The sequence below is a fragment of the Rhodococcus sp. T7 genome, from assembly GCF_009872365.1.
GTDB lineage: Bacteria > Actinomycetota > Actinomycetes > Mycobacteriales > Mycobacteriaceae > Rhodococcus_F.
In genome coordinates this window covers 55902-112376 of the sequence record NZ_WXYH01000221.1, presented here as the reverse complement: position 1 = coordinate 112376, position 56475 = coordinate 55902, and the positions used below count along the sequence as shown (strand labels likewise).

The 56475-nt window shown below is 67.5% G+C and carries 50 protein-coding genes and 1 pseudogene (2 of these 51 running past the window's edge); 19 read left to right on the top strand and 32 right to left on the bottom strand.

Annotated features, from left to right (window positions below):
* The 6 genes from cutA to MLGJGCBP_RS20805 all read right to left on the bottom strand — a co-directional run.
* Positions 1 to 2318: the 5' portion of an aerobic carbon-monoxide dehydrogenase large subunit gene (gene cutA, locus MLGJGCBP_RS20830; RefSeq protein ID WP_160097831.1), read on the bottom strand. 184 nt of this gene lie to the left of the window's left edge; the window shows 2318 of its 2502 coding nt (coding positions 1-2318); it begins with the start codon at positions 2316 to 2318; its stop codon lies beyond the left edge, outside the window.
* Positions 2315 to 2959 (bottom strand): (2Fe-2S)-binding protein, encoded by a 645-nt coding sequence (locus tag MLGJGCBP_RS20825; RefSeq protein ID WP_160097830.1) that lies wholly within the window; start codon positions 2957 to 2959, stop codon positions 2315 to 2317. The genes cutA and MLGJGCBP_RS20825 overlap by 4 nt, the downstream gene beginning before the upstream one ends.
* A gap of 2 nt (positions 2960 to 2961) precedes the next feature.
* The gene (locus tag MLGJGCBP_RS20820; protein WP_160097829.1) at positions 2962 to 3873 is read right to left on the bottom strand and encodes an FAD binding domain-containing protein; all 912 of its coding nucleotides are present in this window, start codon (positions 3871 to 3873) and stop codon (positions 2962 to 2964) included.
* Positions 3874 to 3949: 76 nt separating this feature from the next.
* A complete protein-coding gene (locus MLGJGCBP_RS20815) occupies positions 3950 to 5386 on the bottom strand; it encodes a uracil-xanthine permease family protein (RefSeq protein WP_087560878.1) in 1437 nt (478 codons plus the stop codon).
* A 164-nt stretch (positions 5387 to 5550) separates the two neighbouring features.
* On the bottom strand, positions 5551 to 7254 hold the full coding sequence (locus tag MLGJGCBP_RS20810; RefSeq protein ID WP_160097828.1) for a PucR family transcriptional regulator: 1704 nt from the start codon (positions 7252 to 7254) through the stop codon (positions 5551 to 5553).
* Positions 7255 to 7345: 91 nt separating this feature from the next.
* A complete protein-coding gene (locus tag MLGJGCBP_RS20805) occupies positions 7346 to 8449 on the bottom strand; it encodes an XdhC family protein (RefSeq protein WP_160097827.1) in 1104 nt (367 codons plus the stop codon).
* Positions 8450 to 8632: 183 nt separating this feature from the next.
* On the opposite strand from MLGJGCBP_RS20805, the gene MLGJGCBP_RS20800 reads away from it, so the two are divergent.
* A complete protein-coding gene (locus tag MLGJGCBP_RS20800; protein ID WP_160097826.1) occupies positions 8633 to 9820 on the top strand; it encodes a CaiB/BaiF CoA transferase family protein in 1188 nt (395 codons plus the stop codon).
* An 18-nt stretch (positions 9821 to 9838) separates the two neighbouring features.
* Here the strand turns inward: MLGJGCBP_RS20800 and MLGJGCBP_RS20795 are convergent, their stop codons facing one another.
* Positions 9839 to 11200 (bottom strand): amidase, encoded by a 1362-nt coding sequence (locus tag MLGJGCBP_RS20795; RefSeq protein WP_160097825.1) that lies wholly within the window; start codon positions 11198 to 11200, stop codon positions 9839 to 9841.
* Positions 11201 to 11342: 142 nt separating this feature from the next.
* On the opposite strand from MLGJGCBP_RS20795, the gene MLGJGCBP_RS20790 reads away from it, so the two are divergent.
* On the top strand, positions 11343 to 12515 hold the full coding sequence (locus MLGJGCBP_RS20790; RefSeq protein ID WP_160097888.1) for an MFS transporter: 1173 nt from the start codon (positions 11343 to 11345) through the stop codon (positions 12513 to 12515).
* A 43-nt stretch (positions 12516 to 12558) separates the two neighbouring features.
* On the opposite strand, the gene MLGJGCBP_RS20785 is transcribed toward MLGJGCBP_RS20790, so the two are convergent.
* The 3 genes from MLGJGCBP_RS20785 to MLGJGCBP_RS20775 form a co-directional block, all read right to left on the bottom strand.
* A complete protein-coding gene (locus MLGJGCBP_RS20785) occupies positions 12559 to 13371 on the bottom strand; it encodes a hypothetical protein (RefSeq protein ID WP_160097824.1) in 813 nt (270 codons plus the stop codon).
* Positions 13372 to 13486: 115 nt separating this feature from the next.
* Positions 13487 to 14926 carry a proline--tRNA ligase gene (gene proS, locus MLGJGCBP_RS20780; RefSeq protein ID WP_160097823.1) on the bottom strand — a complete coding sequence of 480 codons (1440 nt, stop codon included), beginning with the start codon at positions 14924 to 14926 and terminating at the stop codon, positions 13487 to 13489.
* Positions 14927 to 15448: 522 nt separating this feature from the next.
* On the bottom strand, positions 15449 to 16105 hold the full coding sequence (locus tag MLGJGCBP_RS20775; RefSeq protein ID WP_160097822.1) for a TetR/AcrR family transcriptional regulator: 657 nt from the start codon (positions 16103 to 16105) through the stop codon (positions 15449 to 15451).
* Here MLGJGCBP_RS20775 and MLGJGCBP_RS20770 point away from each other — a divergent pair.
* Both MLGJGCBP_RS20770 and MLGJGCBP_RS20765 read left to right on the top strand, forming a co-directional pair.
* Complete coding sequence (locus MLGJGCBP_RS20770) at positions 16083 to 16673, top strand: DUF2867 domain-containing protein (protein ID WP_160097821.1); 591 nt, start codon at positions 16083 to 16085, stop codon at positions 16671 to 16673. The genes MLGJGCBP_RS20775 and MLGJGCBP_RS20770 overlap by 23 nt on opposite strands.
* 51 nt (positions 16674 to 16724) lie before the next feature.
* A complete protein-coding gene (locus MLGJGCBP_RS20765) occupies positions 16725 to 17147 on the top strand; it encodes a hypothetical protein (protein ID WP_160097820.1) in 423 nt (140 codons plus the stop codon).
* Between the two features lies 1 nt (position 17148).
* Here MLGJGCBP_RS20765 and MLGJGCBP_RS20760 read toward each other — a convergent pair whose 3' ends face one another.
* The gene (locus MLGJGCBP_RS20760; protein WP_160097819.1) at positions 17149 to 17928 is read right to left on the bottom strand and encodes a DUF899 domain-containing protein; all 780 of its coding nucleotides are present in this window, start codon (positions 17926 to 17928) and stop codon (positions 17149 to 17151) included.
* 94 nt (positions 17929 to 18022) lie between these two features.
* Positions 18023 to 20176 carry an RNA polymerase recycling motor ATPase HelR gene (gene helR / locus MLGJGCBP_RS20755; RefSeq protein WP_160097887.1) on the bottom strand — a complete coding sequence of 718 codons (2154 nt, stop codon included), beginning with the start codon at positions 20174 to 20176 and terminating at the stop codon, positions 18023 to 18025.
* A gap of 429 nt (positions 20177 to 20605) precedes the next feature.
* Here helR and MLGJGCBP_RS20750 point away from each other — a divergent pair, with 429 nt between their 5' ends.
* The 3 genes from MLGJGCBP_RS20750 to MLGJGCBP_RS20740 all read left to right on the top strand — a co-directional run bounded on the left by MLGJGCBP_RS20750 (position 20606) and on the right by MLGJGCBP_RS20740 (position 22656).
* Positions 20606 to 21034 (top strand): nitroreductase/quinone reductase family protein, encoded by a 429-nt coding sequence (locus MLGJGCBP_RS20750; RefSeq protein WP_160097818.1) that lies wholly within the window; start codon positions 20606 to 20608, stop codon positions 21032 to 21034.
* 69 nt (positions 21035 to 21103) lie between these two features.
* Positions 21104 to 21286: a hypothetical protein gene (locus tag MLGJGCBP_RS20745; protein WP_160097817.1), complete on the top strand. Its 183-nt coding sequence runs from the start codon at positions 21104 to 21106 to the stop codon at positions 21284 to 21286.
* Between the two features lie 107 nt (positions 21287 to 21393).
* Positions 21394 to 22656 (top strand): hypothetical protein, encoded by a 1263-nt coding sequence (locus MLGJGCBP_RS20740; protein ID WP_160097816.1) that lies wholly within the window; start codon positions 21394 to 21396, stop codon positions 22654 to 22656.
* 16 nt (positions 22657 to 22672) lie between these two features.
* On the opposite strand, the gene MLGJGCBP_RS20735 is transcribed toward MLGJGCBP_RS20740, so the two are convergent.
* From MLGJGCBP_RS20735 to speB, 7 genes are all read right to left on the bottom strand, one after another.
* The gene (locus MLGJGCBP_RS20735; RefSeq protein ID WP_087560838.1) at positions 22673 to 23419 is read right to left on the bottom strand and encodes a glycoside hydrolase family 25 protein; all 747 of its coding nucleotides are present in this window, start codon (positions 23417 to 23419) and stop codon (positions 22673 to 22675) included.
* A 99-nt stretch (positions 23420 to 23518) separates the two neighbouring features.
* A complete protein-coding gene (locus tag MLGJGCBP_RS20730; protein ID WP_236581226.1) occupies positions 23519 to 24685 on the bottom strand; it encodes an alpha/beta fold hydrolase in 1167 nt (388 codons plus the stop codon).
* Positions 24686 to 24754: 69 nt separating this feature from the next.
* Positions 24755 to 25072: a hypothetical protein gene (locus tag MLGJGCBP_RS20725; RefSeq protein WP_087560836.1), complete on the bottom strand. Its 318-nt coding sequence runs from the start codon at positions 25070 to 25072 to the stop codon at positions 24755 to 24757.
* A gap of 76 nt (positions 25073 to 25148) precedes the next feature.
* Positions 25149 to 26840, bottom strand: a complete 1692-nt coding sequence (locus tag MLGJGCBP_RS20720) for a PHA/PHB synthase family protein (protein ID WP_160097814.1) — start codon at positions 26838 to 26840, stop codon at positions 25149 to 25151.
* Positions 26833 to 27309: a MaoC family dehydratase gene (locus MLGJGCBP_RS20715; RefSeq protein ID WP_160097813.1), complete on the bottom strand. Its 477-nt coding sequence runs from the start codon at positions 27307 to 27309 to the stop codon at positions 26833 to 26835. Before MLGJGCBP_RS20715 ends, MLGJGCBP_RS20720 begins: the two co-directional genes overlap by 8 nt.
* Positions 27310 to 27603: 294 nt before the next feature.
* Positions 27604 to 28002 carry a helix-turn-helix domain-containing protein gene (locus tag MLGJGCBP_RS20710; protein ID WP_160097812.1) on the bottom strand — a complete coding sequence of 133 codons (399 nt, stop codon included), beginning with the start codon at positions 28000 to 28002 and terminating at the stop codon, positions 27604 to 27606.
* A gap of 230 nt (positions 28003 to 28232) precedes the next feature.
* The gene (gene speB / locus MLGJGCBP_RS20705; RefSeq protein ID WP_160097811.1) at positions 28233 to 29252 is read right to left on the bottom strand and encodes an agmatinase; all 1020 of its coding nucleotides are present in this window, start codon (positions 29250 to 29252) and stop codon (positions 28233 to 28235) included.
* Positions 29253 to 29360: 108 nt separating this feature from the next.
* Between speB and MLGJGCBP_RS20700 the strand changes: the two genes are divergently transcribed.
* Positions 29361 to 29981 carry a helix-turn-helix domain-containing protein gene (locus tag MLGJGCBP_RS20700; protein WP_160097810.1) on the top strand — a complete coding sequence of 207 codons (621 nt, stop codon included), beginning with the start codon at positions 29361 to 29363 and terminating at the stop codon, positions 29979 to 29981.
* Positions 29982 to 30242: 261 nt separating this feature from the next.
* Here the strand turns inward: MLGJGCBP_RS20700 and MLGJGCBP_RS20695 are convergent, their stop codons facing one another.
* Positions 30243 to 31385: an RNA-guided endonuclease InsQ/TnpB family protein gene (locus MLGJGCBP_RS20695; protein ID WP_160097809.1), complete on the bottom strand. Its 1143-nt coding sequence runs from the start codon at positions 31383 to 31385 to the stop codon at positions 30243 to 30245.
* A gap of 333 nt (positions 31386 to 31718) precedes the next feature.
* Here MLGJGCBP_RS20695 and MLGJGCBP_RS20690 point away from each other — a divergent pair.
* Positions 31719 to 32483, top strand: a pseudogene (locus MLGJGCBP_RS20690) (flavin monoamine oxidase family protein); the annotation flags it as partial.
* A gap of 32 nt (positions 32484 to 32515) precedes the next feature.
* Here MLGJGCBP_RS20690 and ggh read toward each other — a convergent pair.
* The 3 genes from ggh to MLGJGCBP_RS20675 form a co-directional block, all read right to left on the bottom strand.
* Positions 32516 to 33853 (bottom strand): glucosylglycerate hydrolase, encoded by a 1338-nt coding sequence (ggh, locus tag MLGJGCBP_RS20685; protein WP_087558669.1) that lies wholly within the window; start codon positions 33851 to 33853, stop codon positions 32516 to 32518.
* Between the two features lie 65 nt (positions 33854 to 33918).
* Positions 33919 to 34242, bottom strand: a complete 324-nt coding sequence (locus MLGJGCBP_RS20680) for a hypothetical protein (protein WP_160097808.1) — start codon at positions 34240 to 34242, stop codon at positions 33919 to 33921.
* Between the two features lie 55 nt (positions 34243 to 34297).
* The gene (locus tag MLGJGCBP_RS20675) at positions 34298 to 34732 is read right to left on the bottom strand and encodes a class I SAM-dependent methyltransferase (RefSeq protein WP_236581225.1); all 435 of its coding nucleotides are present in this window, start codon (positions 34730 to 34732) and stop codon (positions 34298 to 34300) included.
* 420 nt (positions 34733 to 35152) lie between these two features.
* Here MLGJGCBP_RS20675 and MLGJGCBP_RS51910 point away from each other — a divergent pair, with 420 nt between their 5' ends.
* The 7 genes from MLGJGCBP_RS51910 to MLGJGCBP_RS20640 all read left to right on the top strand — a co-directional run bounded on the left by MLGJGCBP_RS51910 (position 35153) and on the right by MLGJGCBP_RS20640 (position 42990).
* Complete coding sequence (locus MLGJGCBP_RS51910) at positions 35153 to 36190, top strand: hypothetical protein (RefSeq protein WP_160097807.1); 1038 nt, start codon at positions 35153 to 35155, stop codon at positions 36188 to 36190.
* The gene (locus tag MLGJGCBP_RS20665; RefSeq protein ID WP_160097806.1) at positions 36183 to 36968 is read left to right on the top strand and encodes a hypothetical protein; all 786 of its coding nucleotides are present in this window, start codon (positions 36183 to 36185) and stop codon (positions 36966 to 36968) included. The genes MLGJGCBP_RS51910 and MLGJGCBP_RS20665 overlap by 8 nt, the downstream gene beginning before the upstream one ends.
* Positions 36969 to 37124: 156 nt before the next feature.
* Entirely contained in the window at positions 37125 to 37331 is a 207-nt protein-coding gene (locus MLGJGCBP_RS20660; RefSeq protein WP_160097805.1) for a heavy-metal-associated domain-containing protein, read from the top strand.
* 56 nt (positions 37332 to 37387) lie between these two features.
* A complete protein-coding gene (locus MLGJGCBP_RS20655) occupies positions 37388 to 38293 on the top strand; it encodes a hypothetical protein (protein WP_160097804.1) in 906 nt (301 codons plus the stop codon).
* On the top strand, positions 38293 to 40563 hold the full coding sequence (locus tag MLGJGCBP_RS20650; RefSeq protein WP_160097803.1) for a heavy metal translocating P-type ATPase: 2271 nt from the start codon (positions 38293 to 38295) through the stop codon (positions 40561 to 40563). The genes MLGJGCBP_RS20655 and MLGJGCBP_RS20650 overlap by 1 nt, the downstream gene beginning before the upstream one ends.
* Positions 40560 to 40880, top strand: coding sequence for a metal-sensitive transcriptional regulator (locus MLGJGCBP_RS20645; protein WP_087558665.1), 321 nt, complete (start codon positions 40560 to 40562; stop codon positions 40878 to 40880). The genes MLGJGCBP_RS20650 and MLGJGCBP_RS20645 overlap by 4 nt, the downstream gene beginning before the upstream one ends.
* Before the next feature lie 37 nt (positions 40881 to 40917).
* On the top strand, positions 40918 to 42990 hold the full coding sequence (locus MLGJGCBP_RS20640) for a heavy metal translocating P-type ATPase (protein ID WP_160097802.1): 2073 nt from the start codon (positions 40918 to 40920) through the stop codon (positions 42988 to 42990).
* Here MLGJGCBP_RS20640 and MLGJGCBP_RS20635 read toward each other — a convergent pair.
* From MLGJGCBP_RS20635 to MLGJGCBP_RS20625, 3 genes are all read right to left on the bottom strand, one after another.
* The gene (locus MLGJGCBP_RS20635; RefSeq protein ID WP_160097801.1) at positions 42932 to 44632 is read right to left on the bottom strand and encodes an FAD-dependent monooxygenase; all 1701 of its coding nucleotides are present in this window, start codon (positions 44630 to 44632) and stop codon (positions 42932 to 42934) included. The two genes, MLGJGCBP_RS20640 and MLGJGCBP_RS20635, sit on opposite strands and share 59 nt — an antisense overlap.
* 51 nt (positions 44633 to 44683) lie before the next feature.
* Complete coding sequence (locus tag MLGJGCBP_RS20630) at positions 44684 to 45646, bottom strand: MBL fold metallo-hydrolase (protein ID WP_160097800.1); 963 nt, start codon at positions 45644 to 45646, stop codon at positions 44684 to 44686.
* Positions 45647 to 45837: 191 nt separating this feature from the next.
* The gene (locus MLGJGCBP_RS20625) at positions 45838 to 46893 is read right to left on the bottom strand and encodes a YeiH family protein (RefSeq protein ID WP_160097799.1); all 1056 of its coding nucleotides are present in this window, start codon (positions 46891 to 46893) and stop codon (positions 45838 to 45840) included.
* A 101-nt stretch (positions 46894 to 46994) separates the two neighbouring features.
* Here MLGJGCBP_RS20625 and MLGJGCBP_RS20620 point away from each other — a divergent pair, with 101 nt between their 5' ends.
* A complete protein-coding gene (locus tag MLGJGCBP_RS20620) occupies positions 46995 to 47900 on the top strand; it encodes a LysR family transcriptional regulator (RefSeq protein WP_160097798.1) in 906 nt (301 codons plus the stop codon).
* A 7-nt stretch (positions 47901 to 47907) separates the two neighbouring features.
* Here the strand turns inward: MLGJGCBP_RS20620 and MLGJGCBP_RS20615 are convergent, their stop codons facing one another.
* The 3 genes from MLGJGCBP_RS20615 to MLGJGCBP_RS20605 are packed head-to-tail and all read right to left on the bottom strand — an operon-like array spanning position 47908 to position 51178.
* Positions 47908 to 48639: a sulfite exporter TauE/SafE family protein gene (locus tag MLGJGCBP_RS20615; protein ID WP_160097797.1), complete on the bottom strand. Its 732-nt coding sequence runs from the start codon at positions 48637 to 48639 to the stop codon at positions 47908 to 47910.
* A gap of 49 nt (positions 48640 to 48688) precedes the next feature.
* Positions 48689 to 49777 carry a phosphotransacetylase gene (locus MLGJGCBP_RS20610; RefSeq protein WP_236581224.1) on the bottom strand — a complete coding sequence of 363 codons (1089 nt, stop codon included), beginning with the start codon at positions 49775 to 49777 and terminating at the stop codon, positions 48689 to 48691.
* Positions 49778 to 49807: 30 nt separating this feature from the next.
* A complete protein-coding gene (locus MLGJGCBP_RS20605; RefSeq protein ID WP_087558658.1) occupies positions 49808 to 51178 on the bottom strand; it encodes an aspartate aminotransferase family protein in 1371 nt (456 codons plus the stop codon).
* 218 nt (positions 51179 to 51396) lie between these two features.
* Here MLGJGCBP_RS20605 and ald point away from each other — a divergent pair, with 218 nt between their 5' ends.
* Both ald and pdxR read left to right on the top strand, forming a co-directional pair.
* Positions 51397 to 52518: an alanine dehydrogenase gene (gene ald, locus MLGJGCBP_RS20600; RefSeq protein ID WP_124394876.1), complete on the top strand. Its 1122-nt coding sequence runs from the start codon at positions 51397 to 51399 to the stop codon at positions 52516 to 52518.
* A gap of 103 nt (positions 52519 to 52621) precedes the next feature.
* Positions 52622 to 54085, top strand: a complete 1464-nt coding sequence (gene pdxR, locus MLGJGCBP_RS20595; protein WP_160097796.1) for a MocR-like pyridoxine biosynthesis transcription factor PdxR — start codon at positions 52622 to 52624, stop codon at positions 54083 to 54085.
* On the opposite strand, the gene MLGJGCBP_RS20590 is transcribed toward pdxR, so the two are convergent.
* The 3 genes in view from MLGJGCBP_RS20590 to MLGJGCBP_RS20580 are tightly spaced (each overlapping or abutting the next) and all read right to left on the bottom strand, a layout consistent with a single transcriptional unit that may run on beyond the window.
* The gene (locus tag MLGJGCBP_RS20590) at positions 54055 to 55497 is read right to left on the bottom strand and encodes a sodium:solute symporter family protein (protein WP_160097795.1); all 1443 of its coding nucleotides are present in this window, start codon (positions 55495 to 55497) and stop codon (positions 54055 to 54057) included. The two genes, pdxR and MLGJGCBP_RS20590, sit on opposite strands and share 31 nt — an antisense overlap.
* Positions 55494 to 55715: a DUF3311 domain-containing protein gene (locus MLGJGCBP_RS20585; protein WP_160097794.1), complete on the bottom strand. Its 222-nt coding sequence runs from the start codon at positions 55713 to 55715 to the stop codon at positions 55494 to 55496. The genes MLGJGCBP_RS20590 and MLGJGCBP_RS20585 overlap by 4 nt, the downstream gene beginning before the upstream one ends.
* Positions 55712 to 56475 carry the final stretch of an amidohydrolase gene (locus MLGJGCBP_RS20580; RefSeq protein WP_236581223.1) on the bottom strand. 910 nt of this gene lie beyond the right edge of the window, so only the last 764 of its 1674 coding nucleotides appear in the window; the start codon falls outside the window, past its right edge; its stop codon occupies positions 55712 to 55714. Before MLGJGCBP_RS20580 ends, MLGJGCBP_RS20585 begins: the two co-directional genes overlap by 4 nt.

Here is a 56475-nt window from a genome sequence, read left to right as displayed (position 1 = left end):
GACGGGGTGACGGTGTGGTCCATCTCGAGCGAGTCGGGCATCTCGGTGACGAACGGCATCAGGAAGTCCATGTACGACGCGTTCAGCATCTGGCCGTGCTCGTCGTAGACGATCTTCTCGTACAAGGCGCCGCCGACACCCTGCGCGACGGCGCCCATGACCTGGCCCTCGACGATCCGCGGGTTGATGACGTTGCCGCAGTCGTGGATGACGGCGTACCGCAGGACGTGGATTTCCGCCGTCACCGGATCGGTTTCGACGATCGCCGCGTGCACGCCCGACGCGAACGTCGACGTCGGCGGCGAGTAGTAGCCGGTGGCCTCGAGTCCGGGCTGCTCGCCCTCCCGGACCGGCGGAATCGTCATGTCCGTGTCGGCTTTCGCGAATCCGGTGGCCTGCCGCGACGCGTCGTCGAACGCGTAGCGCAGTGGATTCGACAGCACGGCGACGACACCCAGCGAGATGGACGTGCCCTCGACGCCGGGCAGTGTGCCGATCTTGCACACGTGCCCACCGCGAAGTTCCAGTTCGGCGGGGTCGAGGTTCAGTGCGTCTCCGGCGATCTTGCGGGCCTTCTCCGCGACCATCTGCGCGGCCACATGGAACGCGGAACCGGACATCACGGCGCCGCGGGACGCGAACGTGCCGACGGCATAGCCGAATCGGCGGGTGTCGCCGGTGACGATCTCGACATCGGTGACCGGAACACCGAGGTCGTCCGCGACGATCTGCGCGAACGCCGTCTGGTGGCCCTGCCCCTGGGTGGTCAGACCCGTTGCGGCCTTGACCTTCCCGGACGTCTCGACGAGGACGTGGGCGCCCTCGTACGGGCCCGGCCCGGTTCCCTCCACGTAGGCGCCGATCCCGATGCCCACGGCCCGGCCCTCGGCCTTCGCCTGCTTCTTGTACTCGGCGAACCCGTCCCAGTCGATGAGCTTCTTGAGTTTGTCGATCCCGGCCTGGTAGTTGCCGGTGTCGTAGATCAGTGGGCGGCCGTCCTGGAACGTGAGGTGGAAGTCGTACGGCATCTCCTCGGGCCGGATGAAGTTGTGCTCGCGGACCTCGATGACGTCCTTGCCGAGATATTTCGCGATCGCGTCCATCGCCCGTTCCATCGCGAACACGGCCTGCGGTCGCCCGGCGCCGCGGTAGGGCGTCACGATGACGGTGTTCGTGTACAGCGAATATGCGTCCACCCGAAACGATTTCGGCTTGTACGGCCCGAGCACCTGCGTCGACGTGTTCAGCATGACGATGATGCCGTACGGCAGGTAGGCGCCGTTGTCGTGCCAGAACGTGAAATCGAATGCGAGGAGGGTGCCGTCGTCGTCGAATCCGACTGTCACCTCCTGGATCTGGCCGCGTTCGTGCGCACTCGACACGAAGTGCTCGCGCCGGTCCTCGACCCATTTGACCTCGCTCGAGATGCCGGCCGTCCCGAGCCGCCGCGCGGCCCAGGTGACCATGACCTCCTCCGGCCACGGATGGACGATCTTCACCCCGAATCCGCCGCCGACGTCCGGGGCGATGCAATGGACCTTGTTGTGCGCCATGTTCAGTCGTGCCGCAATCGCCGCGCGCGCCGACGTCGACGTCTGCGTCGACGTCCAGAACGTGAGCGCCTGCTCGTCGGTGTCCCAGCGTGCGTAGACGCCCTTGCCCTCCATCGGCATCGACGCCGACCGCTCGATCTCGAGGTTCAGGGTGAGCCGGTGCGGCGCCTTCGCCAGTTCCGCGTCCACGTCGCCGAATCCGTGCTGCAGGTGCGCCGCCACGTTGTCGGGGACGTCCGCATGCACGGCGGCGGCCGCCTGCCGGGCCACGCCGATCCCGACGACCGGTTGGAGCATCTCGTACGTGACGTCGATCTTCGCGCACGCGTCCTCGGCGACGTACCGGTTGTCGGCGACGACCATCGCGATCGCCTCGCCGACGTGGTTGACCTCGTCCTTGGCGAGCGGATACCCGTTGCGCGGTGCGGTGATCGCCGGGTGCGGGATGAGGAGGGGCAGGTTCTCGGCCATCTCCGGGGAGTCGTCGACGAGGTCGTCGTATGTGTAGATCGCATGCACGCCGGGCAGATCCAGGGCGGCGTCGATGTCGATCCCGGTGATCAGGGCGTGCGCGTGCGGCGATCGGACGAACGCGGCGATGAGCGCGTTGTGGCCCAGGTCGTCGAGGTAGCGGCCGTTGCCGGACAGCAACCGGGCGTCCTCGGTGCGGGGAATCGGCTTGCCGAACAGCTTCTCGGATTCGGCGGTGTCCCGGCCGGTGTCCTTCGTGCCCGCCGGCGTGGTGCGGGGTTTCGTGACGCTCATCCTCGCCCTGCCCTTCCCCCGACGGGGTTGGTGGTGCCGCGGACCTTCGGATCGAGTGACGCGCGTGCCGACTCGTCGTCCTTGCCGAGCGGGAATTCGCCCGAACGCTCGCGCTTGATCTCCGCGGCGCGCAGCACGGCCGCGCGGATGTTCTGGTAGCCGGTGCACCGGCACAGGTTGCCCGCGATCGCGTCGGTGGCTTCCTCGCGGGTCGGCGAGTCGTTCTCCTCGAGGAACGCCGCGATGGTCGTGACGAATCCGGGAGTGCAGAAACCGCACTGCAGGCCGTGACAGTCGATGAACGCCTGCTGCACCGGATGCAGCGTGCCGTCGGGTTCGACGAGTCCCTCGACCGTGGTGATCTCCCGGCCCTCCAGGCTCGCCGCGAGCACCAGGCACGACCGCACCGGTTTGCCGTCGAGCAGCACGGTGCACGCGCCGCACACCCCGTGCTCGCAGCCCACGTGCGTTCCCGTCTGCCGCAGATGGTGGCGGATCGCGTCGGACGCCAGCGTGCGCGACGGCAGCACCACCGTCTGCGTCACCGCGTTGAGCGTGAACGTCACCGCGACGTGCTGTTCGCCGGTGTCTTCCTGCAGTTCGGCGAGTTGCTCGTCGATGCTGCGGGTTGCCTTTGTCATGGTCACCTTCCTCCCGCCGACACGTGCACGGCGGCACCGTCGAGCACTGCGTCCTGCGCGGCCGCGAACCCGACCCGGGCGGTCAGGGCCGCGACCAGTTGCGACCGGTACCGCGCCGTGGCGTGGATGTCGGGTTCGGTGTCGATCCGTTCCCGCGCGAACTCGGACAGATTCCGCCACAACGGGTCCCGGTCGTCGGTCGCGGACGCACCCTGCAGGATCTCCGTGTAGTCGACGACCTCACCGAGTTCGCCGGCCGACACGTACGTCATCCGGGCCTCGCCCACCGCACCGCCCTCGACCCGCACCTGGGCGGCGACCCCGACGAGTGCGTAGTCGCCGTGCCTGCGGGCGATCTCGTCGATCGCCGTCCCGACGCCGGGCTCGGCCGCCGGGACCGTCACACTCGTCGCGATCTCGTCCGCCTCGAGGGTGCTTTCGAGCGGCCCGGCGAACAGATCGGTCGACCGAATCTCCCGGACCCCGCGCACCGACCGCACGGTGATCGAGCCACCGAGCAGCGCGAGCACCGCCGGCATCTCCGCGGACGGGTCGGCGTGCACGATGGACCCGACCGTCGTGCCGCGGTTGCGGATGGTCGGGTGCGCGACCAGGCGCAGTCCGCGGCCGATCAGCGGCTGCACCTGTGCGGCGCCGCGGTCGGCTTCGAGCACCGAGTGCGTGGTCAGGGCGTCGAACGTGACACCGAGGTCACGCGAGGACGACACCGCGTCCAGCCGGGGGATCGATCCGATGTCGACGAGGTGCGCCGGCGCGGCCAACCGCATCGAGAGCAGCGGGATCAGCGACTGCCCACCCGCGAGCACCTTCCCCTCGTGAGCCACGTCCGCGAGGATCTGACAGGCCTCGTCGATCGACCGAGGTCGGTGATAAGTCAGTGGCGACGGTTTCATTCCTCAGATCCTGCCCGTATCGTACGCTCGACGTTTCGTGAACTAGTGACAAAACTCACGTGCTGACGCTGGCAGATCACGTGAGCTGACCGACCCGGTCCGGGACCGTTCCGTCGTCGGTGGTCGGCTTCGGGTGGTGACGGCCGGTGCCGGCGTCGTCGGCGTTGTCGGCGTCCTTCGGGGCGATGACGCGGCACAGGTGGTACATCCCGATCACCACGATCGTGCCGAGCGCGATGCCGCTCAGAGAGAAGCTGTCGCTGAACGTCAGCTCCACGTCACCGATCGCGATGATCAGGCCCGCGGCGATGGGCATCAGGTTGAGCGGGTTGCCGAAGTCGACGCCGTTCTCCTTCCAGATCTTCGCGCCGAGCAGGCCGATGATCCCGTAGAGCACCACCGTGATTCCGCCGAGCACCCCGCCGGGGGTCGCGGAGATGACGGCACCGAACTTGGGGGAGAAGCCCAGCAGCATCGCGATCACCCCGGCCGCGGCGTACGCGGCGGTCGAGTACACCTTGGTCGCGGCCATGACGCCGATGTTCTCCGCGTACGTCGTCGTGGGGGATCCGCCGACGCTGGTCGCGATGGTGGTGGCCAGGCCGTCGCCGATGAGGGCGCGTCCCATCATCGGGTCGAGGTCGGTCTTGGTGATCTCCGCGACGGCCTTGACGTGTCCGGCGTTCTCGGCGATCAGGGCGATGACACCGGGCAGCACGAGGACGATGAACGTGAGACTGAACGACGGCGCGTGGATGCCGACGATGCCGTTCGCCTCGTCGGAGAACGGCGGAAGCCCGATCCACGATGCCGAGGAGACGCCGTCCCAGTTGACGCGGAAGTGTTCGGTGACCGCGCCGGCGACCGGGTCGTACGACGTGATCATGCCGGTCGTCAGGTCGAGCACCCACGACAGCACGTAGCCGAACAGCAGTGTCAGGAAGATCGCGACCCGGCCGAGGAATCCGCGGAGCGCGACGCTCGCCACCACCAGCACGACCATCACCGTCAGCGCGACCCACTGGTCCTGGGGCCAGTACGTTCCGGCCACCACCGGGGCCAGGTTGAACCCGATCAGCATGACGACGGCGCCGGTGACCACGGGCGGCAGGATCTTGAACACCACCCCGCCGCCGAGGAAGTGGATCAGCACACCGATCCCGGCGAGCACGAGGCCGGACACCAGGATCGCGCCCGTCACCTGCGCCGACGTGCCGCCCTGGGCGCGGATGGCGGCGATGCCGCCGACGAATGCGGCCGACGTCCCGAGGTAGCTGGGAATCCGGCCCTTGACGACGAGCAGGAAGAAGAGCGTGCAGAAACCCGACATCATCACGGCCAGTTGAGGATTGAGGCCCATGATGATCGGGAAGACGAACGTGGCGCCGAACATCGAGACCACGTGCTGCCCGCCGAGCCCGATCGTGCGGCCCCAGCTGAGCCGTTCGCTGGGGGTGACGACCTCCCCGGGTGCGATGGTCTTGCCATCTCCGTGCAGTGTCCAGATAGGCATAGGGGGACCTTTCAGACAGTGGCGGTGCAGGGGTGCCGGCGGCCGGTTTCTTGCGATGTGCCGCACGTCACAGTTACACCTCGATAGGAGGGAAACGTTATTACAGCGTCAGCCACCCGGCGTGAGAAGAATCTGCCAGGGCGTGCCCGGCGAAATTGGCAACTTTAGGAATTGATGCCGCGCATCGCCATGATCTTGAGGGCGAGCGACAGGTCGAGGCGCAATTCGGGGTGATCGGTGAACGACCCGAGCATCTTCTCCAGCTTCACCACCCGGTACCGCAGGGTGTTGTAGTGAAAGTGGAGTTGACGTGCGGTTTCGGCGATGTTGATGTTGGTGGCGAGCAGCACCTCGAGGGTGCGCCGCATGTCCTGCGCCTCGGCTGTGTCGGCCGTCAGTTCGCGCAGCGTCTCGCTCGCGAACGATTCGAGTTCGCGGTCGTCCTCGACGAGGCTCAGCAGCCGGTAGACGCCGAGGTCGTCGAAATGTGTCACCGCCCAGGCGCCGGCGATCTGCCGTCCCACCTTCAGCGCGGTCCGGGCCTGGCCGTAGAGGGCGGGGATGCCGTCCACCGAGTCCGTCGGCCGGGAAACGCCCACGCCGAACGCGCGGCGACCACCGCCGCCGGCGCCGCGCACGGTGGCGACGAGTTCGTGGACGAGGTTCATCGTGTCGGTGCCGACACCCATCAGGATCACCGTCTCCGTCGCCAGCGCGGTGACGGCGGCGCCCTGGTCGCGGCCGGCGACGGCGCTGGTGAACGCCCGCGCCTGCCGTTCGACGAGCGGCATCCGGGTGGGCATCGACGGTTCGTCCTCGCCGACCGGATCCGGTTCGATCACCACGACCACCACGGGACGGTCGAGGTCCCAGCCGAACGTCTTGGCGTGCGCCACCACGTGCTCGTGTTCGCCGCCGCGGCCGAGCAGCAGGTCGCGCACGAAGTTGGCGCGGTGCTTCTCCTCCACCGAGGAGACCACCAGTTCGCGGGCCACCACGAGGGCGCACACCGCCGCCGCCTGCTCGACGAGGTACAGGTCTTCGCTACTCAGCGCGCGTCCGGTGCAAAAGTGCACCAGCCGCCCGTGGTCGATGCCGTTCGCCGAAATCGCCGACACCGCGATGGACTCGTCGCCCAGCCGGTGCAGGCCGAGCCCGCCCTCCGTGGAGTCGGTGCGGACCCGCCCGGTGGCGTCGAGCGCCGCACTCGATGCCAGCAGCGCCAGTTCGGACTCGTCGCCGGCCCGGCACAACTGACGTCCGTCGGGTGTCGTGACCAGCACGGCCCCACCCAGTTCACGGGCAACGGCGACGGCGAGTTCGGCGAACCCGCCGCCGGCCATCACGACGTCGACGAGCACCCTTCGCAGCCGGTCCGCCTCGAACACGGCGTCGACCTGCCGGGCCGACGACTCGGCGAGAGCCCCGGACAGCGGATGCTCCTGCGAGTATGGCTTAGCGACGACGGCGACGGGAAACCCGAGTTCGTCGGCCGCATCGGTCATCTCGGCCGGCAGCGCCGCGGTGGCATCGTCGAGGCGCACGGCGAGCCCGGCGACACCCCGCCTGTCGAGCCGGGCGAGGAACGCGTCGATCGGCTCGACCAGCCGGCCCAGCACCGCGGACGTGGTGATCAGCAACTGCCCGGGCCGGAGCCACGGTCCGATGTCCGGCACCGCCATCACGGCGACGTTCGACACCTCACGGTAGGTGCCGGTCGCGCCGGCCACGAGTGTCGGGGAGACGAGGAGATCGGACGCCAGCACGTCGGCGAATGATTGCGGCGCAACGCCCGGACCAGTCCCGTTGCCGGTGTCGGCGGCTGCGCGGAACCGGGGAGCGGAACCGCCGACATCCCTCGCCGTCACTGCAACACCCTGCTCACCTGATCCGATACTCGCCCCGGATGGCGCGAAAGTGTGACCATAAGTCGCGACGTGAATACCCGTCAAACGTCGGTCATGCAGTGCACTCGAGCGGTCGGCCGGTGCCGGCGGGCGCGTCACGGTGAATCGGGCCGGTGAGCAGCTGGAGTTCGAGCCCCGTGGTGCCCCGGGTTGTCTTCATCATCTCAGCCAGGATCGACACCGCCGTCTCCTCCGGGGTGCGGGCACCCAGGTCGAGGCCGATCGGCGAATGCAGCCGCGCCAGCTCCGCCGCGGTCGTCCCCTGTTCGCGCAGCAGCGCGACGCGGCGGTCGTGTGTGGCCCGGCTGCCCATCGCGCCGATGTACGCCGCATCCGATCGCAGGGCCAGTTCCAGCAGGGGAATGTCGAATTTCTCGTCGTGGGTCAGCACGGCCAGCACGGTCCGGCGGTCGACCGGTGCGGTCTCGAGGAACCGGTGCGGCCACATCACGACGACGTCGTCGGCGTCCGGGAATCGGGCGCGGGTCGCGAACACGGCGCGGGCGTCGATCACGGTGACGTGGTAGCCGGCGAACGCGCCCAGCGTGCACATGGCGGCGGCGAAGTCGATGGCCCCGAAGATGTACATCCGCGGTAGCGGCGCGAAGATCTCGACCATGCACACCGTCTCGGACCGCAGCTGATACACCTGCGACTCACCGGCGTCGAACCGTCGGCGGACACTGTCGACGTCGGCGGCGTTCAGGTCGAGGTCGCCCACCGGGCCGTCCCCGGTGATCACGCAGCGCCGGGTTCGCGATCCGTCGCCGGTCTCCGTCACGACGGCGATCGACTCGCCGCCGCGGATGCGCCGCGCCGTGTCCGCGAAACCCGGGAAGTCGTGCCGTCCGATGCGCTGGACGAACACCTCGATGGTGCCGCCGCACGTCAGTCCGACACCGATCGCGTCGTCGTCGGCCACACAGAACACTTCGGTGCGGCTCCGCCCGTCGGCCAGCACGTTCCGCGCCGTCTCGTACAGCGTGCTCTCGACGCACCCACCGGACACACTTCCGAGGACCTCACCGGATTCCGACACGGCCATCGCCGCGCCCGGCGCCCGCGGGGACGACTTCCAGGTGCGCACCACCGTGGCGAGCGCGAACGTCTCGCCGCGGTCGAACCACGATTCCAGGCCCGTCAGGATGTCGCGCATCGTCTCGTCCTCCTCGGGTGCTTCTTCGGTAGCTCACGCTAACCGGCGACGACCCGCCGTCGCGGCACACAATGCGCCGAAATCCCCAGCGGCCGCTTGTGCATTCTCGCCATCGCTATCGACGGGCGAGTCCGCAATTCTCGGACGGTCTCCCCTTCCTTCACAGAGAACCGAGGATCCACCATGAACCAGTTGCTCAGCGGGATCCGGGTCCTCGACCTCACGCGGGCCCCCGCCGGACCGCTGTGCACGGCACTGCTGTCGGACTTCGGCGCCGACATCATCAAGGTCGAGACCCGTTCCGGTGGCGACAGTTCCCGGCAGTGGCCGCCGTTCGACGGCAGCGACAGCCTCTACTTCACCTCCGTCAACCGCGGCAAGCGTTCGGTCGCCCTCGACATGCGCAGCGAACAGGGCCGGAAACTGCTGCGCCGCATCGCCGTCGGCGTGGACGTCATCGTGGAGAACTTCCGGCCGGGTGTCCTCGCGGACATGGGACTCGACCAGGAATCGCTGGCCGCGGACAATCCCGGGGTGATCGTCATGAGTGTCAGCGGTTTCGGGCCTACCGGTCCCGAGCAGTTCTCGCCGGGCCTCGATCAGGTGGCGCAGGGCATGTCGGGCCTGATGTCGGTGACCGGTGCCGGCGACCACACGCCGATGCGCGTCGGAATCCCGATCATCGACACGGTGTCCGGTATCTATGCGGCGCTGGGCATCACGGCGGCGCTCGTGGCCCGGGGGCGAGACGGTGCGGGTCATCACGTGCAGACGTCGCTGCTCGAATCGGCGCTGTCGATCATGTCGTTCCAGGCGCAGGACTACCTGAGCACCGGACGCGTCGCGGAGCCGAACGGGAACACGCACCCGACGATCACGCCGTACGGCACGTTCGACACCGCCGATTTCCCCATCATCATCGCGACCGGTTCGGACCGGCACTGGCAGTCGCTGTGCGACGTTCTCGGGGACCGCGAACTCGCCGACCGGCCCGAATATCGCACCGGCCAGTCACGACTCGCACATCGGGATCAGCTCACCAAGGAACTGCTCGAACTGCTGTCCGCACGTCCGGCCGCCGAATGGGTGACGCTGATTCGTGCGGCGGGCATCCCGTGCGGTCCCGTCCACACGATCGATCAGGCGTTCGCCGACCCGCAGGTGCGGGCCCTGAAGATGGTGCAGCCCGTGGCCACCCCGGACGGCGGTGAGGTGCCGCTGGTCCGGGGCCCGTTCTGGGTGGACGAGGAAACCCTGCCGATCCGGAACGCGCCGCCGATGGTGCTGGGACAGGACACCGCCGAGGTGCTGGGCGAATTCGGGTTGAGCGAGGAAGACATCGAGGACCTTCGGCGGGACCGGGTGATCTGACGTCCGGCCGTGGTCGCCTCACAACCGGGCGGCCACGGCCAGCGCGACGTGCTCACACCACGGCCGCGCGACGACCTGCACGCCGATCGGCAACCCGGACCGGGTGTTTCCCACCGGGACGACGACGGACGGCAGGCCCGTCACACTGATCGCGCGACAACTCGCCAGGGCCTGAGCCCAGGTCAGCGACTGCCCACCGACGTCGAACAGTTCTTCGCCGAGCGGGGGCGCCGGAATCGAGGCGACGGGGAGGACGAGGACGTCCCCCATCTCGCCGAGCAACCGGTGCACGAGTTCCGATCGCCGCGCCCACAGCCGTTCGACCCCGCGCCGGTCCACGTCCCACCCGGCGGCGAGCATCGCGGCGATGTTCGCGCCGAAGGCGGTGCCGAGTTCTGCGATGTCGGTGTGGGTTTCGACGGACCGCAGCGTCCCGAACAGGTCGTTCCCCTCCGCCAGCGCAACACCCCGGTAGGGGCGGGCCCCGAGTTGCCGGGCGGCACCGGCGACGGCCGCGACGATCTCCTCGTCCACCGGGACGGTCCCCTCACCGGGCGCCCATGTGACGTCGAGACGCGAGAGGTCTACCGTGCCCGGGTCCGTCCACCGGTACTGCCGGGACGAGAGCACCCGCAGCACGAGGGCCGCGTCGTCCAGCGTCCGCGCCATCGGACCGATCGTCTGCAGCGTGCCGTGCATGGTCGCCGGGTTGGTCAGCAGGTGATCGCCGGACGGGACGCCGGGATACTGCCCGTCGGGGTCGACCCGGCCGACGGTCGGGCGGACGGAGCGCAGTCCCGTGCAGTGTGCGGGCCAGCGCACCGACCCGCCGAAGTCGGTGCCGAGACCGACCACGCTCATCCCGGAGGCGATCGCCGCCGCCTCGCCGCCGCTCGAACCCCCGGGTGAGCGGGGAACCCCGTCGGGCCGGAGCGGGTTCACGGTGTACCCGAACAGGTCGTTGTGGGTGAGACCGCTGGCCCCGAACTCCGGGGTGTTCGTCTTGCCGACGAGGATCGCGCCGGCCGCCCTCATCGCGGCCACCGCGGGGGCGTCGACGCGCGGCACGTTGTGCTCGAGCGCGCGTGAACCCGCTGTCGTCCGGACCCCCGCGGTCGCGATGAGGTCCTTCACCGTGAACGGCACCCCGGCGAGCGGTCCGACGTCCTCACCTCGGCCGATCCGGGTGTCGAGGTCGTCGGCGGCCCGGATCGCCTGGTCCTCGGCGACGGTGACGACGGCGTTCAGCTCCGGGTTGCGGGCCTTGATGTGCGCCAGGTGGTCGTCGAGCACCTGGCTCGCGGACACCTCTCGGCCGGTCACGGCGCGGGCGATCGCGTGCGCGTCCGAGCCGACCCAGCGGCCGTCGTTACCCCACACATGTCCTCCTCGGCTCGGGCTCAGTGCTCGACGCTAGACATCCCCGGACCCGCCGCACACGGCCAGTGTGCACAGGAATGCGGCGCCCGAGCTGTGAAGAGTTGATACTTCGCCGCGCTACCGGTTCTGGGAGGATCGGATGATGCTCTCGCCCTGGGTCCGCCTTGCCTTCGCGCTGTTCGCGGTCAGCTGGGGAGCCAACCAGTTCGCCCCGATGCAGCTGGTCTACCGCGACCAACTCGGTCTCGGGGGCGGTTCGTTCACCGCGATGCTCGCGTCGTATGTCGTCGGGCTGATCCCTGCGCTGCTGTACTTCGGGCGCGTGTCCGACCGGTTCGGCCGGCGCGCGGTGATCCGTCCGATGATCCCCGTCGGCATCGTCTCCTCCCTCGTCCTGATCGCGGGAGCCGCCGTCCCCGACCTGCTCTATCTGGGACGGGTGCTGGCCGGACTCGCGTCCGGCATGGCGTTCGGCGCCGGCACCGCCTGGATGAAGGAACTCAGCTCCGCGTCGCAGGCCGGGGCCGGTGCGCGCCGCGCGGCGGTGTCGTTGTCGGCGGGCTTCGGCTGCGGCGCCCTGTTCGCCGGTGTGATCGCGCAGTGGCTGCCCGCGCCGGAACTGCTCCCGTATCTGGTGCACATCGTGTTGATGGCCCTGGCCCTGGCGCTGGTGTGGTCGGTGCCCGATGCACGGGCCCGCGCGACGGACCTCGTCGCCAAGCCCCTGTCCGCGCTCGCGACGTCCCGGTTCCGGTGGGGCATCGCGCCCTGGGCGCCGTGGGTGTTCGGGGTGGCGACCGTGTCGTTCGCGACGCTTCCGCCGCTCGTGTCCGAGTCGCTGCGCTCCACGTCGGTGGCGTTCACCGGTCTCGTCGCGGCGCTGACCCTGATCACCGGGGCGGTGATCCAGCCGTGGGCCAAACGGTGGTCGGAGCAGGACGACGACGCCGGAATCCGCGTCGGCATCCTGCTCGGGGTGCTGGGTTTCGGCGCCGCGCCCGTGGTCGCCTATACCGGCGGTGCGCTGTCGGTCGCCGCGATCGTCGTCGCGGCCTTCCTGCTCGGATCCTGCTACGGCATCCTGCTCGGGTCGGGTCTCGCGTCCGTCGAGAAGCTGTCGCCGGAAGACGAACTCGCACAGACCGTGGCGGTGTTCTACTGCCTGATCTACATCGGCTTCGCCGTTCCGTTCGTCATCTCACTCCTCGCCCCGCACGTCGGCTATGCCGCCTGTTTCGCGGGGGCGGCATTACTGATGCTGGTGTCCGTGGCCGTGGGCCGCAAGGCGAAGGATCCGCACCTCACCCCCAGGTGAGTGGCAAAGTGTGCTCGCGCACGCTTTGCCACTCACGTGCGGGTCAGCGGGAGCGGACGGGGATCAGCGGCGGCCAGGGCCAGTGCTGCGCGAGGCGACCCCGGGCCCGCAGGAAGCCGAGGCCCAGCACCAGGCCGAAGATCAGATGCCCGATCAGCGACAGGGTGATCGTCGTCGGCGTCAGCGGGAACATGTCGCGCTGACCGCGGTCCGACAGCGCGACCGTGCCGATCAGCCCGGCCCAGACCGGAAACACCGCGAACGTGACGAACGCGAGGAGAACGGTGCGACTGGACCGGTGCTGGAGGCCGGCCGCCAGGGCGATGAGGAAGAATGCGATGCCGATTCCGCCGCCGTCGCCGAAGTAGCGCCACAGGTATCCGACGATCGCACCGGTCCGGCTGTCGGTTCCCGAGTGGAGCCAGGTGCCCATCTTCGGGATGAAATCGCCCCACAGTCCGAGCAGATACACGGTGTCGAGGCGGAAGACGTCATAGGCCAGACACGCGAACATTCCCCAGCCGAGGCCGTGGCCGACGATGCGGTCGATCGGGTGCGGAGCGAACACGCACAACACGGCGAGGGAGGTTGCGAGCGGAATGATCACCAGCGCACCGGTGGTGTTCATCGGCACGACGCCGAACACCTGCGCGGAGATCGCCAGCAGCGGCAGGGACGCGAGCAGCAGGTACAGGCCGATCCGCGCGAAGGTCCAGTGGTGACGGACCGGTTTCGGGGCGGATTCGACAACGGGCGAGACGACTGGTGAGACTGCGGGTGCGACGTCGGGTGAGACGCGGCCCGGCGGATCGTGTTCGTGCGTGTCGCGGACGGTGGTGCCGAGGATGTGGGGCATGCGAGGGTTCCATTCGGTCGAGGGGCTTGTTCGGGTGGTCGGTTTTCCGAGTTCCCAGCGTCCTTCGAATGCCTGCCGTGCGAATAGTCCCCCGAGGGGTGGTGATCGGCACCCCTCAATAGGCGCGTCCGAAGACCACCCGCTTCCCGTACGCCGACGACGCCCCGCACCGCACGCACACTCCCGTCTCCGGTTCGCCGTCCCGGGGCACGCACCGCGGGGTGGCGGCGGTGCGGGCCTTGATGTCCTCCTCGCAGGTGGCGCTCCCGCAGTGCAGTGCGAGTGCCCACCCCGTCGACACCGCGTCGGCGAACCGTTCCCAGTCGTCGACGGTCCGAGTGTGGCTGTCGCGGAACGTAGTCGCGCGAGCGAGCAGGAAATCCTGGAAGTCGTCCAGGACCCCCGGCAGGGTTTCGGGCAGGGAGTCGATCGGCACGGCCTGCTTACCGTCGTCGCCGAGACGCTTCACCATCATCGCGGTGCCCGCCTTCAGATCTCGTGGGCCGAGTTCGAGCCGGACCGGGACGCCGCGCAACTCCCACTCGTTGTATTTGAACCCGGGGGTCAGCTGGGGCCGGGCATCGACGTGAGTCCGCACACCCGCCGCACGCAGGCGACGAGCCAGGTCCTCGGCCGCATCCTCGACGGCAGCGTTGCCGCCACGGGCGATCGGCACGATCACCACCTGGTACGGCGCCAACCGCGGCGGCAGCACCAGGCCCTTGTCGTCGCCGTGTGCCATGACGATGCCACCGATCATCCGGGTGCTCATCCCCCAGGACGTCGTGTGACACAGCTCTTCTCGACCGTCGTCGGCGGTGTAGCGGATGTCGAACGCCGACGCGAAGTTGGTGCCCATGTAATGCGAGGTGCCGGATTGCAGCGCCCGGCCGTCCCGCATCATGCCCTCGATCGTGTACGTCGCCACCGCGCCGGCGAACCGTTCACCGGGTGTCTTCTCACCCGGCACGACCGGAATCGCGGCCCACTCCCGCGCCACCTCGTGATACAGGTCGAGCGCGAGCATCGTCTCACGGCGGGCCGCCGCCTCGCCTGCGTGCGCGGTATGACCCTCCTGCCACAGAAATTCCGTGGTGCGGAGAAACATTCGGGGTCGCAGCTCCCACCGCACGACGTTCGCCCACTGGTTCAACAACAGCGGCAGGTCGCGGTACGAGCTGATCCATTTGGCCATCATCTCACCGATGATCGTCTCCGACGTCGGCCGCACCACCAAGGGTTCTTCCAGCTTCTTCCCGCCGGCGTGGGTGACCACCGCCAGTTCCGGGGAAAACCCTTCGACGTGTTCCGCTTCCCGGCCGAGGTAGCTCTCCGGAATCAGCAACGGAAAGTATGCATTCTCGTGACCGGTGTCTTTGATGCGGCGGTCCAGTTCGGACTGCAGCAGCTCCCACAGCCGGTACCCGTACGGCCGGATCACCATGGTGCCCTTGGCCGGACCCCGGTCGACGAGCCCGGCCTTGAACACCACCTCGTTGTACCAGGCAGCGAAGTCCTCACTCTGGGCGATCACACCGCGTTCATCCCGTGCCATGCCCACGCAGACTACTCGGGACATAAGCCATTGATCGACCGATTTTTGCAGGGGTTCTCCAACATCCCGCCGCTGCCGCAATCCAGACCGTTGAGATAATTGCCCGCGTCCGGTGTGGTGGTCACCGTGACGACTGTCCCGACCGGGAAGTCCGCATAGCACGGCCCGGACACCGATTGATCGCCGCTCTCGTACTTTAGGGGTACCCCGCTGGAGACACCAGGTGGCAGTTGATTCCTGCAGGTGTACTGGTCATGATGTTCCGCTCCGATCCCGATACGTGGGCCGGGCAGCACTGGACGAGCCGGAGCCGGCCAATTCTTCGCAATTGTTTGCCGCCGAAGCACCATTGGACGCCAACAGAGTGACCCTTGGACCTGGCTCTCTATTCACGCCGTGAGCGTTACGACGGACTCGTAGGCCTGGGTGTCGCATCAACCGACAGGCTGGTCTGTTCTCGAGTCTTCTCTCGTTCCGCACCGTTGTCACGGTTCCTCAGCGACCCGAATCGACTGAGCGACCTCACGGGCGCAGGAGGAATTCCCCGGCGAGTTGGATGGCTTCGCGTTTGGTGTACCCAGGGTGGTCGGCGACGATGAAGTGGCGTCCGATGGCGAGCCCGAACATCAGGGTGCTGCGCGCCTCGATCTCGTCGGGGTCGGTGACGAAGGTGCCGAACATCGTGCGCAGGAACTGCATCCGCTCGTTGTCGATGCGCTGCAGGCGTGCCGCGACGGACGGGTCGTGGTGCGCCCAGGCCCGGATCGCGAGGTCGATCCGGTGCAGGTCCTCCGAATAGGTGAGTTGACCCACGCGCCGGATGCGCTCGGCCGCGTCGCCGCCTTCGGCGTCGGCCTGGGCGATGACGGCCTTGGTGCAGCGGCGTTCCCACTCGTCGAGCATCTCCGTGAGCAACGCGGGCCTGCCGTCGAAGTAGCCGTAGAACCCACCCTTCGTGACGCCGAGTTCGGCGGCGAGTGCTTCGACGCGGACGGCGTCCGGTCCGCCTCGCGCGAGGGCGTCGAGGCCGGCCTCTATCCAGCGGTCTCGTGTGGTGCGGGCGACGGCGGGAATCGGTCCACCTCCATTGATCGCGGTCAATTTGTACGGTACCGTATAGATGAAATATACGGTGCCGTATAGATCGGGGACGACAGTGCCACGAATAGCAGAGGCCACCTACACCGAGCAGCCCTGGCGCATCCACGAATTCACCAGCGACTTCGACGTCGAGGACGTGTGGTCGTACCGCACTCCCGGAGCCGGTCCGGACGACTTCCCCACAATGCTCGCCGCGATGCGAGGCCGGGGCGGACTCGCGAAACAGCCCCGGGTGGTGCGGTTCCTGTTCGCCGTCCGGTGGAAGCTCGGCGAACTGTTCGGCTGGGACGACCCGTCGGCGGGCGTCGGCGAGCGGGTCGTCTCGCTCCGCGACCGCCTGCCCGACGACCTCCGCGCCGCTCCCCGCGGCCCCGACGACGCGGGCATTCCGCTCACAGCGGTCTACGAACTCGACCGGGAGGCCGCCCGCGAACTGGCGAACAAGACCGTGCACACCGTGATGCATCTCGGCTGGGTGCAGGGAGCGGACGGTGACTACGGGCTGCAGATGACGGTCCTCGTCAAACCCAACGGCCGGTTCGGGCGGCTCTACATGGCCGCCATCGCACCGTTCCGGCATCTCCTCGTCTACCCGGCCCTGACCCGGCAATGGGAACGCGCCTGGCGTGACTACGCCGCGAAATGAACAAATCGCTGTTCCCGATAGGAGACGGCCCCGGCCGGGTACCTTCGTGGCATGGGTGACGAGGCAATCGACCCCGTGACGGCGTATGAAGCGCTCTCCGCCGGCGCGCGCCTCGCCCTGCTGCGAGACCCCGAAGGCATCATGCCGCCGCAGTTCATCGGGCAGGTGATGGCCGTGTGCGGGGACTCGTGCGTCGCGGGCATCACCGGGGGACCCGATCCGATTCCGCAGATGGCGATGCTCCAGGGGCCGCTCTCGGAGTACCTCGCCCAATGCCGGTGCGTGCTCGACGCGTGGTGGAATTCGTTGACACCGCGAGCCCGGGCGGGCATCAGGTGCCGCGAGGCGGTACCCGAATCGCTGGCACTGCAGCTGCCCAAGCACATTCCGTGGACTGCGGTGTCTACGCCCGGTTCCCACCTGCTGGTGCGCGACTACCTGGAATTGCAGGCGACGGGATACGAACTGATGTAGTTCAGTCGGAGACCTTCTCTCCTGAGATCGCTTCCGGTTCGTATTCGTCGTGACGGCGCAGCCAGCTCATGAACGGGTCGTCGCCGCGGCGCGGTTCCGGTTCCCAGTCCTCCTGACGGCCGCGAGCGGTGAGGTCGAGCCAGTGATAGGTGCCGACGAGCATGTCGGTGGAGCGCGCGTAGCCGGAATAGGTGTGGAAGACGCGCTCACCCTGGCGGAGGAAGGCACTGACGCCGTGCTCCTCGCCGGACCAGCCCTTCCACGCCGGGTCCATGCGCTCGAGCTCCGCCGCGTCCTTGTAGTTGTATTCGACCGGCGCGACCGACGCGTCGATAGTGACATGGAAGTCGTAGTTGAAGTCGCTGCCGAGCGAGGAGTACCACGGGACCGTCCAGCCCATGCGCTGCCGGTACTGCTCGAGCTTGTGCAGGGGTGCGCGCGACACGGCCGCGAACGAGGTGTCCCGGGCGTAGAGGTGGTGGAGGTCGCCGACGTTGTCCAACGTGAACGTGCAGGACGGGCATCCTTCGTCGGCGTCGGGTTCGAACATGAAGTGGTAGATCAGGAGTTGGCCGCGGCCGTCGAACAGATCGACGAGCCGGGCCCGGCCCCCGGGACCGTCGAACTCGTAGTTCTCGGTGATTTCGACCATCGGTAGCGCGCGCCGGGCGGCGTTGACCCGGTCGCGGTGGCGGGTCAGTTCCTTCTCCTGTGCGAGCAGTTCGCGCCGCGCGACGAGCCATTGCTCGCGGGTGGTGACCTGTGGATCGGACGCTGTCATCGTTCGTCTCCTCTCGTAGGGCACCCCCATCGTCCCAGCCCGCGCTCGGCGGCGGCTACCCCGTTTCCGCCGCCGATCGGTGCGGTCTCCGACGTCAGCGGCTGGTGAGGACGACGAGTTGCTGGGTTGCCCGGGTCATGGCGACGTAGCGGTCGACGGCTCCCTCGATGCCCTCGCCGAACGATTCCGGGTCGACGAGGACGACGAGGTCGAACTCGAGCCCCTTCGACAGTTCCGGTGTCAGCGACCGGATGCGGGACGTCGGCCGGAACGTCGGATCGCCTATGACGCAGGCGATTCCGTCGGAGTTCGACGCCAGCCAGGTGTCCAGGATCGAGCGCAGGTCCGACACCGGGCCGTGGACGACGGGGATGCCGCTGCTGCGGATGGACGTCGGCACGTTGGCGTCCGGCAGCGCGGCCCGGATCACCGGTTCGGCTTCCGTCATGACCTCTTCCGGCGTCCGGTAGTTGATGCTCAGCGCGGCCAGGTCGATCCGGTCCAACCCGATCCGCTCGAGCCGTTCGCGCCACGACTCCGTGAACCCGTGCCGGGCCTGGGCACGGTCCCCGACGATGGTGAAGCTGCGGGACGGGCAGCGCAGCAGCAACATCTGCCACTCCGCGTCCGTGAGTTCCTGAGCCTCGTCCACCACGACGTGCGCGAACGGTCCGGCCAGCAGGTCGGGGTCGGCGCTGGGCAGGGCGGTCTCGTCGACCAGGGACTGCTGCAGGTCCTGGCCGCGCAGCATCGACATGACGAGCATTTCGGAGTCGTCGGCCGCGATCAGGTCGTCGACGACGGTGCTCATCCGCGCGCGTTCGGCGGCGACGGTGGCGTTGTACCGACGCTGCCGAAGCGACGCCTCCGGGTCCCCGAGCCGCTGCCGTGCCGCGTCGAGGAGCGGCAGGTCGGACACCGTCCAATTCTTGGCGTCCGCGCGCTGCAGTGCCCGAACCTCGTCGGGGCTGAGCCAGGGCGCGCACTTGCGCAGGTAGGCGGGCACCGACCACAGGTCTCCCACGAGATCCGCGGCTTCGATCATCGTCCACGAGTTGTCGAGCGTCGCGCGCAATTCGTCGTTCTGCAGCAACGACTTCCGAACCTGGGCCGCGGGAGCATCCCCGTCGTACTTGTCCACCAGGATCGTGAGCAGCAGCTCCCAGATCTGTTCGCGCGCTTCGTTGTGCGGGGTACCGGGCTCCGGCGCTTCGAACGCCTCGGCCCAGTCTTCGGCGCTCAACCAGATGTCGGACCAGTCGGTCGCGACCGTCATGCCCTTGGCGGGCGGCTCCTCGTAGAACTTCACGGCCGCGTCGATCGCCCTCACCAGATCCGCCGACGACTTCAGCCGCGCCACCTCCGGATCCTTCTCGACCCGGGCGGTCGCACCCTCGGTGACGAGGTCCCGCAGCGTGCAGAGCTGCACACCCTCCTCGCCGAGGCTGGGCAGCACGTCGGCGACGTACGCCAGGTACGGCTCGTGCGGGCCGACGAACAGCACGCCGTGGCGGAGCCGGGGATCGGAGTACAGCAGGTACGCGGCGCGGTGCAGCGCGACGACGGTCTTGCCCGTACCCGGGCCGCCGTCGACGACGAGGGCGCCGCCGGATCCCGCGCGGATGATGGCGTCCTGATCGGCCGCGATGGTGCCGAGCACGTCTCGCATCCGGGCCGACCGGTTGCTGCCCAGGCTGGCGATGAACGCGGACTGGTCGTCCAGTGCAGCGTTCCCTTCGAACCCGTCCGAGGTGAACACCTCGTCCCAGTAGTCGCTGATCCGGCCGCGGGTCCAGCGGTATCTGCGGCGGCTGGCCAGGCCCATCGGGTTGGCGTGGGTGGCGCCGAAGAACGGCTCGGCCGCGGGGGAGCGCCAGTCGACCAGCAGTTGATTGCCCGCGCTGTCCATGAGGCCGAGGCGTCCGATGTACACGGGCTCGGCATCGTCGGCGCCGACGATGTGCCCGAGGCACAGGTCCAGGCCGAATCGGCGCAGGGCACGCAGTTGGGCGCTCAGGTCGTGAACCATCATGTCCCGCTCCATCGCCTCCTGACCGAGACGTCGGGGCGCCTTGCGCTCCGAGTCGATGCGGCGGGACAGGTCGGCGATGGACTGCTCGAGGCTCTCCTCGATCGCCGCGAAGTGCCGCTCGTCGCCGGCGATCAGCACCGGATCGGCCTTGGGCGCGAGGTGGTCCGGAAGGTCGAAAGCGCCGACGGTAAGGGGTCTCGCGTCAACAGCTCCGATCCGAGTTGGGTGATATGGATTCAGATTTTCGGCGCGCACTCACGACTCCCATTTCCGCAGGTTCCGGCTCAGGCCGGTAATTCTGCGACACCACCCGGGCCTTGCCGCAAGCCCCCGGGTGCGCTATACATTAAAAGTGGAAGAGAGTTGTTCTCCTTCCACTCTTCCCACTCCTCGTCCGATTCGGATCGACATACCCCTGTGCGCAGTAAACCCTCGTCGATTCGACGTGGGCAAGGCTCGCCCAGATGTTCGCGACCCCGCATGCGCGCGTTCGGAAGCCGAATCAGTCAGACTGTCAGTACATTTGACGGTGATAAGCGTGCAGCCGCTGGAGGTTCGGCCCGGAATGAGACAGGAATCCAACACCACGCCGGGCGACCAGAGAATCTGACCGCACCCTGCACCGGACGAGGAGAGGTTATTACGATGAGCAGTCCCAAAGACTGGAACACGAACGTCATCGCCGAATTCCGGGCGAACCAGGGCCGAGTGGGCGGCCCGTTCGAGGGTGCTCCAATGGTGCTGGTGCATCATCAGGGTCGTAAGACCGGGCGCGAGCTGGTGAGCCCGATGATGTATTTGCCGGACGAGCAAGACCGGGACACGATCTATGTCTTCGCTTCCAAGGCCGGCGCACCGACAAATCCCGACTGGTACTACAACCTCGTCACCGCAGGTCAGGCAGAGATCGAACGTGGTACCGAGCAGTACCCTGTGGTCGTCGGCGAGGTGACCGGTGACGAGCGGGGTCGGATCTTCGCCGAGCAGGCTCGTAGGTATCCGGGCTTTGCCGGATACGCTGAGAAAACTGTGGGCATTCGGACGATTCCCGTGCTGGCGCTGCGCCGCTCATGAGGCGATCGGGCAACGTGGCTTCTTCTCGAGCTGCAAGAAGAGGTCGGTGAGCTGACCCAGGCCTTTCTGATGACGACAGGGCAGGCACGGGACAAGGGGCGATCACCGGAACAGCGGGACGAGGCTTTCCGACGCGAAGTCGCCGACGTGTTCTGTCAGACCCTGTTGCTCGCCCGCTTTCACGACATCGACGTGATGGGTGCAGTGCACGACAAGTGGCTGGCGTGGGCGGAACCTGGAATCGACTCCTGAAACAGTCACGGGTGGTGACGCTTTCGACCCTCCGTCGAATCCGGTCCGCGCGCGTATTCCCCGGTGTTAATGTGGGAATACTCGTCCTCACCGAAAGGTGCACCTCGATGAGAAGATTCGCTCGAAGAGCCGGTGGAACCATCGTGGCGATGGCGCTCACCGCGGCCGCTTTCGTCGTGTCACCGCCACCGGTGTACGGATTTGCCGAGGATATTTGCTACACCGAGGACGGTGCCCCGCCGCACAATTGCGCTCCGCTGCCACCCGAATGTCTACTCGACGATCCCAACTCGCCGATCTGCGGCGCCGAGGCCTTCGTCAGCTACGGGGTCACGTTGCGCCGCCCGCTCGGCGGACGGAGTCTCGTGCACTCGGACTCGACGTACATCATCGCCCGCACCGTCGGTTTCTCCGAACAGGATGCGTACTGGATCGCGGCGTACGACGAGGCCACCGACCTCGGCACGTTCGTCCCACGCGACATCTTCGGCAGGCCTGCCGCCGGCGCCGACGCGCTGACCACCAAGGACATCAGCGGCCTGGTGCGCACCCACTTCGACACCGGCGGGTTCCTCTTCCACTTCCTGCCCACGTTGCGCGGGCCGACGGATCCCCTGCCCAACGGGCTGCAGCCGAACGTCGACGATCCGCGGCACGAGATCATGCTCACGCACCTGCGGACGTGGGCGATGGCCGGGCCGGGAAGCAACGCGCCGCTGTGCACGGGAGGTTTCACGAACCCCTCCGCCAACGGCGACTACGGCACGGGCGCAACATGTTACGGAGACGCGAACCCGGTCCCGATCAACGGGATGTACAGCCTCGAGACTCCGGCCGCCATCCCGTTCACCAACATGACCGGGCAGCAGGTCATCACCGACAACGTCCTGTCGTCGCAGTTCGACTCCTGGGTCGGCGACAATTCCTGGAATGCCCGGACCGGCATCTACCTTCACGCTCTCGGTGACCGCATCTCGCACCACGTGTGCACCGACGCCGGCACGATCACGCCGCCGGGCCCCGCCGGGCAGGACTTCCGGATCGATCTGAATCAGCCCACCTGCGACCAGGGTCCGCACGCGCTCCGCCACGAATACGAGACGGGTGTGGACTTCGCCGGGCTGAACCCGGAAGACCAGACGACCGAGGCTGCGTTGTCGATGGTGTACGACGAACTCGTCAACTTCGCGCGTACGCGGGGAACGCTGGACGAGAACGCCACCGCGCCCGCGACGAAGAACGCCCTCCTGAACGACGGCCTGCTGCCTGCGCTCGAGATCCGCGAACCGGTCGAGCGACTGACCGCCGTCACCGACGTCGGCTGCCGCGCGGGCGTTACCCCGTTCCCCGGAAATCCGGCCTGCCGCTGATCGCGCCCGCCTGCCGTCAGCTGCCGAAGGGGGACGCGCTGTTGGAGTACCGCGCGAAGTCGCCCTGCGCCCCGCTGTAGACGTTGAGGTCGACGTCGCCGTTGACGCCGGGGATGCGACCGGTGCTGGTGTACTGCCAGAACGTCCAGTTGCTCCAGCCGCCGGGGAGGGGGCCGGGCGTGTTCTGGCCGTTGTAGTCGGCGATCCAGAGGGGGTATCCGGCGAACTCGTTGGTGTTCGCCATCGCCGTCCGCCAGAAGGTCGGATAGGTGTAGATGATCGGCTGACGTCCGGTGAGCGATTGGACCGTGTCGAGGTAGCGGTGCGTCCAGTCGATCAGCGCGGCGGGCGGCAGCCCCGCGGACTGCTCGAGGTCGAGGACCGGCGGCATGTCACCCGGACCGTTGATGCCGAGGACCACCGTCGAGTAGAAGGCGGCCTGCGCTTCGGGCGACTGGGTGGGGTCCGCGTAGTGGTAGGCGCCGCGGGCGACCCCGGCGACGCGCATGGCGAGGCAGTCCTGGACGAAGTACGGATTGACGTAGTTGAGGCTCTCGGTGGCCTTGACCATCGCGAAGTCGTGGCCTGCGTTGCGGACGGAGAACCAGTCGATCGGTGATCCGCCCGGGTGTTGCCACGAGGCCACGTCCGGACCTCGGACGGGTTCGGCTGCGGCATGCCCCGGCACCGCGGCCGCGAGTGCACCGGCGAGCAGCAGCGGTGCGATCTTGGAGAACCTTCGGACCTTCACCCCGATAGCCATGCGCCCGAGGGTAGTGGTTGCGGCGTCCGAGTTGTGGGTTCTCGAGCCTCGTGGCCGAATCTTGTCGGGGATGATCACTTGGTGGCCGTGGGGGTGTTCTCACTCGGGTTCGAGGGCAGACCTTTCCGCGACCGAGCGCATGACGGGAAGCCAATGTTCCTCGAGAGCGGCGTGACCGATGAGCAGTCCGAGATGCCCGGCCTCCACCGAGCGTCGGCTGACCTGCGCCTGGGGGGTCGAGACGTACCGCTCGAGCGCCCAGACTTGCTCGGGCGGCGTGATGTGGTCTGCGGTGCCGGCGATCAGGACGAGCGGACAGGTGATGGCGTCGAGCATGACGGCTCTCCCGCCGACCTCGAGGCCGCCCGAGATCAGCCGATTCGACACGAACAGTTGCTGGATGATCCAGTCGCTGAAGGCCGCCGGCATATCCTCCGTCCATTCGAACCACCGCTTGAGATCGAGATAGCGCTCGACGAAGCGGGGATCGTCGAGGTGGGCGAGAAGGCCCATGGCACGTTCGAATTCGCCGGCCGGCTTGCCGAGTGGGACGCCGACCGCTTGGCTGATTCCGCGCTGCAGTGCCGCAACGGCGGCCACGATCGATCGGAACGACGCCATCTCGGTTCGCCGGAACATGGGGCTGATCCAGTCGAGGAGCTGGGACCGTCCGGCATGGAAGTCGATCGGCGCTCCGGCGACGACAAGGGTGTGAACACTGTCCGGGTACAGCGCCGTGTAGATCGTGGCCAGCCATCCGCCCTGGCTGTAACCGACGAGGTTGACCCGTCCTCCGAGGGAGTCGACTGTCTCGGACAGGAGGGCGATGTAGTCCTCGATCGACGCGTCGACGGTGCTGGGACCGGGGGGTTTCCAGTCGAGGCAATACAGGTTCGTCAGCCCGGACTCGCGGAGGGTGAGCATCAGGCTCCGTCCCGCCGCATAGTCGACGATCGACGAAGCGCGGCCGGACTGTGGTGGCAGTACGAGGGTTGCAACCTGGGCGCGCTCTCCTCGAAGTGCATAGTCGCGAAGATCGGCCAGGGGGCGCTGCCGGCGCACGGTGTTCGGATGCGCCCAGCTCGGGCGTTCCCGCGATGTCACGACCCGCCAGAACTCGGCGAAGTCGGTTGCCACGTCGAGAACGTCAGCGCGTCGTCGGCACAGTCCCGTGAGGTATCCCGACCATCCCTCGATCGCTGCCGCACCCAGCCCGAGCACGGTGGATGGGGGACTTGCATGGTGCTCGGTCGCGCGTGCCGTCACGGTCATCACTCCTCTCGAGGCACGAAAGTGGCCAGCATGGAATCCATGCTGGCCACTCGTCGGTCCGATCTACTTCAGAACCTCGCGCGCAGCCGACGTCAACGCGCTGCTGACCCCGTTGACGAAAGACGTCTGAGCCTTGGTCAAGGTTCCCACCCACTCGAGATTGCTGGCGGCGCCAACCTTCTCCTGGAAGTCCAGCGCACTGCGCAAAGTCTGCTCGTACGTGTCGATCGAGAGGTTGCCGGTCTGCTTCGCGGCCTCGACCAGCTTCTCGTTGAGGGACTGGATCCGCTCGGTGGTGTCGTCGAACGCCTTGCTCAGACCGGCGGTAGCCGCGGTTGCGGCATTGGTCGTGGCGTCGGTGACGGTCTTGGCTGTGGTCATGTTCTGGCTCCTTCGAGTGGATACACATCCCGTATGTCTGCTAGCAAGTTAGCATGGTCATTGCTAACCAGCAATGCTACTGCAGGACATAGGCCCCAGGAGCGTCGCAGACCACGGCATGTTTCTTGCTGCCGATCGCAGGCGCCGCGATCAGGTCGCCGGCGCGCTCGGTCGACCACACCGCCCAGTCTTCCCACCAGGAGCCCGAGTGAGCCTCCGCCTGCCCGCGCCACTCCTCGGGGTCGGACGGCAGGGACCTGCCGTCCCGCGAATCGGGTGCGCCTACGGAGTGAAAAGTGCTCTTGGAATTGGGCGGATTGACCGCTCCCGCGATGTGTCCGCCGTTGGTGAGGACGAAACGGACGTCGCCACCGAGCAGGTGCACGCTCTTGTACGAAGCCGCCCACGGCACGATGTGGTCGTTCACGGCGCCGACGATGTAGGTGTCGCAGGTGATCGCGCCGAGGTCGAGTTGCCGACCGGCCAGGACGTACTCTCCGCGAGCGAGTTCGTCGCGGCCGTAGAGCGAGCGCAGGTATTGCGAATGCATCTTCGCGGGCATCCTGGTGCTGTCCTCGTTCCAGGCGAGGATGTCGAAGGCGGTCGGCTTCTCGCCCTTCATCCAGCGCGACACCCAGTAGTTGAAGATGAGGTCCTTGGCCTTGATCATGTCGAAGGTGTCCGCCATCTCGGCCCCGGACAGGAACCCCTGCTTCTGCATGCGGATCTCGACGCGGTCGAGGGTGTCCGGGTCGACCAGCAATCCCAACTCGCCGACATCGCTGTAGTCGAGCAACGTGTTGAGCATCGTCAGCGCGCTGATCCGTTCGTCCCGCGTGGCCGCAAAGCGCGCCGCAGCCATCGCAGCGATCGCGCCGCCGAGGCAAATCGAGAGCACCTCGATCTTGGGCGAGCCGGTGACCTCCTCGACGACGTCCATGGCGGCACCGAAGCCCTGGACGAAATAGTCGTCCATGGTGACGTCCATCATGGATTCGTCGGGATTGCGATACGAGATGGCGAATACCGTGCGACCGTGCTTGATCGCCCACTCGGTGAGGCTGCGGTTCGGTGCGAGATCGAGAATGTAGTACTTGTTGATCCACGGCGGCGAGACCAGGATGGGGATCGCGTGGACGGTCGGGGTCTGCGGCTCGTACTGGATGACCTCGATCAACTCGTTGCGGAAGACGACCTTGCCCGGTGTGGCGGCCAGATTCACACCCAGAGTGAAGGCGTCCCGATCCACTTTCACCGGTTGCCCCTTGCGCTTGACGATGTCGTGCGCGGCGAACCGCGCGCCACGCAACAGGCTCGCGCCTCCTGTATCGAAGGCACGGGTGATCACGCCCGGGTTGGTCAAAGGGAAATTGGTGGGCGCCACGGCGTCCATGAACAGGTTGAGGAATTGCCGGGCCTTGGCATCCTGCAGCACATCTCCGGCGCCCGCCGCGCTCAGGTCGTCGACGAGGCCTCGTGTGGCGAAGTAGCTCTGGCGGAGGGCGAAGAACGCCGGGTTCTCGCGCCACGCCGAATCGGCGAACCGCTTGTCGCAGAGATCTACCGGCAAAGGCGGATTCGGATCCTCCTCATTGAACACGCGCAATGCGGCGCCGGGAATTCGTGCAAGGCGGGTGGCGTAAGTCGTCGACGCCGTGGCCAGGGCCTGCGGATTCTTGACTGCGCGGCCGGCGACGGAAGCAACAGCGGGACCCCAGCCGATCGGGTCGACCCTGGACGCGAACTTCTTCTGTACGTTCTCAAACACTGATGTCCCCCAGATAGCGAATGATCATGTCGGCGATGCAAGCGGGCCGTTCGGACCCCTCCACAAGGAACGTCAGGGCTGCTGTCAGCTGATATCCGCCCTTGCACGGTTCCACCGCGGTGATCTCGGCAGCCAGGCGTACGTGGGATTCGACGGGAACGGGGGCCGTGAACCGGGCCCGGCCGATGCCGCAGTTGATTACCTGGTCGCTGCCGGTGACGTCCAAGAGTTGCCAGAACAGGCTCGGTGCCAACGACAGGGTCAGAAAACCGTGGGCGATCGTCGTCCCGAACGGTCCTTGCTTCGCGCGTTCGGGATCGACGTGAATCCACTGGCGATCGTTCGTCGCATCGGCGAACTGATCGATCTGATGCTGGGTGATCCGTATGGGGTCGGACGTGCCGAGCGCGGTGCCGACAAGTCGGGGAAGATCCTTCAGGCCGACGGTATGCGAAATGGTTTCTGTCATCAGTAGGGTTGTTCCTCGACCGGAAAGGTCATGTTCTCTAAGGGAATCCGCGTCTGGCCGTGGTGCGCGGGCTCCTGTGCGGGCGGCCGAATCGAACAGTCGCACACCTCGAATTGATTTACACCTTACCGAGTAGTATGTTGCGTCCCTTCGCACGGAAGGTACCCCTCTTGTCCTGCGACTCCACAGGACTGCCCCGCGTCCCATCTGCGGGTACAGGGGCCGCAGGTACGTCCATGGAGGCGCATGTGATTTAGATCACAACAACGCTCCGACGTGACGCAGCGGACGAGATCAGTCGCCGAGGTCACCATTCGGGTCGTGGCTCCGCGACGGGCGCTTTCGCCTGGCGATCGTGACTTCCCGGAATGCCTCGTACATTTCCTCGACGGCATTGCGTTGCGAATTGGTGAGATCCGGATCTTCGCGGATCGCCTTCGTCACCGCGGAGAGGCCTTCACCATGCGACCGCGAGGACTCGGCGACGAGCGCGTCCGCCGACAGATGAAGATGGTCGGCGATGGCATGCAGGACACGGTCGCTGGGCTCGCGCAGATTCCGTTCGATCTGCGAGAGGTATGGATTCGAGATTCCCACCATCGCAGCCAGCTGACGCATCGGCAGCTCGGCGAGCTCCCGCTGGCGCCGTATCAGCTCACCCAGCGTCAAGCGGCGCGGTTCGTCCTCGTCCATTTGTCGAATCATAATTGCCGACCCCCGTCTTCAGGGGCTGCGCTGTCGGTGGTTGCGATCTCCGCTCGACGATCGGCCACTAGAGAATTTCCGAATCGAGTTGACCAGGGATTTCATACGAGTCGGCGACAAGTTGATGTCCCCTCTGCCGCAAGCATGCCGGGCACGAGCCGGCCGGCGCTTCGGATGAGGACGCATTGATGGGATTGCTCAACCAAGCGAGAGGGGTGTCACTTGGTCACATACGCCGCCTGCCGGAGCGCCTCGCCGCGCCCTGCCCGTCCCGGGGCCGTCGACGCGTTGATCGCCAGCACCGACAGCAACTCGTACGCGACGTGCGCCGCCGCGATGCCGGTGATCTCGGCGTGGTCGTACGCGGGCGCGACCTCCACGATGTCGGCGCCGACCACGTTCAGGCCGACGAGTCCGCGCAGTGTGTTCAGCAGTTCGCGGGACGTCATGCCGCCGGCCTCGGGGGTTCCGGTGCCCGGCGCGTGCGCGGGATCGAGGACGTCGATGTCCACGGATACGTAGACCGGGCCGCCGTCGAGCCGTCGACGCATCCGTTCGACGATGCTGGCGACACCGTCCACCTCGTAGTCGTCGGAGCGGATGACCTGGAAACCGAGAACGGCGTCGTCCTCGAGGTCCTTCTTGCTGTACAGCGGGCCGCGGATGCCGATGTGTTGCGACCGCTCGAGGTCGATCAGCCCCTCCTCGCTGGCCCGCCGGAACGGGGTGCCGTGCGTGAAGGGGGCGCCGAAGTAGGTGTCCCACGTGTCGAGGTGGGCGTCGAAGTGCAGGACGGCGATGGGGCCGTGGTCGCGGGCGAGGGACCGCAGGATCGGCAGGGCGATGGTGTGGTCGCCGCCGAGCGTCAGCACGGTCGAGCCGTCCTTGCGCAGGTCGGTGACGGCGCCGTCGACCGTGGCCAGGGCTTCCTGGATGTCGAACGGGTTGACGCCGATGTCGCCGAAGTCGGCGACCTGCTGCGCCGCGAAGGGGTGCACGTCGAGGGCCGGGTTGTACGGACGCAGCAGCTTCGACGCCGCACGGATGTGGCCGGGACCGAAGCGGGCGCCGGGACGGTAGCTCACGCCGGAGTCGAACGGGACTCCCAGCACCGTGACGTCGGCGCGGGACACCTCGTCGAGCCGCGGGAGTCGGGCGAACGTGCTGGGTTCGGCGTAGCGCGGGGCGCGGGTGGCGTCGACAGGGCCCTTGATGTGGTCCGGGCGGTCTGTAGTCATCGGAATCCTTCGGTGTGTGCCGGAGACGTGGCTTCGTCGTATCGTTTCCTTGGAACGCATTCTTGTCAACACCTGTTTCCTATACGAGACACGATGAAGGAACGATGCATGGCGAACGAGCTCGCAACCGAAGGTCCGTCGGGCGTCGACGCGCCCAGGATCGGCCCCCGGCTCAAGGCGGCGCGGCTGGCCCAGCGCCTGACGCTCGACGAACTGGCGGCCGGGTGCGGCATCACCAAGGGCTACCTGTCGAAGATCGAGCGGGACCACGCGAGCGCGTCCGTCGCCACGCTGGTGCGGATCTGCGCAGCCTTGAACATTCCCGTCGGGTCGCTGTTCGAGAGCTCCGCCGCAGGTGAGGTCGTGCGGGCCGACAACTACCCGCCGATCAGCTTCGGCGGGGAACGCATGGCCGAGTTCCTGCTGACGCCGTTCGGCGAGCGCCGCATCCAGTCGCTGCTGAGCAGGATCGAGCCCGGCGGCGGCAGCGGGTCGGAAACGTACGAACTGCCCGTCGACGTCGCGTTCGTGTTCGTCGTGTCCGGCCGGATCGGCATTTCCTTCAACGGCGCGGGGGCCGCGGAGGACGTGTCGCTCTCGGCCGGGGACGCCTTCACCTTCTCCCCGCAGTTGCCGCACAGCTTCCGCGCGCTCGGCGACGAGACCGCGACCGTCCTGTGGATACTCGCCCCCGCACTCCCGGACGACGTCCGGCCCACGTCCCGATAGGAAACCATTCAGCGGTTCAGGAAACATGTGTTGACAGTCACGGCTCGCCCGTTCATTGTTGTCCGCATCACTCCACCGCTCAGGAGCTCAACGTTGGACATCACCAAGATTTCTCCGCGCCCGCCGGGACTGGCCGGCGCACTGCGCGCGCCCGTCGGCTGGGGCGAGTACTTGACGTCCTCTCGGCCGTGACCGACCGAGATTCCCCTCGAGACTCACGTCCCGAGGTTCCTGTTTCACCGACAGTCGCCGCCCCGCACTTCATGTGCGGGGTGGTCTCACACCGTCTCCGCAGGCTGTCACCGTCAGTCCGACGGCCAAAATATTCCTCGCCGCGTTCACGTCCCGGTCGTGGACGGCGCCGCACCGGCACGTCCACTCCCGCACCTCCAGCGGCATCGCCGAGGCGATCGCCCCGCACACCGAGCAGGTCTTCGACGACGGACAGAACCGATCGACCGCCACCACCCGCCGCCCGTACCACTCGGCCTTGTACTCGAGCATCGACCGGAACTCGGACCAACCCGCATCCGAGATCGCCCGAGACAACGACCGATTCTTCACCATGTTCCGCACACTCAGATCCTCGATGGCGATCACTTGGTTTTCGCGCACCAAACGAGTGGAGAGTTTGTGCAGATAATCGCGACGCCGATCGGCGATCCGGCCATGAATCTTCGCGACCTTCAGTCGGGCCTTGACCCGGTTACGGGACCCCTTCTCCTTCTTGGCCAGCATCCGCTGCGCCTTCGCCAACCGCGCACGGTCCCTGCGCTCGTGGCGCGGGTTGGTGATCTTCTCCCCCGTCGAGAGCGTGTACAGGCTGGTGATCCCGGCGTCGAGCCCGACCACCCGATCGACCGGCTCGAGTTCGGGAATCGTGTCCTCGACGAGAATCGAGATGTGGTATTGCCCGCGAGCATTGCGCGACACCGTCACCTGTGACGGCACGGCCCCCTCCGGCAATGGCCTCGACCACCGAATATCCAGGGGTTCGGACTGCTTGGCCAACCGGATTTGCCCGCCCCGGTAGGTGAAGCAGTTCGAATAGTAGGTCGCCGAATCCTTCGACTGGCCCTTCCTCTTGAATTGCGGGTAGCGGGTCTGCCCGCGCCAGAACTTCTCGAAGGCACCCTGCAACTGCCGCAGCGATTCCTGCAACGGTCCCTTCGACGGCTCCGCCAACCACTCCGTCTCGGCATCGCGCTTCCATCCGGTGAGCATCGTCGAGGTGTCGCTGTAGGTGATCCGCCGCTGCTCCTGCGACCACGCCCGCGTCCGCTCGGCCAACGCCCGGTTGTAAACATACCGGGTGCACCCGAACGTCCGCGCAAGCTGTTCCGCCTGCACCGCAGTCGGATAGAAGCGGTACTTGTACGCCCGCTTCACCACCCTCCCCCTCATAACCCAGACACTAGCCGAACAGTCCGACAAACTTGATCTCCCATCCCGGACCTGAAGGGCTTGGCTGCACCGAAGATTCACGAATAGGTATCGTCAACGTGAGCGTCGCACTTGCGGTGAGGTACGGGCAGATTCGAGTTCCGCACACAATTTCGCTCGACGGTCCTTTTCGCGAGCAATCTCCCGGAAGCCATTCGCGCACAAGTCGATCGGGGAACGCAGCGGCGATCGTCCCCGCAGCCTGATGAGCCCGTACAAATTCACCGCGGAGAGCGTCGTCCCGACCCGAGCCTACGAGAGCCAATTGTTCGTCAGGTAAGTCAACCGGTGCTGCAGGTGACGGTCACCGATTCGGCCGGTGAGATCCGCACCTACCCGGCGGCCGTCTTCACGGCGCAGAGTTGGATGCTGCTCAACAACATTCACTGCGACGACGACCTGTTCCCGATCGACCACTGGACCGCCATCGAACGCACCCACTACATGGGTTCGACGAAGGTGTTCGCCCTCGTGGACCGTCCGTTCTGGAAGGACAAGGACCCGGTGACCGGCCGCGACCTCGTCAGCATGACGCTGACCGACCGGATGAGCCGCGGCACCTACCTTCTCGACCAGGGTGACGACAAGCCCGGCCTGATCTGCCTGTCCTACACGTGGTCCGACGATTCGCTCAAACTGCTGCCGCTCGACGCGACGGAGCGGATGAACCTGATGATCAAGTCGCTCGAGGAGATCTACCCGGGCGTGGACTTCCGCAGCCACATCATCGCCACCCCCGTCACGCTGTCGTGGGAGACCGAACGCGACTTCATGGGCGCGTTCAAGGCGAACCTGCCCGGCCACTACCGGTACCAGGAACGGCTGTTCAGCCATTTCGTTCAGGACGAACTCGACCCGAGGCATCGCGGAATTTTCCTGGCGGGCGTCGACATCTCGTGGACCGCGGGCTGGGCGGAGGGCGCCGTGCAGACCGCGCTCAACGCCGTCTGGGGAGTGATGCACCACCTCGGCGGCGCCGCCCCCGCCGACAACCCCGGCCCCGGCGACCGGTACGCCGAACTCGGTCCCATGCGCTTCGCGCCCGTGAGTACTTATTAACCACGGGCGGTTAACAAGTACTCACGGGGGCGTCAGCCCAACCAGTCCAAAACCGCTGCGGCCGTCCACGACTGCTGCATGCTGCCGAGGGGCTGCCCGGTGAACGGCTCGTAGTATTCGGCGAAGCTGCCGTCGCTGGCCTGCCGCAGTCCCTCGGACCGCAGCAGGTGGGCGCGCTCGGCCCACCCGCGCCGAGCGAACGCCCAGGAGAACAGCCACGTCATCACCGGCCACACCGGACCGCGCCAGTATTCGCGCGGACGGAAGTCGCCCGACACCGGCGACGTCGACGGCGGCACGGCGTACCGGAGGTCGGGGTGGCCGCAGAACTTCGGCCCCTCGAACGTGCGGATCAGGGCGCGTTCGGCGTCGCGGCTCAGGCCGCCGCACAGGAGTGGGGAGAACATGGCGAGCGTTTCGGTGGCGATCCACCGGCCGCTGCGCAAATCGAAATCGCGTGCCGCCCCGGACCGTTCGTCGGTGGTCGTGAGGACACCCTGCCGGAACCGGGCCGCCCACCCGTGCAGTTCGCGGACGTCGGAGTTCGGCATCGAGTGTTCCTCGCCGATGGTCGCGAGCACCTCGCACGCCATCGAGAACACGGCGCTGACGAACACGTCCTCCACCGCGAAGCTCATGGCGGTGGCCAATTCCGCGTCGTCGTAGCGGACGGTCTTCATCTCCTCGAGCAGCCACAGGTAGCGGTCGTACTCGCCGTTCGACGGCCGCTGCCCCGTGTCGGCGACGTGGGACAGGTCCTCCCGCAGATACGTGGGCATCGCCCCGGCGACGACGTTGGCGTACGAGTGGTCCCAGCGCGGCGAGTTGTCCATCCCGGACTCCCAGCCGTGGTACAGCGCGATCCGGCCGTTGCCGTCGAGGTCGCGGGCGTTGGCGAGCCAGCGGTGCCAGCGCACGAGGTCGGGCCAGCGCCGGTCGAGGAACTCCTCCGCGACGGCCCGGGTGCTGCGACCGTGCCTGCGCGAGTGGTCGAGGATCCGCTGCACCGCGATGGCGTGGACAGGCGGCTGCGTGATGCCCGACGTCTGCGTTCCGCTCGGCGCGTGCGCCGCGAGGGTTCCGCACTCCCACCGACCGGGGCCGGGGAAGTACCCGTCGACGCCGTTCGCGAACACGATGTGCGGGATCATCCCGTTCTTCCACTGCGCCGACAGCAGGGTGTCGAGTTCGACGACGGCCCGCTCCACGCTGAGGGGCGCCAGCCCGACCGCGACGAATGCCGCGTCCCAACTCCACATGTGCGGGTACAGGCGCGGCGCCGCGCTCGTCATGGTGCCGAGGTCGTTGCCGCGAAGCAGGTACGCGGCACGTGCCGCGAGCTGTGTCGGGGTGAATCCGCGGTCCGCCATTGCCCCATTCTGCTGCGGGTCGGCCCACACCGCTCGTCGGACGGGGTTCAGGAGCGCGGCTCGATCTAGCCGGAGTGCGCCTCGAGGTACTCCTCGACCGCCTCGCGCATGACGTCGCTGGGCTTCCTGTGCTGATTCTCGGCGAAGCGATCGAGTCTCTCACTCAACGGACGCGGCAGCCGGACCTGCCGGCGAGGCGATTCGCCACTCACACCAGCGGCCTGCCCCAAAGACGGACGGCCCGCCCCGACTCGGTCCAGCAACTCCCTGCCGGCTGCGGCAGCGTCCTGGCCTCGCTTTGCGGTTGCAGAGTTCTCGGGCAACTTCATGTCACGCTCCGCCCACTCGGCGAGCCGGCCGAAATCGGGCTCCTCATTTTCAGTGTTCATCTGTGTCATCCCTCCGGGTATGTTGCGCTGCGGTCACCTCTTCAGCGGCCAACATTCAGTCGGTGGTGCGGTCGAGCGCGGACACCACGAGTGTGGTGACGTTCGGCTCGTCCGGCAGCAGTTGCCGGCGCAGCGCGACCACCTCGGGCAGGTCGATCGACAGCCACCGGATGTCGGGGTCGCCGATCCGCCAGTAGCTGGTCTGCAACCCCTCGCCGAGCGCGACGACGGTTCCGCCGGGGTGGCCGGCGAGGAACGCCCGGATCTCGTCGTCGAACGCCTGCGCGCGCAGGGCGTGGGATTGGCTGGGTTTCCCGAAGTTCTCGTACGGATAGTCGAGGGTCCCGTAGAGACCCACGGCGAGCGGGTCCGCGAACGCGGTGTCGGGACGCGCCGCCTCGACGGCGCGGTTGCGGAGCGTCCACATCATCGTCGCGGGCACACCGGTCAGGGTGGTGGCGTCCACCCGTTTCCGGCGGTCGTCAGGCATTGCGCACCGGGTCGGGGTTCTCGATGAGCGGTGTGCGGCGCAGCATCCGGGTGCGCAACGTGTCCATCGACATTGCCAGGCTCCAATTCCCAGTGGGGTGAGATGCGTTATTCCACTCAACCACCTTTCGATGCCCGCGTGGGCGAGGGAACACTCACTACCAGGTACTTCGCCCGATGATGGCCCGCATGACGGCGATCACCGACTTCGAGCAGTGCACCCAGGACGCCTGCGGCTTCACGCCGGCCAGGGCTCAAGGCCGCGACGGCCTGTTCCGGTTCCGTCGTTGTTCGCCTCGCGAATAGATAACACGGGTGAGTACATCATCTGATAGACATTTTCAAACAAACTAAAGAGGTAAGGTGCAATTAAGTTTGTACTTGCAGTTCAAGACCTATCGGCGATGAAGGAGGTTCGTAGATGAACTCCTCTAATCAACTCTTGACGAGTGCGTTGCAGCTGTTGCGCGCCGCCGAGATCCGGGTAGTCTCCGGGGGCCCTGCCGACATGCTCTTGATTCTCCCGGACGGTCGCACGCAGGCGGTACAGGTTAAGGTCCGCCTGAAGCCCCCGCCGCCCAGCCTGCTCGAGAATCTCCGCCTTCGATACCCCGACGCGCGGTTCCTCTTCGTCACGACCCACACAACCCCCTACCTGAGACGGCTCGCCGAACGAGGGGGCGTCGATGTCATCGCGGTCCATGAAAGTGTTGCCATCTTCTCCGGCACCACGATCACCATTCCAACGCCATCTGACGGTGGCCCAGAAGCGCCGGTAGTGCGGCGTGGTCGCAAGCCATGGACCCGATGGGCTGTTGAGCGGATATTGCTCCTCACCGACCAACCGATGACTCAAGTAGATCTAGCGGCGACGTTGGCGGTCACACAGCAGTCCGTGTCCCACGTTCTACGGCACCACCGGTACGCGACTCGCACCGAAAACGGATGGATCCTCGAGCAGCGCAGCGATTCGCTCGAGATGCACCTCAATGAATACCCAGGCCCGGGTGGCGCCTCGACTTACTGGTACGGGTTGGATCCTGCGGTACGACAGGGTGCGGATGCGGCAAAGTTCACCGCAGAGATGGGCGTGGACTGCTTACAGACCGGCGATATCGCTGCGGACGTATACGCGCCCTGGCGCCTGCCTGCGATCGCCTCGCTATACACCCGCGAGTTGCTCGACTTCACGCCCGCAGGATTTACACCAGCCAGCGACAGTGAGCACACCCTGGAGGCAACTGTTCCGGAGGATCCCACTGTCTGGCGCACCGCCAAGGCTGCCGCGGAACTACCCCCGGTCCGCGTCGATCCGATCGTCGTACTGCAGGGTGTTGCTCCCGTGAGGGTCGACCCGATCATCGCGTTGCACGATGTCCTGCGCAGCCCTGGCGCCGATGCAGTGGAGGCCGCCGAACATCTGCGCAGTGCTATAGAGGAAGGAACGTGGCGTGGCTGATGCGGCCCAAGTCCATATGTTCGCCGCGTCGAATGCGGCGGACCTCGGTCTGCGAGCGCTGGCAGACCTCGCGGAAGCCGCTGAGGGGCACGATTACCGGGTCGTCGGTGGCCACATGGTGCACATTCTCACCCAGGTGTACCCCACCCCGGATGCGGTTGCCCGCGTCACGGCCGACGCCGACGCGGGAATCGACACCGTCGTCGCCGGTAACGACGGTCTTCACGAGAGTCTTCTCGCCCGCGGCTACGAACTCGTCAAGGGGAACCACTACGAAGCCCTATCCGGAGTCGAGAACAAGCCGCTCGAAATCGATCTGCTAGTGCCGCTTACGACCGGGCAGCGACGAGAAACAGTGGTGGTCGGAGATCGCGGGTTCGACGCCATCCCCGGCCTGAGCCTGGCATTAAGTGCAGAAGCCCTCGACGTCACGGTTCATGCAAGCCTGCAGGGTGGTGGAAAGTTGACATTTGACGTGCGACTGCCCGACGTCGAAGCCGCAGTGGTGCTCAAGGCCCTCGCCTGGCAAAGTCGCTTGGCGGACAAGGACATCGCAGATCTCTGTTCCCTCTTGACGATCGTTCACCAACACAAGGACCAACTGAGGACCGGGTGGAAGCTCAACCAGCCGAAGAAAGGTACGCGAGGTGACGCTGCACGAGCCCTCCACACCCTCCTCGAGATGATCGACCGCCGACAAAGAATCGGCGGACTCACGATGGCCGCCCCGAGGCTGGGGGCTCTAATTCGCACTCATGTCAGCGAGCCACCCCACTGATCTTTCTCCAAGAATGCAGGGCAACCGTGGATGGCGCTGAGATGGCGCCCGTTGAGGGTGGCGGAAGGTTCGTCGCCTCCTCCTTGCGGTAATACGGTAGGGGGGTATGGTAGTTCTGAGAGAAGACATCGATACCCCGAAGAGAGGCGAACCCCCGTGAGCACCTCCAGCGTCACCGTCACCGGCATGACCTGCGACCACTGCGTGTCCTCGGTAACCGAGGAGATCAGCGAACTCCCCGGCGTCACCGCCGTGAACGTCGATCTGGCCACCGGCAAGGTCGTCATCGAGAGCACCACCGACCTCGACCCGGGCGCCGTCGCGGGTGCCGTCGAGGAAGCCGGGTATTCCGTCGCCGGCTGAGCCGGCTATTCCAGCGCGCCGGTTCAGCCGGCAATCTCCAGCACAGGAGCCCCCTCATGAACGCAACCGGCAAGTTCGCCGGATTCACCGTCGGCCTCGTCGTGATCTTCGGTGCCGCGCTCGCCCTCGGGTCGGTTGCCGGCCCGGATGTGGCCGAGCCCGCCGCGCACACGGCCGGGGACGGAGGACACGACGCGGGAGGGCACGGCGCGGCGGGTCATGACGCCGTCGCCGGCCTGACGCCGGGCGGACTGTCGCCCACCGCGGACGGCTACACCCTCGAACTGGCATCCGACCAGGTCACCGCCGGTGCCGCGGTCCCGGTGCAGTTCCGGATCACGAACCCCTCGGGGGTACCCGTGACGGAGTACACCCCGGAGCACGAGAAGCTGCTGCACCTGATCGTCGTCCGCCGCGACCTCGCGGGGTTCCAGCACGTGCACCCGACCCTCGACGCGGCTGGAACGTGGAGCGTCCCCCTCGACCTGGGCCGCGGCGGCGACTACCGCGTGTTCGCGGACTTCACCCCGGCCGGCGGAGAGGGCGTCACGCTGGGCACCGACCTGCGGGTCGCCGGCAACTACGACCCTCAGGAACTGCCCGCACCCGCCCCGACCACCACCGTGGACGGCTACACCGTCACACTCGACGGCACGCTGCGACCGGGCGAGACGTCGAACGTCACGCTCTCGGTGAGCCGGGACGGACGGCCCGTCACCGATCTGCAGCCGTACCTCGGCGCCTACGGTCACCTGGTGGCGCTGCGCACCACCGACCTCGGCTACCTGCACGTCCACCCCGACGGACATCCCGGCGACGGCGTCACCGCGGCCGGTCCCGGGATCGACTTCGCCGTCACCGCGCCCAGCGCGGGCGACTACCGGCTGTTCCTGGACTTCCAGCACGCCGGCGCCGTCCACACCGCCGAGTTCACCGCCACCGCCGGACCGGAGGTGAAGTGATGACCCGCGGGGCCGACATCGCGGCAGCACCCGATTCCCAGATCGAACTGGCCATCGGCGGGATGACGTGCGCGTCGTGCGCCAACCGCATCGAGCGCAAGCTGAACAAACTCGATGGTGTCACCGCGACCGTCAACTACGCGACGGAGAAGGCCCGCGTCCACTACGACGCCGCCGACGTCTCACCCGAGGATCTCGTCGCGACGGTGGAGCAGGCCGGGTACACGGCCCGGCTGCCCGAAGTGAAGCCGCCTGCCCCGGAGGAAGAGGATCCGGCGGCGGAACTGCGGCAGCGGCTGCTCGTGTCGGCGGTGCTGACGGTTCCCGTCATCGCGATGGCGATGATCCCGGCGCTGCAGTTCACCAACTGGCAATGGCTGTCGCTCACGCTCGCGGCCCCGGTCGTGGTGTGGGGTGCGTGGCCGTTCCACAAGGCCGCGTGGACGAACCTGCGGCACGGCACGGCGACCATGGACACACTGGTGTCGATGGGCACGCTGGCCGCGTTCGGCTGGTCGCTGTACGCGCTGTTCTGGGGCACCGCCGGCATGCCGGGGATGACGCACCCGTTCGAGCTCACGATCGCGCGGGTCGACGGGACCGGCAACATCTACCTGGAGGCGGCCGCGGGCGTCACCACGTTCATCCTCGCCGGCCGCTACTTCGAGGCCCGCGCGAAGCGCCGGGCGGGAGCGGCGCTGAGGGCGCTGCTCGAACTGGGGGCGAAGGAAGTGTCGGTGCTGCGTGACGGCACCGAACAGCTGATCGGCATCGACCAGCTCGACGTCGGCGACCTGTTCGTGGTCCGTCCGGGCGAGAAGATCGCGACCGACGGCGTCGTCGTCGAAGGCTCGTCGGCGGTGGACGCGTCGATGTTGACCGGTGAATCCGTGCCCGTCGAGGTGTCGCCCGACTCCGAGGTGGCAGGCGCGACGGTCAACGTCGGCGGCCGGATCGTGGTTCGCGCCAGCCGGATCGGCGCCGACACCCAGCTCGCGCAGATGGCGTGGATGGTCGAGGACGCGCAGACCGGCAAGGCCGAGGTGCAGCGACTGGCCGATCGGATCTCCGGCATCTTCGTCCCGATCGTCATCGCGTTGTCGGTCGCGACCCTCGGCTTCTGGATCGGAACCGGCGGCTCGATCGCCGCCGCGTTCACCGCCGCCGTGGCCGTCCTGATCATCGCGTGCCCGTGTGCGCTCGGACTCGCCACTCCGACCGCCCTCATGGTGGGCACCGGACGGGGCGCCCAGCTGGGCATCCTGATCAAGGGCCCCGAGGTTCTGGAGTCGACCCGGCGAGTCGACACCGTGGTGGTCGACAAGACCGGCACCGTCACCACCGGCACGATGTCGCTGCACGACGTGGTCGCCGCCGACGGCCAGGACGAGGAGCAGGTTCTCCGGTTCGCCGGAGCACTCGAGGACGCGTCCGAGCACCCCATCGCCCGGGCGATCACCCGCGGCGCGAAGGAGCGCCTGACGACGCTCCCCGACGTCGAACAGTTCACCAACGTCGCGGGACTCGGCGTCCAGGGCATGATCGACGGACACGCGGTGGTCATCGGCCGCGCGAAACTGCTCGACGACTGGTCGCTGCACCTCACCACCGAACTCCAGCAGGCCGTCGAGGCGGCGGAGTCGAACGGCAAGACCGCCGTCGGGATCGGCTGGGACGGACGGGCGCGCGGCGTGCTCGTCGTCGCCGACACCGTCAAGCCGACGTCCCGCGAGGCGGTGGCGCAGTTCCGGGAACTCGGTCTCACCCCGATCATGCTGACCGGCGACAACAGGTCCGCGGCCCGGGCCATCGCCGACCAGGTCGGCATCGGCGAGGTGATCGCGGAGGTGCTGCCGCAGGACAAGGTGGACGTGGTCAAGCGCCTGCAGGCCGAGGGCAAGGTGGTCGCGATGGTCGGCGACGGGGTCAACGACGCCGCCGCGCTCGCGCAGGCCGACCTCGGTCTCGCCATGGGCACCGGCACGGACGTGGCCATCGAGGCCAGCGACCTCACGCTGGTCCGCGGCGACCTCCGCGCCGCCGCCGACGCGATCCGGTTGTCGCGCAGAACGTTGAGCACGATCAAGGGAAACCTGTTCTGGGCCTTCGCCTACAACGTCGCGGCGCTGCCCCTGGCGGCGGCGGGTCTGCTCAACCCCATGCTGGCCGGTGCCGCCATGGCATTCTCTTCGGTGTTCGTCGTGAGCAACAGCCTGCGACTGCGCCGGTTCCAACCGCTGACCACTCCCACCCGAGGGGAACAATCATGACCGAGCAACCTCACACCGACCACGAGCACGAGGCCGGCCACGGATACATCAGCGCCAAGGACGACTACCTCAAGCGACTGCGCCGCATCGAGGGCCAGGCGCGGGGACTCCAGCGGATGGTCGAGGACGAGAAGTACTGCATCGACATCCTCACCCAGGTCTCCGCGATGACCAAGGCGCTGCAGGCGGTGGCGCTGGGTCTGCTCGAAGACCACATCAGCCACTGCGTGGTCGACGCCGCCGTCGCGGGCGGCTCCGAGGCGGACGCGAAGATCAAGGAAGCCACCGACGCCATCGCACGACTGGTGCGTTCCTGAAAACCTGACCACGAGAGCAGCTTCCGAGGGAGCAGGCATGTCTCACGATCATCAGCAGGAAATGGAACAGGTCCGGCACACCGGACACGATCACGACGCCCACACCGATCGGCACGCCGGCTACGGCGCGCACGGTGAGGTACTCCGGCAGAAGTTCTGGATCAGTCTCGCGCTGTCGGTGCCGGTGGTGGTGTTCAGCCACATGTTCGCCGACCTCCTCGGCTACACCGTCCCCGACTTTCCCGGCGCGTCCTGGATTCCGCCGGTCGTCGGTACCGCGATCTTCTTCTACGGCGGCGCACCGTTCCTCACCGGCGCGTGGAGCGAACTGAAGTCGCGGCAGCCGGGCATGATGCTGCTGATCGGGATGGCGATCACGGTCGCGTTCCTCGCGTCGTGGGTGACGACCCTGCAAATCGGCGGGTTCAACCTCGACTTCTGGTGGGAACTGGCGCTTCTCATCGTCATCATGCTCCTCGGCCACTGGCTGGAGATGCGGGCGCTGGGGTCGGCGTCCGGTGCCCTCGACGCGCTCGCCGCGCTGTTGCCGGACACCGCGGACCGGGTCACCGACGACGGCGTCACCGAGGTCCCCGTCTCCGAACTCGCCACCGGCGATCTGGTGCTGGTGCGGGCCGGTGGCCGCATCCCCGCGGACGGCACCGTCGCGGACGGCCGCGCGGAGGTCGACGAGTCGATGATCACCGGCGAATCCACTCCCGTCGCCCGGACCATCGGCGACCCCGTGGTCGCGGGCACCGTCGCCACCGACAGCGCGCTGCGGATCACCGTCGGCGCTGTGGGGGAGGACACCGCCCTCGCCGGCATCCAGCGCCTGGTCGCCGACGCGCAGTCCTCGTCGTCCCGCGCCCAGGCGCTCGCGGACCGTGCGGCCGCGTTCCTGTTCTACTTCGCTTCCGTCGCAGGGCTTCTCACGTTCGTGGTGTGGTCGCTGCTCGGCAACCTGGACGAGGCCGTGGTCCGGACCGTCACCGTCCTCGTTATCGCCTGCCCACACGCGCTCGGCCTGGCGATACCCCTCGTGATCGCCATCTCCACCGAACGCGCCGCGAGGGCCGGTGTGCTGGTGAAAGACCGGCTGGCGCTGGAACGGATGCGCAGCGTCGACGTCGTGCTGTTCGACAAGACCGGCACCCTCACCCAGGGCAGGCACGCGGTGACGGGCGTCGTCGCGACGGCCGGTGTCACCGAGACCGACCTGCTCGCGCTCGCCGCCGCGGTCGAGGCCGACAGCGAACACCCGGTCGCCCGCGCGATCGTTGCCGAGGCTGCCGCGAAGGTACCCGACGCGTCCCGCCGCACCGCCACCGAATTCCGGTCGCTGCCCGGTCGCGGGGTGCGCGCCGTGGTCGACGGCGAGGACGTGGCCGTCGGCGGGCCGGCGATGCTCGCCGAACTGAACGTGACGGTCCCCGACGACGTTGCGGCGCAGACGGAACGGTGGGTCGGACGCGGTGCCGCTGTGCTGCACGTCGTCCGCGACGGGAAGGCGCTCGGCGCGGTGGCGCTCGAGGACGCCGTCCGCGAGGAGTCCCGGCAGGCGATCGACGCCCTGCACGCGCGGGGTGTGAAGGTCGCGATGATCACCGGCGACGCCCGGCAGGTCGCCGACGCCGTCGCCGCCGACCTCGGGATCGACGAGGCGTTCGCCGACGTCCTGCCCGAGAACAAGGACGCGCAGGTGGCGGCACTCCAGGCTCGCGGTCACCGCGTCGCGATGGTCGGCGACGGGGTCAACGACGCCCCCGCGCTCGCCCGCGCCGACGTGGGTGTCGCCATCGGGGCCGGCACGGACGTCGCCATCGAATCGGCGGGAGTCGTCCTCGCCGCCGACGATCCCCGCGCGGTGCTGTCGATCATCGATCTGTCGCAGGCGAGCTACCGCAAGATGTGGCAGAACCTGGTGTGGGCCACCGGTTACAACATCATCGCCGTGCCGTTGGCCGCCGGTGTGCTCGCGTTCGCCGGGGTCGCGATCTCCCCCGCGGTGGCGGCGATCCTGATGTCGATCTCCACCATCGTCGTCGCCCTCAACGCACAGCTGTTGCGACGACTCGATCTGGATCCGGCACGGCTGGCGCGGAACTGATCGTCTCGACGGCGACTTCGGATGCGGTGACGGCGGGTTCGGTGACGACGGGTTCGGTGATCCGCCGCAGCGCGGACACCAGCCCGTCGACGGTGCCGGCGACGGCCGCGACGTAGGCGTCGGGGCGGATGACCCACACCTCGCCGGGCTTCGCGTCCAGCGCGGCGGTGAGGACACCGGTGGTGTCGATCTCCGACAGCCGGACCAGCCGGATCGGTGCGTGCACTGCGGGAAGGGCCGCGCTGCGGATCTCGTCGGCGTCCACGCCGTCACCGAGCAGCAGCAGGATGCCGCTCCGGGCGATGTCGCGGAGCCGGGTGCCCCCGCCGCCGCGCAGCGTCACCGGGGTGTCGGGCACGAGGATTCCCGGCGCCGCCGCCGGGGTGCATCCACGATCCGGGCGGCCGGCGAAGGCGCGTCCCGGATCGTCTGTGGTCAAGGGTGATTCGACGTACCAGAACGGCTCGGCGAGGCGGCCACTGTCGACGAGGGCACGGGCCTGCGGGTCGGTGACCGCCGCGGTGAGCACGTCGCGGCGGTGCCGGTGCTGCTCGTCCGACTGCGGGACGAGGAAGTCCATCGTCGCCGTCGTGACGGCGATGTTCTCCACCGCCGCCGCGTGCCGCTCGGTGTGATACGTCTCGAGCAGCGACTCGTCCGCCCAGCCGCGCAGGACGAACGCCAGCTTCCAGGCGGCGTTCTCGGCGTCGGCGACACCCGAATTCAGTCCGCGGGCACCGAACGGGGACACGATGTGCGCGGCGTCGCCGGCGAGCAGCACCCGGTCGACGCGCATCCGGTTCGCGACCCGGGAGTGGAAGCGGTACACCGATTTCCACACGATGCGGTAGTCGGTGTCGCCGATGATCTTCCGGATCCGCTCGTCCAGCGCCCCCGACCGTTCCTCGGCCTCGAGGTCGTAGTCGCCGGGCACCTGCCAGTCGATGCGGAACGTGGAATCGGGGCACGGATGGATGAGCACCTGCCTGCCCGGGTTCCACTCGGGGTCGAAATAGAAGCGGCGCTCGTCGGCCCAGCCGGGGATGTCGGCGGCGATGTCGCAGATGAGGAACTTGTCGTCGAACGAGCGACCGTCGAACGTGACCCCCAGCTGCTGCCGGATCGCGCTGCCCCGGGATCCCACCGCGACCACGGCGTAGTCGGACTCGACCACCCGGTCACCGTCGTCGGTGCGGCACGTGATGGTCACGCCGGTCTCGTCCTGGTCGACGGACGTGGCCTCGTGTCCCCACCGGACGTCGATCGACGGTGTGGCCGCGATCCGCTCGTCGAGCAGTTCCTCCGTCCGGGCCTGCGAGATGTTGACGAACGGCGGGAACGACGAGATGCCGCGGTCGACGAACGTCTGCGCGAACAGTTCGTGGTCGCGGTGGAACGTGCGGGCGCACCCCCACGTCACCCCCTCGTCGGCCAGTTGACGGCCGACGCCGATCGCGTCCCACACCTCGAGGACGTCCCGCTGCTGGCAGATGGCCTTCGATCCGATCGGATCCCGTTCGGCCCGGGCGTCGAGCAACGTGACCGGTATGCCCCAGCGGGCCAGCAGCAGCGCCGTCGTCTGGCCCACCGGGCCGTTGCCCACGACGGTGACGGTGCCGCCTCGGGTGTGTCGTCTTCCCATGATCCTCGCCTTGTCAGTGTGAAACGGTGACGGGTGAAACGGTGACGGATTTCAGCCCTGCAACTGGTCCCAGACCTCGCGGTCACGCTCGGCGGTCCAGATGACGGGGCGTTCGATCCCCGAGAGTTCGTCCCACACGCGGGAGACGTCGAACGGGAGGCAGTGCTCGAAGATTGGCCAGTGCCCGTACTGCTCGTTGAGTGCGGCGTGGGTGGCTTCGAACGCCTCCTTCAGGGTGCCGCCGCGCTGCTGCACGGCACCGACCTCGGCGAGCATGACCTCGATGAAGTGGCGAGTCTGCTCGATCGCGGCATCGACAGCCTCCCGGCCGTGGGAGACGGCGCCGCGTCCGCCGATCAGGACCTCGGCGCCCAGCGCCTTGATCCGGTCGAGGGTGCCGGTGGACCAGTCGCGGTGGAAGGCGTCGCCGGTGTACAGCGCGGCCTGCGCCTCCACGAGGTCGCCGGCGAAGAGGATCTTCTGCTTCGGCAGCCACGCGGTGATGTCACCTTCGGTGTGCCCGCGGCCGAAGTGCTGGAGCACCAGGTCGCCGCGTCCGCCGCCGAGGTCGATGGTCAGCTTGTCGGCGAACGTCAGGGTGGGCCAGGTCAGTCCGGGCACCGAGTCCGCACCCTTGGCCAGACGCGGCATGCGACCGAATTCGCTTGCCCAGTCTTCCTTTCCACGCTCCTCGATGAGGGCGCGGGTGGTCTCGTGCGACACGATGGTCTCGGCGTCGAACGCGGACGCACCGAGCACGCGGACAGCGTGGTAATGCGAGAGCACCAGGTAGCGGACGGGCTTGTCGGTGTGCTCGCGCAGCTTGCGCAGCCAGTCCTGAGCGGCCACGGGGGTGGCGAGCGCCTCGAAGCAGACCACGAAGTCCTCGCCCTCGATGGCGCCGATGTTGGGATCGCCCTCGGCGGTCAGCGCGTACACGCCGTCGGCGAGCACTTCCAGGGTCTGTTCCTTCTCGCCGAGGTCGGCCGAGGACGCGAAGTTGATCGGGCTCATGCGCTGCACCTAACTAATCAAAGGTTTGATTGATGGTGACCACAGTAACCCGGCTCACAAAATAATGAAAGCCTTGATCAATATCTGTCCGGGATTTCTCCGCGCTGCCCCCACCCCGCTACGACGAACGGGACGCTCGTTGCGTCAGATGCAACGGGCGTCCCGTTCGTCGGGAAGCGGTGGGGACGTGCTCACCCCGCGAGCAGCACGCCGACCAGTGCGATCGAGCCCACCCAGACGGTGGAGATCGTGGCGAGGACGAAGGGGCGGGCGCCGACCTTCTTGATGGTGGCGATCTGGACGCCGGCGCCGAGGGCGAACATGGCGGCGGTGAGGAGTGCGGTCTGGAGGATCTTGGCGTCGGCGAGCAGACCCGCGGGCAGCAGGCCGGACGACCGGAGTCCGACGCAGGCGAGGAACGCGACGACGAACAGCGGGACGAGCGGCGGCCGCTTCACGTCGGCGTCGCTGCCTGCGAGGGAGCGCTGCCGCACGCTGAGAACGGCCATGACCGGCGCGAGCATGAGGACGCGGGCCAGTTTGACCACCGCGGCGACGCCGAGGGCCGCTCCGCCGATCGCTCCGCCGGCCGCGACGACCTGCGCGACCTCGTGGATAGATCCGCCCGCCCACAGGCCGGCGTCGGTGTCGGAGAGTCCGAGCGCCCGCGACAGCAGGGGGATCGCGGGGATCATGAGGGTGCCGAAGATGACGACGAGCGCGACCGCGGTGATCACCTCTTCCTCGTCGGCGTCCACGACCCCGTCCACCGCCGCGACCGCGGCCGCACCGCAGATCGAGAACCCGCAGGCGATGAGCAGTCGTTGCGTCCAGCTGAGGCCGAGCAGTTTGCCGACGAACATCGTGCCGACGATGCCCAGACAGACGATCGAGACGACCACGACGATGACGCCCCAGCCGAGTCCGAGGATGTCGCTCAACATCAACTGCAGCCCGAGGAGGGCGATGCCGACCCGGAGCAGTTTCTTGGCGGAGAACTGCAGTCCCGGACGGAGGCGCTCGGGCAGTCGCGCGACGTTCGACAGTACGGCGCCGAGCACGATGGCGATCAACAGCGGGCTCACCGTCGGGAGGAACCGGCCGATGCCCATCGCGAGGGCGGTGGCGGCGGCGCACAGCGCCAGGCCCGGGAGGACAGTGACCGTGGCGGTCTGCAGTCGCGGCAGCGTTCCCGTGCTCGCCACGCGCTGTTCCTCGGACTTCGATTCGCTCAGTTCGGTGCTCATGCTCCTACGGTCCGTCACTGCGGCACTTTGCGATAGCCGTCATTTCGGCATGAACACATATCAATCTGATATGTCTTGTGCGGTGGTCATATACTCGACGTATGTCCCGCAAATGGCCGGAGTTTCCGGTGCTCGAATTGCTCGTCGGAGTCGACGACCACGGAAGCCTCAGCGCTGCCGCCAGACTCGCGGGAATGGCGCAGCCGAATGCGAGTCGCGCCATCAAGCAACTCGAGCGCCAGTTCGGCATGACCCTGCTGCAGCGCAGCCCGACGGGTTCGATACTGACGCCGCAAGGCACCGTGATCGCGCACTGGGCGCGCCGGGTACTGTCCGATGCGGGCAGGCTGCTCGATGTGGCCGAGGGGCTGCGCGCGGAACGCTCGGCCGAGTTGACGGTGGGCGCCAGCATGACGGTGGCGGAACATCTGATGCCGGGGTGGCTGGGGCAGTTTCGCCGGATGCACTCCGACGTCACCATCCACCTGCAGGTGCACAACTCGACTCAGGTGTTCGAGCGCATCGACAACAGGATCTGCGACGTCGGGTTCGTCGAATCGCCGACGGTGCCGCGTCCGCTGAAGAGCATCACGGTGGCCCGCGACCGGCTGGTCGTCGTCGTCCACCCCACCCACCCGTGGGCGCGGCGTCGAAAAGCACTGTCCGTCAGCGAGTTGGCATTGACACCGCTCCTGGTCCGGGAACCGGGATCGGGCACACGGACCACCCTCGACGTGGCGTTGCAGGAATACGAACGGGCGGCACCGCTTCTCGAACTCGGCAGCGCCGCCGCGATCCGCACCAGCGTGCTCGCCGGGGTCGGACCGGCGGTGATGAGTACCCTCGCGGTCGCGGAGCAGGTCGCCGCCGGCGAACTGAAGGTGATCGACGTCGAGGGCCTCGAACTCGAACGGGTTCTTCGGGCCGTGTGGCGGGGCGCGCGTCAGCTCGACGGTCCCGCAGGCGAACTGGTGCGGCTGGTCCGCCGGGTCGGGGCCGAGAACTGAAAGACGCTCAGCCGAGAAGGAACGTCGTCGCACCGGCGGCGATCACCAGCACGATGACAGCGGAACGGAACACGCCCGGTGGCAGTCGCCTGGCGATCGCCAGTCCGGTGACGTTGCCGATCACCGCCGCCGTCACGAAGACCGGGAGGCGCGGCCAGAACATCGACTCCGTGATCTCGTCGTGGAACCACAGGACACCGAGGGCCATGATGTTGGCGACGATGAAATAGCCTGCGAGATCGGCGATGAACGCCATCGGTGGCAGCCGCGCGCGCATCAGCAACAGGACCGGTGGCGGTCCGTTGAGGGAGGTCGTGGTGCCCAGGTAGCCGCCTACGGACCCGGTGAGGACGTGCGCGGTGGTGGAGGGCGCCCGAGCGGTTTCCGTCCGGGTGGGGAGGGCCATCGCGACTCCGCACAGCATGACCACGATGCCCGCCGCCGGCTTCAGATACTGTTCCGGCAACAGTCCGAGGGTGACCGCACCCAGCCAGGCACCGGGCAGACTGCCCCCGCCGAGCAGAGCCACCCGTCCCCAGTTGATATGTTCACGCAGGTGATACGCCGCGCCGATCCGCGTGATCAGACCGGCGACGAGATTGACGAATACCACTTCGGGAACGGCGAATCCGATCATCAGCATCACCGGCGTCGCGATCAGTGCCGTGCCGAACCCGGTGGCACCGCCGATGACCGAGGCGATGCCGATACACAGGGCACCCACGAGGAGCATCGTCATCGCGACTCCCTTCTCGATCCGGTGGCACGGTGTCGTGCCGGTCCGCCGCTCAGATGGCGAGGGACTGAACTGCGCTGACCAGCGCCATCAATTCGATGTCGCTGCCGGTGCATCCGCGGGACAGGTCGTTCCACGGCGCGGCCAATCCTTGGAGGATGGGCCCCAAGGCTATTGCACCGCCGAGCCGCTGGGCAATTTTGTACCCGATGTTACCGGCGTCGAGGTTCGGGAAGACCAGGACGTTCGCGCGACCGGCGACCCGCGACCCGGGCGCCTTGGACGCGCCGATCTCGGCGACAAGCGCGGCGTCGAACTGCAGGTCTCCGTCCACGTGCAACTGTGGGTCCCGGACGCGCACCCGTTCCGCGGCCTCGCGGACCTTCTCCACCCGCGGATGGCTGGCGCTGCCCTGGGTGCTGAACGACAGCATCGCCGCGATCGGGGTCTGCTCGGTGAGCTGGAAGTGGGTGGCGCTGGCGGCGAGCGCGATGTCGACCAGTTCCTCGACCGTCGGATCGGGGACGACGGCGCAGTCGGAGAACGTCAACTGCCTGCCGTCCGGCAGCAACATCAGGATCGCACTGGACAGGGTGTTCGAACCGGGTGCCAGCCCGACGATGCGCAGCCCCGCCCGCAAGACGTCGGACGTCGGCCTGCTCGCACCCGCAACACCGGCATCGACCACCCCGGCGCGCACTGCCGCCGCGGACAGGCACACCGGATCCGACAGCGCCGCCTCGATCCGGTCGGGATATTTCGCGAATCCCGATTCGACGGCGCCGCGGATCGCGGGATCGGCGGCGGCCTCGTCCAGGTCGACGACGAGTTCCTCGGCCAGCGGAATGCCCGCGGCCTCCGCGGTGCGCCGGATGACGTCCCGCCGCCCGAACAGGCGCGGGGCGACGACACATTTGTGGTGCAGATGGTGTGCCGCGCGGATCGCGCGTCCGTCTTCTCCGTCCGCGAGCGCGACGGTCCGGTTCCGGCCGCTCAGGGTGGCGGTCCAGTGGTCGATCAGCGATGAATCATTCAGTCGTGCAACGTCGGTGGGGGGTGCAGTGGTGACGCCCGGGGCCATGGCCTCGCTCTCCCGTCGATACGAAGAGGGGTGGCGGTCGTCGATCACGACGACCGCCACCCGCTGGAACTCGGGGAAGGTGCCCTTCCCTTACGGCTGGATTGCCTTCTCGATGTCGGTGAGCATGCTGTCGATGCCGTGCAGCAGTTCCGACAGCACCTCGTCGTCGGCGACGAGCGGCGGCGAGATCATCAGCATCGTGGCACCGCGGTCGTCGCCGCGGAGGATCACCTTGGTGCGGGCGAACGCCTCCGGCAGCACCTTGCGCAGCACCGTCAGCGACTCCTGCTCGGTGAACTCGCGGCCGCTGTCGCTGTCCGCCATCAGTTCGATCGCGTAGAAGAAGCCGGTGCCGCGGACGTCCTTCACGCAGCGGTGTGAGCGCATCAGCGAATCGAGTGCCGACTTCAGCTTCGGGCCGCGTGCGCTGACGTTGCCGAGGACGTTCTCGTCGCGCATCGCGGTGATGTTCGCGACCGCGACCGCCGTCGACACCGGGTGCCCGCCCCACGTGGCGCCGTGGGTGAACACGCCACCCTTGGGCGAGTCGTAGAGTTCGCGAACCAGTTGCTCACGCACGATCAGGCCGCCGAGCGGGGCGTATCCCGAGGTGGAGCCCTTCGCGAACGTGATCATGTCCGGAACCACACCGGTGAGTCCGTAGCCGAACCAGTGCCCGAGGCGGCCGAACGAGCAGATCACCTCGTCGGAGACCAGCAGAATCCCGTGCTTGTCGCACAGCGCGCGCAGTGCGGCCCAGTATCCGTCCGGCGGGACCAGGGCGCCGCGCCCGTTCTGCACCGGCTCGGCGAACACGGCGGCGATGGTCTCGGCGCCCTCTTCCTCGATGACGGCCTCGATCGCGGCGATGCAGTCGAGTTCGTTCGCCGGGCCGCAGTCGCCGAGGTAGCCGAGCGTGTTGGGTACGGAGCGGACCCCGGGCAGCAGCGGGCCGAACGGATCCTTGATCTTGGGCAGCTGCGTCACCGAGAGTGCGCCGAGAGTGGTTCCGTGATAGGCCATCTCGCGGCTGATGATCTTGGTTCGCTGCGGGTTGCCCTGGCTGCGGTGGTACTGCCGGGCGAACTTGACCGCCGTCTCCACGGCCTCGGAACCCGAGTTGACGAAGAACGTCGTCCCGAGGTCACCGGGTGCCAGGTCGGCGATCAGCGCGGACGCCTCGATCGCGGGAATGTGGGCGCTGCCCCAGTTGGACGCGTACGCCAGCGTCCCGATCTGCTCGCTCGCCGCCTTCGCGATGTCGTCGCGGCCGTGACCGATGTTCACACAGAACAGACCAGCCAGACCGTCGAGGAAACGGTCTCCCTCGGTGTCGATCAGATAGCTTCCCTCGCCGCGAACGAACACCGGGAAGTCGCTTTCCCAGGTGTCCTTGCGGGTGAAATGAGGTCCGAGGTGCCGGCGGGCCCGTGCTCGCAATTCGGTGACGTCCACGACCATCTCCTTCGTTGTCGAATGGCTGTGATCCACAACATACCGACGAGGCGGACCGCAGGTCAGAACCAGAAGAGCGGTATTCGATGGGTCCAGACTGGTCCCCGTAGACGGTCCCCAACTGGTCCTTCTGGTCCCATGCCAGAGTGATCCAGACTTCGGTATCGCTCGGGGACCACGGCATGTGGTCGGAGCGGAACAGCCCCAGCTAACGGAGGTCTCAGATGAGGATCGGTATCCCCAAGGAAGTCAAGAACCACGAGTACCGGGTGGCGGCCACTCCTGCCGGTGTCCACGAGATGGTTGCCCACGGGCACGACGTGTTCGTGGAACGCGGTGCGGGGGAGGGCTCGTCGATCGGCGACGACGCCTACGGCGCGGCCGGCGCGAAGATCCTCGACAGCGCCGACGCCGTGTGGCAGAGCGCGGAACTCCTGCTGAAGGTCAAGGAGCCCATCGCGGAGGAATACCACCGGATGCGTTCGGACCTCACGCTGTTCACCTACCTGCACCTCGCCGCCGGCGAGGAGTGCACCCGGGCCCTGCTCGCCGCCGGCACGAATTCGGTTGCGTACGAGACCGTTCAGCTTCCCGACGGCTCGCTGCCCCTGCTGTTCCCGATGAGTGAGGTCGCCGGCAGGCTCGCCCCCCTCGTCGGTGCGCAGGCACTCATGCGCCCGGAGGGTGGCCGGGGTGTGCTGATCGGCGGCGTGTCCGGGGTGTCCCCCGCGCGGGTCGTCGTGATCGGTGCCGGCGTATCGGGCATGAACGCCGTCGCCGTCGCCGCAGGCACCTGGGCCGACGTCGTCCTGTTCGACAAAAACGTCGACAAGCTGCGCGCCGCCGACCGCATGTACCAGGGCCGGATCCGCACCCTCGCCGCCAACGCCTACTCGATCGAGCAGGAGGTCATGCAGGCCGACCTCGTCATCGGTGCCGTGCTCGTCCCGGGCGCCAAGGCCCCGAAGATCATCTCGAACTCGCTGGTCTCACGGATGAAGCCGGGCAGCGTCCTCGTCGACATCGCGATCGACCAGGGTGGTTGCTTCGAGGACTCGCGTCCCACCACCCACGCGGACCCCACGTTCAAGGTCCACGACTCGGTGTTCTACTGCGTGGCGAACATGCCGGGAGCGGTGCCCCACACCTCCACGTACGCGCTCACCAACGTGACCCTGCCGTACACGCTGCAGATCGCGGAGAAGGGCCTGGCCCGCGCGGCCCGGGAGAACGCCGCGCTCCGCGCCGGAGTCAGCACGATCTCCGGGCGACTGACCAACGACGCCGTCGGTGCCGCACTCGGCATCGAGTCGATCGGCGTCGACGAAGCGCTCAACCTCGTTTGATTTCGCCGCCGGCCCGGCATACTGAGAAGTGCTCGTTCGGGAACTTCTCGGCGTGCCGGGTCGGCCTACACCTGGCCACTCTTGGATCCACAGGAGGCGATGCGTGCCGAGAACACTGATCGAGATCGACCGCAATTCCGCCGAACCGCTCTACCGGCAGGTTCGGCGGGCGATCGAACACGGCATCGCCAACGGACTGTTCGATCCACGCCACCGCCTCCCCAGTTCGCGTGAACTGGCGGTCGATCTCGCGATCTCCCGGAACACGATCAACCTGGCATATCAGGAACTGATCGCCGAGGGACTCGTTCAAAGCCACCAGCGTTCGGGCATGTTCGTCAATCCCGACATGATCGAGACGCTCGCATCCGACGCCCGCGCGACCATCCCGCGCATCGACTGGTCGTCCCGCATCCGGCGGTACCCCGACGCCGACGTTCCGCACATCGAGAAGAACCTCGACTGGCACAGCTACCCGTATCCGTTCCTGGCCGGGCAGATCGACATCCGCAGCTTCCCGGCCCGCGCGTGGGTCCGGTGCCTGCGTGACGCCCTGTACCAGCCGCATGCCTACGCCAGCCTGCAGGACAGCGTCGGCGCGGACGATCCGATGCTGATCGACATGATCCGCCAGCACCTGCTGCCGTCGCGCGGCATCGAGGCCGGTGCGGACGAGGTTCTCGTCACCGTCGGTTCCCAGCAGGGACTGGACCTCGTCGGCCGCGTACTCCTCGGACCCGAACACCGTGTCGCGATCGAGAACCCCGGTTACCTCGACGCGCGACACATCTTCCTGCGCACCGGCGCTCAGGTGTACGGCATCGACGTCGACGCGCACGGCCTGCGACCGCCGGAGACGCTGCGCGGCACGGACCTGATGTATCTGACCCCGAGCCATCACCATCCGACCAACGTGACGCTCGGCATCGACCGCAGGCAGCGTCTGCTGCAGCTCGCCGCGGAATCCGGCACCGTGATCGTCGAGGACGACTACGACAGCGAGTTCCGCTATCACGGCAGCCCCAGCCCGGCGCTCAAGGCGCTCGACTCCAGCGGCGACGCCGTGTACCTCGGCACGTTCTCGAAGTTCCTGGCCCCCGGTCTGCGCCTCGGCTACCTCGTCGGACCCGCAGATCTGGTGCGTGAACTGCGCAAAGCCCGCCGGTACGTGCTGCGGCACCCACCGGGTCATCAGCAGCGGGCCCTGGCGATGCTCATCGACAGCGGCGAGTATCACCGGGCGCTGCGCCATCACCGCACCCAGATGAAACACAAATGGGAACGCCTGTGCGCGGCCGTCGACAAGTACCTCCCCTGGCCGCAGGAGCCGTACCCGCCCGGTGGGGTCAGCCTGTGGATGACCGGTCCGGAGAATCTCGACTGCCGGGTCCTCGCACGAGAGGCAGAGGCCCGCGGCGTCCTCATCGAACGGGGCGACATCTTCTTCACCCAGCCCGTACCGCCCCGCAACCACTTTCGCATCGGCTACGGGGCGATCCCACTGCGCTCCATCGAGGAAGGCATCGCCCTCCTCGGTCAGGCCTGCGCGGCCACCATGCGGCGCTGAGGCTCGGTCCGCCGCGGTCCGCGCGCGACCGGTTCCCGCTCGGGACCTGGAGCGAGCAGTCGCCACACGAGGATCACGAGCGCATTCACGCCTGTCGAGACGACGCCGCTGTTGATCCCACCGAGGACCGAGGGACCCTGCAGGTACAGGACGATGGACAGCCCCACACCGACGATCATTCCGGTCGTGATCGCCGCGGCGGGTACGCGCCGCATGAACAGCACCACCAGGAATGCCGGGACCACCTGCGCCACCAGGCCGTAGAACAGGTTGAGAACGGTCAGCATGAGCGTCGAGGCGTACAGCGTGAGCAATGCGCCGAGAACGAGGAAAGCGGCCACGAAGACCGTGCTCCACCGTCGCTGGGCGTGTGGCCCGAGTCCGGAGAACAGGTTGCGCGACACCAGACCTCCGATTCCGAGTGCCGTCGCGGCGAGCACCAACAGACCGGACAGGGCCGCACCCGACGCCACGATTCCGACGAGCCAGTCCGGCAGCAGGCCGCGGGCGGTCACCATGAAGATCGTGTTCGGGTTGTCGACGCCCGGGTACTTCTGCACCGCGTAGAACGAGGCGAGAACCAGCAAGGGGTAGATGAGCATGTACAGCGGCATCCACACGGTCGATCCCTTCACCGCGCGCTCCGACTTCGCGGGCAGGATGTAGGACGCGCCCAGGCCGAGGTAGAACACGAGCGCCTGGAAGATGATGGTGGTCATCGTGAACGTCATCGCCGAGCCCTGGATGGTGCTGACGGCGGGGGTGATGTGGAGAGGAGCGGTCGCGGCCCCCGACCCGTGGGTGGCGAACAGCACCGCGATACCGACGGCCGCGACGGTGATGACCATCAGCGTGTCCTTGATGACGGACACGTACGCAGGCGAGCGGATACCTGACACCGCGACGTAAAGGAACGCGAGGACGCCGGCGATCACCACCGCCTGGACCGGGGTGAGACTGACCCCCAGTGACGACAGCACCACCTGCAGACCGATGAATTGGTACTGCCCCCAAGGCACGAGCCCGACGAGCAGTGTCAAGCACGTCACCAATTCCACAGTGCGGCTGGAGAAATGCCTGCCGAAGATGTCGGGGACGGTCATTGCGTCGTACCGTTTCGCGGCCCGCCACACCAGCGGTGCCAGGAAGTAGCCGAATACGTACGCAAGCAGGATGTACCCGATGAACCACACGCCGTAACTCGCGCCGTGGGCGTAGATGCCCGACGGGAATCCGAGCAGGGTGCCGATGCTGTACACCTCACCGACCGCGAGAAAGTACACCAACCAGGCGGGGAACGAGCGCCCGCCGACGAGGAATTCCGAGATGCCCCCGTCGCGGCGGCCGTACCCCGCGTATACGGCGACTCCCACCGAGATAGCGAGTACGACACAGAGGACGGCGATGATCATGCGGTTTTCTCCTCATCCGGGTAATGGCTGCGGTCGAAGAACCGCCAACTGACCCACAAGCACAGCGTGGTGAGCGGGAAACAGATGAAGGTCCAGAGGAATACGACGGGAAAGCCGAAGATCACTGCGTGAATTCGTCCGAAGGTGAAGACTCCGCCCAGTATCGCGACGGTCGGAACGACGAATCCGATGATCACGCTCGGCCAACTGCGAATCATCGGGCCGTCGCCGGTGCCGTGAGTTCCGGGCTCGCGTGGACGACGTTTCCGCCCACGACGGTCGCGTCCACGGTGAGCGCACGGATCGTCTCGGGGGCCACCGCCGTGACGTCCGCCGACAACACCGCAAGGTCGGCGAGCTTGCCCACCTCGAGGCTGCCTCGCGACGACTCCTCGCCGCCGAGGTACGCGGCGTCGATGGTGTAGGCGCGCAGTGCCGCGTCGACGTCGATGCTCTGCTCCCCGCCGAGCACGTCGCCGTTCCGGGTGATCCGGTTGACGGCACACCAGATCCCCTCGAGCGGGGGGACCGGGGTGACGGGTGTGTCCGAGTGCAGGCCGAACGTCAGGCCACGCGAGCGCGCCGAGGCCAACGGGCTGATGCGGCGCGCCCGTTCCGGGCCGAGGAAGCGGTCCCGGTGCCGGTCACCCCAGTAGTAGACATGTTTGACGAAGAATGAGGCCAGCACGTCGTTCGCGGCCATGCGGTCGAGTTGGTCCTCCCGCACGGTCTGGCAGTGTTCGATCCGGTGCCGTCGGCGCCGTCCGGGCGCCACCCCGAGCCGTTCGTACCCGTTGATAATCGCCTCGATGGCGGCGTCCCCGTTGCCGTGCACGGCGACCTGCCAGCCGGCAGCGTCCAGCGCGGCGATCCTGCGCCCGAGATCGTCGGGGTCCAGCAGCATCATGCCGTGCTCGTCCGGTGCGCATGTGTACCCCTCGGCCAGGCAGCCGGTGAGTCCTTGAATAGACCCGTCGG

Coding starts and splice junctions, on each gene's coding strand:
- MLGJGCBP_RS20590 (WP_160097795.1), bottom strand. CDS start 55,497: ATGATCATCGCCGTCCTCTGTGTCGTACTCGCTATCTCGGTGGGAGTC.
- MLGJGCBP_RS20680 (WP_160097808.1), bottom strand. CDS start 34,242: ATGAACACTGAAAATGAGGAGCCCGATTTCGGCCGGCTCGCCGAGTGG.
- MLGJGCBP_RS20625 (WP_160097799.1), bottom strand. CDS start 46,893: ATGAGCACCGAACTGAGCGAATCGAAGTCCGAGGAACAGCGCGTGGCG.
- MLGJGCBP_RS51910 (WP_160097807.1), top strand. CDS start 35,153: ATGAACTCCTCTAATCAACTCTTGACGAGTGCGTTGCAGCTGTTGCGC.
- MLGJGCBP_RS20765 (WP_160097820.1), top strand. CDS start 16,725: ATGGGTGACGAGGCAATCGACCCCGTGACGGCGTATGAAGCGCTCTCC.
- MLGJGCBP_RS20695 (WP_160097809.1), bottom strand. CDS start 31,385: ATGAGGGGGAGGGTGGTGAAGCGGGCGTACAAGTACCGCTTCTATCCG.
- MLGJGCBP_RS20710 (WP_160097812.1), bottom strand. CDS start 28,002: ATGGACGAGGACGAACCGCGCCGCTTGACGCTGGGTGAGCTGATACGG.
- ald (WP_124394876.1), top strand. CDS start 51,397: ATGAGGATCGGTATCCCCAAGGAAGTCAAGAACCACGAGTACCGGGTG.
- MLGJGCBP_RS20635 (WP_160097801.1), bottom strand. CDS start 44,632: ATGGGAAGACGACACACCCGAGGCGGCACCGTCACCGTCGTGGGCAAC.
- MLGJGCBP_RS20760 (WP_160097819.1), bottom strand. CDS start 17,928: ATGACAGCGTCCGATCCACAGGTCACCACCCGCGAGCAATGGCTCGTC.
- MLGJGCBP_RS20645 (WP_087558665.1), top strand. CDS start 40,560: ATGACCGAGCAACCTCACACCGACCACGAGCACGAGGCCGGCCACGGA.
- MLGJGCBP_RS20800 (WP_160097826.1), top strand. CDS start 8,633: ATGAACCAGTTGCTCAGCGGGATCCGGGTCCTCGACCTCACGCGGGCC.
- MLGJGCBP_RS20785 (WP_160097824.1), bottom strand. CDS start 13,371: ATGCCCCACATCCTCGGCACCACCGTCCGCGACACGCACGAACACGAT.
- MLGJGCBP_RS20640 (WP_160097802.1), top strand. CDS start 40,918: ATGTCTCACGATCATCAGCAGGAAATGGAACAGGTCCGGCACACCGGA.
- MLGJGCBP_RS20620 (WP_160097798.1), top strand. CDS start 46,995: ATGTCCCGCAAATGGCCGGAGTTTCCGGTGCTCGAATTGCTCGTCGGA.
- MLGJGCBP_RS20790 (WP_160097888.1), top strand. CDS start 11,343: ATGCTCTCGCCCTGGGTCCGCCTTGCCTTCGCGCTGTTCGCGGTCAGC.
- ggh (WP_087558669.1), bottom strand. CDS start 33,853: ATGGCGGACCGCGGATTCACCCCGACACAGCTCGCGGCACGTGCCGCG.
- MLGJGCBP_RS20825 (WP_160097830.1), bottom strand. CDS start 2,959: ATGACAAAGGCAACCCGCAGCATCGACGAGCAACTCGCCGAACTGCAG.
- MLGJGCBP_RS20605 (WP_087558658.1), bottom strand. CDS start 51,178: ATGGTCGTGGACGTCACCGAATTGCGAGCACGGGCCCGCCGGCACCTC.
- MLGJGCBP_RS20675 (WP_236581225.1), bottom strand. CDS start 34,732: ATGCCTGACGACCGCCGGAAACGGGTGGACGCCACCACCCTGACCGGT.
- MLGJGCBP_RS20725 (WP_087560836.1), bottom strand. CDS start 25,072: ATGACCACAGCCAAGACCGTCACCGACGCCACGACCAATGCCGCAACC.
- MLGJGCBP_RS20630 (WP_160097800.1), bottom strand. CDS start 45,646: ATGAGCCCGATCAACTTCGCGTCCTCGGCCGACCTCGGCGAGAAGGAA.
- MLGJGCBP_RS20655 (WP_160097804.1), top strand. CDS start 37,388: ATGAACGCAACCGGCAAGTTCGCCGGATTCACCGTCGGCCTCGTCGTG.
- MLGJGCBP_RS20815 (WP_087560878.1), bottom strand. CDS start 5,386: ATGCCTATCTGGACACTGCACGGAGATGGCAAGACCATCGCACCCGGG.
- MLGJGCBP_RS20750 (WP_160097818.1), top strand. CDS start 20,606: ATGAGCAGTCCCAAAGACTGGAACACGAACGTCATCGCCGAATTCCGG.
- MLGJGCBP_RS20585 (WP_160097794.1), bottom strand. CDS start 55,715: ATGATTCGCAGTTGGCCGAGCGTGATCATCGGATTCGTCGTTCCGACC.
- MLGJGCBP_RS20700 (WP_160097810.1), top strand. CDS start 29,361: ATGGCGAACGAGCTCGCAACCGAAGGTCCGTCGGGCGTCGACGCGCCC.
- MLGJGCBP_RS20805 (WP_160097827.1), bottom strand. CDS start 8,449: ATGCGCGACATCCTGACGGGCCTGGAATCGTGGTTCGACCGCGGCGAG.
- MLGJGCBP_RS20715 (WP_160097813.1), bottom strand. CDS start 27,309: ATGACAGAAACCATTTCGCATACCGTCGGCCTGAAGGATCTTCCCCGA.
- MLGJGCBP_RS20735 (WP_087560838.1), bottom strand. CDS start 23,419: ATGGCTATCGGGGTGAAGGTCCGAAGGTTCTCCAAGATCGCACCGCTG.
- speB (WP_160097811.1), bottom strand. CDS start 29,252: ATGACTACAGACCGCCCGGACCACATCAAGGGCCCTGTCGACGCCACC.
- MLGJGCBP_RS20740 (WP_160097816.1), top strand. CDS start 21,394: ATGAGAAGATTCGCTCGAAGAGCCGGTGGAACCATCGTGGCGATGGCG.
- MLGJGCBP_RS20615 (WP_160097797.1), bottom strand. CDS start 48,639: ATGACGATGCTCCTCGTGGGTGCCCTGTGTATCGGCATCGCCTCGGTC.
- MLGJGCBP_RS20650 (WP_160097803.1), top strand. CDS start 38,293: ATGACCCGCGGGGCCGACATCGCGGCAGCACCCGATTCCCAGATCGAA.
- proS (WP_160097823.1), bottom strand. CDS start 14,926: ATGGCACGGGATGAACGCGGTGTGATCGCCCAGAGTGAGGACTTCGCT.
- MLGJGCBP_RS20745 (WP_160097817.1), top strand. CDS start 21,104: ATGACGACAGGGCAGGCACGGGACAAGGGGCGATCACCGGAACAGCGG.
- MLGJGCBP_RS20820 (WP_160097829.1), bottom strand. CDS start 3,873: ATGAAACCGTCGCCACTGACTTATCACCGACCTCGGTCGATCGACGAG.